Genomic DNA, 57,671 nt, shown 5'->3' with positions numbered 1-57,671 from the left:
TACAAAGACGCGGCCACCTCGGTGAACGTGAACTCGGGCCAGCAGTCGTCGGTGCGTTCGACCCTCCAGACCCCGGGGACAAACACGGGTTCGGTGGAGATCACCTCTGACCCGGCAGGGGCAGAGATCTACCTGAACAATGCCTACAAGGGGGTCACCCCGGTGACACTCAACGACCTTGCGCCGGGCAGTTACACTGTCGCCCTCAAACTCAACGGCTATGTCGACTGGACGACGACCGCGACGGTGAATACCGGCACGACGACACCGATTTCGGCGCAGCTCGCGGCAGTCCCGCCGACGACACAGAAGTCTCCGGGCATGGTCGTCCCAGCCCTCGGGGCCCTTGCGGTCCTCGGGTACCTCGCGGCCCGGAGAGAACACTGAAATCTTCTTTTTTCTGTGTCCAGATGAGAGCGAAAGGGGAGACAGGAACCCCCATACTCCATATCAGGTTCTCCTCCGGCCCTGCAAAAACAAACTGATATATCCTTCCCCATCTGCACTCTCAGTATGCGGCAGACGATCGTCGAAAGAGCACAGGGGTTCCTCATCAACCCTGTCGAGACATTTCGAGATGCACGAGCCGACTATCTCGGCGCCGCACTCGTGTACTTCGGCACCCTCCTCGCCGTCAACCTCGTCCTCCTCTGCCTTCTCGTCATCGGCGGGCTTGTTCTGGTGTCCGGGGGAGAACCCGGACTGATCGTATTTGCTGTGCTCGTCTCCGTCATCGCTGACGCAATCGGCACGATCGTCCTCTTCGTCCTCGCCGCCCTGACCCTCCACCTCTTCGTCGTCCTCCTCATCGGCGGGAAAGGCATCAAGGAGACTATCAAGACTCTCGCATACGCCGCTACCCCTGGTCTCCTCCTCGGGTGGGTCCCCCTCATCGGCATCCTCGCATGGCTCTGGACCCTGGGCCTTGCGGCCGTCGGGGTCAGAGAACTCCACGAGACCTCGACCGGGCGGGCGGCGGGCGCAGTCATCCCGGTACCGGGGATCGCACTCGTCCTCTTCTTTATTGCCCTCGTCGTGGTGTTCAGCAATATCCCGGAGGGCCCTTCATATCTGAGCACCCGCTACACCTACGACCTCTCCATCCAGACCAGGACGCCCATCGAGAACGTGACATTCCTCCTCCCGGTCCCGACATACCACAACCGTCCGGCCATCGGTCCCGAACCGATCACCGATGATTTCTACTCCAGTCGTCTCCCGGAGAACGTCACGTCCACCCTCGTCCTTGTCGACGGCCGGCATTACCTGCGGCTGACCACCCCGCACATGGACGCCGGGGACGAGATCTCTCTTGATTATCAGAACTACACATCACTCGGCCAGAATTTCAGCCCGGAGGTCGTGCCGCAGCTGGTCAACACCCTCTACCCCTTCAACAACGAGTCCCTTTTCTCCTCCGGGCAGAACCTCACCCATGCAGACTGCTCTCCGGGGGAGGTGAAGACGCACGGCACCAATCCAGGTTATTCCTGCACCTATGCCATTCCCATCTCTGCATACTACGATAACGGGACACAGGTCGAGATATCCTCCGGGATCGAGGGAGCGAACGATTGGAGAGAGTTTTTCGATGCCTGGATCTCCAATCACTATTCAGACCGCTATCACCTCACCATCACCGGCGAACCGCAGGGCTGGACCTCTGCCAACGGGAGGGTGGTGGCAGGGTCGGGGGTCTACCGCGAGTGGCAGGTGGGACCTCTCCCGGCCTCAGACGCCTGAAAAGGGAGTGAGGCGGGTCAGGGGCGCGGTCTCCCCCATCCCACCGGAACCCAACGCCCTGATCGCATCCTTCAAGACCCTCCGGGCCGATAGATCACGGGATGAAGACCGTGGTCATTTCGCCGGGGATCGCCACCTACGGCGCCATGCTCATCGGCGGGGTTGCGCGGGAGGCCGGGCACGAGGTCGCCCTCTCCACCGCGCTCGCGGCCGGGGACGCAGAGGCCGTCCTCCTCTCCCTGTACTCGACCCAGCACCTGATGGACCCCGAGATGAAGGCGTTCGTCGCCGGCGTCAGGGCCTCGGGAAGGCCCGTCTATATCGGCGGCCCTGTCTCGGCGTACCCGGAATACGTCCTCGGCGAACTCGCCCCCGACGCGGTGGTCGTCGGCGAGGGCGAGATAACGGTGCCCCGCCTCCTCGACGTGGGGATACACCCCGACCTCCCGGGCATCGCTTATTTCGACGGGGAAAAGACCGTGGTCACCTCCCCGGCACCGAAGGCGCCGGTGGAGAGGAGGCCCCTCCCCCTGATCCCGGACGCCATCGGGCAGCAGTCCATCAGGGGCGCGAATGCCTATATCGAGACACACCGCGGCTGCACAGGGGCCTGCACCTTCTGCCAGGTGCCCCGTTTCTTCGGCCGCGATATCCGGAGTCGCAGCCTCGACGAGATCAGGGAAGAGGTGCGGACCTTCCGGGAGAAAGGGGCGAAGAGACTCTCTGTCTCCGGCGGCACCGGGTCCCTGTACGGCTATGACGGCGCGATCGACGACGACGCCGTCATCGCCCTCCTGGAGATGCTCGCCGGGGAACTCGGGCCAAGGAATGTCTCGGCACCCGACATCAGGGTGGACGCGATCACCGACGAGATCCTGGAGGCGATCCAGAAGTACACCATCGGCTGGCTCTTCTTCGGCTTCGAGTCGGGGAGCGACCGTATCCTCAGGCATATGGGCAAGGGGGTGACCGTCGCGCAGATGCACGACGCCGTGGAGCAGTCCCGCCAGCACGGCCTGAAGGTCGCCGGGTGCTTCATTGTCGGTTACCCAACCGAGACCGCGGAGGACTACGAGGCCACGAAGGAGTTCATCGCCGCGGAGATGCTCGACGACGTCTTCATCTCGGTCGCCGAACCGATCCCCCGCACGCCCCTCGCAGACCTCGTGCTGCGGACGCCGCATGAGAAGAACCCGGTCTTCACGCCCCACGAAGGGGAGTACCGCTCCCTCCACCTCACCGAGGCGGAGGCGCGGTGGTTCGACCTCTCCCAGCACGCCGATATGTACAAACCCCTCCTCCACGTGGTCACCGACGAGGTCTTCAGCCTCTACCTGGCGGAGGCGCGGAAGCAGGGGGAGGACGTGCGGCGGGTGACCGCGCTGATCGAGAGGTACGACGGGGGAGGACGAGAATAATCAGGAGTGGAGAGATCACATCGGGTCAGGCATGCCAGGGGTGCCTGCCAGACCGAGAAATCTCTGCTCTTTCTCGGCCGCGTGGAAATCCGCTGTACGAATCATTTTTTGAGTGATCAGGTGTCACGGTCGTTCGTAACATGGTGCCCCGGAGAATTACGAAGACCCTTTCCTCTGTCTTCAGGATCTCATCGTGATATGTCGTATCAGATGAGCAGGGCTGTTGCCCGGACTCCAGGTGTCAGCCTTTTGCATAAGATAGGTCTCATCCGATACCTGTTCAAGACCCCCTGCAGTCGTCCTGCCTATGATCATCGAGAAAATCCGCGCATCCTGCTCTTTTTTCAGGGAGCTCCACCCATCGAGAAGTGCTTCATTCGAGATTTTCGAGCCTCCGTCGGTGATAAAGAGAAGATCAGCGCTCCGGAACTGTGGCTCTTTCAGGGACTGCATTCCCGCCTTCAGGGCGGTGTTAAAATCCGTGCCTCCACCGAATGTTTGATTGAGGAATTCAAGAAACTCCCGGGCCATCCTCTTCGTACCTGTAAGGTCTATCGTATCCAGCTGATTCCGTGATGAAAAGAGAATTACTTTCACGTCCCTCTCTTCTTTCAGCATCCTCCGGGCAATGGCCAGGATCGTGGCTTTTGCTATCGTCTCGGGTGAACCGCGCATCGACTTTGATGTGTCGACCAGCGCCACAACAGGCCCCCTTTTTCTGGTCGACAGGGAGCCCCCGACCCAGTTCTTCCCCCGCAACTGATAGGTCAGAAGCTTTTTTTCCGCGAGGTCTGCAGCAAATTTGAGTTTCAGGGTCGGGTTTTGAAGTTTTACCGCTTCAGTAGGAAGAAGATGGTCAAGATCTGAGGAATAAGTGATGGAATGCATCTCCGTCTTTCCGTGAGAGGAAACAGATATCTTCCTCGACCCGTACTCCATCTCAATGCGCCCGAGTTGCTCAACGATTTCTTTGAGCGTCTCGCTATTTTCTGCAATCTTTGCATAGTGCTCAAGATTTTCGAGATAATTCCTGTGAAGATCCTTCAATGAGTAATCCCACTGCCTGCCAGGGAAGAGCTGGACGAGTATCTCAAGAACGTCGAGGTTCTTCCACAAAGTGGATAAAACCAGGTCCATTGCAGGGTTTAACTGGTGTCGGAGAATTGTCTGGATGATCTCATTGGACTCTGGTTTTTCCATAAACTTCAGAACTCCTCCGACCAGTTCTTCTTGCGGGTTGTCTGAATCGGAAGCGTCTTTTGATCCGGATTTCAGTGCCAGAATAATCCCGGAGATGGTATTATCGAGATCGTCCAGAATGTCTGTCTGCATTTCTTCTGATGGCGAAAATATGGGCAGGTCGTTATCAGAGAACTGCGTCTGACCTGCCTCTCTGACCGGACGAATACTTGTAGAAGCACTTTCATCGCCTGCGTCCAGAGTCGGCCCGGATAACTTTTCTTCGGCAGTTTCCTCAGTTCCATCATCATCTGAAGGAGACCGCTCTTCCCCCACCGAAGTGGTTTCAAGAAGACGGAAATATTCCTGAGCAAACTGCTCTGCATAGTACGACAGGACATTGATGTCTGTATCTTCATCAGGTGACGGTGCCCTTGCAGATTCTACCCGAATAAAATCCTGCAGATCCTGTCCGGCCTGGAAGGCATCATTCAGGAAATTGTGTAACACCTGAGGGTCGGAAGTACTCTGCAACACTTTGAGATCGCCGGAGAGATCTTCAAACTGCGGTGTGAGATTCGGACCTGTTTCTGCATCCTGCGGGAGATCGCGATCTCCTTCCTGTTCCGGGTTCTCCCAGACCCGCCGCGTCTGCTCAATGATCCTGGAAAGTTCGTTCAGCGCCTCCTGCAATGATGAGTCGGTTGAGTCTTTGAGGTGCAGAGACTGTTGTGAGAAAGAGTCGATGATGTCAAATATCTTTTTGAGGAGAACTTTCAGTGCCTGAATGCCTGCAACAGGGCTTTTCTCGGCAAGGTTCCGAAGATCCGACCAGGCGCGGTTCCATTTAAGGTTCAGGTATAGAGGGTAAAACACGCCAAACTTCTCTATGAAGCGACGGGCATCCCGGATCTCGTAATGATCCCCCAGGATAAGTTCTGATACACATATTTCCGCGATATCTTCACGAACCCGACGCGGGATGGTACGGGGAACCGAAATGATAGGATTCAGATCGCCCTTCACGATCTGTGATAGCCGGTTCAACTCGTAGGGGGACCCCATTCCAGATATCGAATGCTCATCCATTCTATTCACGCTTTCTTGAGGGTTTTATGTCGCACTTTCAATAATGCTGCAGATGGATCTGCGTGGAAAAATGTTCAGGATTTATGTCGATATTCAATACTCTTCTCGATATTTGCCATCTTTTCTTCTATTGTGTAAAGATCCCTGATCTTCTCTTCGTACCTGAGGAGAATTTCATCGACGTCTCTGCGAGAGATCCAGATATTTTGATTGAGATGGTTCTTCAGATCTTCCGTTTCAGAGTCCAATGACTGCTTTAATCTATTCTTTTTCTCCAAAATTTCGTTATATTCACGAATCAGCATTTTATATTTAGAGTGGTCAATAGTGTTTGGTTTCATTCCGAGCGACCTGAGTGTGTCAGTCGCATTATACGTTTGCCAATTTGAATTTGTATAATACTTATGAGACGGATTCTTTTCGCTATGACTGATCAGGTCCCAGACTGTGCCGAATGTATCATTGCAATTTTTACACGTCACGACCTGAGGAAGTTTCTGACCCGGATCATATGAATACTGGACGGACCGACTTATTTTGTCGAAGTCGCTCACCTCGCCACCCAGTTGGTACGTGTCTATTCCACCGGAAACGGCCACGTCCAGAATACGTTTCCTGATCTGCTCTCGTTGATCGGGAACTATCCAGAGCATATGCTGGAGCAGAGGGAGCATTGTGCGGTTGACGCTCGCATCACCATTTGCTGCGGCCGCGACTTTCAGTACATGAAGGATCTTCTTCCACCGACGGTCTGAAATGTGAATATCCATGGACCACAACTCCTTCCGGAGCGCTAAAATGCTGTCCAGGACGTCCGGGTCAACAGGTAATTCTTGCGCTTTCTTCCGGATGGCATTGATATCCTGGACCGACAGTGTTGTGGAGGGCGTAAAGCCGTCGCTGCTTCCGGTGAGGTATTCGAAAAAGTTCTTTTCATCCTGAATGTAGTCGATAGAGTACCGGAACAGGAAACGATCATACAGGGCTTCGAGATTTTCATCCTCTTCCGGGAGTTCATTTGATGCACCAAAGACCGAGAGCAGCGGGACATCCAGAATATTTTTCCCGTTGTGGAACTTTCGCTCGTTCAGGATGGTCAGAAGGCTGTTGAGGATGGAACTGTTTGCCTTGAAGATTTCGTCGAGAAGGGCGATATGCGCAGTCGGCAGGTATCCGTCAATATTACGCCGGAATTCATCCTGTTCGAGGGCTTTCAGCGAAAGAGGGCCGAATATTTCATCGGGCGTTGTAAAGCGAGTGAGCAGATAATAATAGAATGTGCCCCCCTCGATCGACTTGCAGATGGTGTAGGCCAGGTATGTTTTGGCTGTTCCCGGTGGCCCGAGGAAGAGAACATGTTCTCCGGATACTATTCCAAGGAGCGCTCCCCGGATTTCATCGTCCCGCTCCTTAAAAATAGACTGGAAAGAGGACTGAATTGCCGAAAGATTTTCTCTTATGGCCATCGCGTATTTCATATTAAAATTAAAAATAATAAACATTCCGATTTCATATAATATGGCATTAATCACTTTAACAAAAAAGGGACACTTATTGTGATTTGAAGCCCTTTTGAGAAATGAAAACCGTTTTTTAAGATGCTCACTCCGTACCTTTGCCTGACCTCATTGTTTTTTGGGTTGAATTGATTCACTCTGTAGTTCAATACAACTCGTATCGGAAATACATTGAACATATCCCAAAACTCTCGTTCATTCCCCCCATCTCTGCATGCAGGGATCGGGAGAGAATATCATGTTCTGGTCGATATCTTCCTGAATTCCCTGAAGAATCGTGCGAAACCCCTGTCTTCCCCTACCTCTCTGCCGGGGGACTGATGCCCCCGGACCCCCGAAACAGGATAGGGTCGGGGAAGAGAGATCCTGATGAAGGAGATTGCCCTCCACCCCCTCTCGCAATGATGGGGGGATCGGGGGGTGAAACCCCCCGGACAAAACGCAAGAACAGGATTTTTCAGAACCGAATGTGAGTCCTTTCGTCGGCGTGCATGAAGGTTCGGATCAGTTTTGGGATGACCTCATTGTAAAATATAGACTCGTTCCTCATCCAATGACAGGTTGTGGCAATTTCACGAAGCGGAACGTGTTGATCTCTTTCTTTTCGTTTTTCATAGATATCATCCGGACGAATTCTGGCGCGGGGATTCGCCGTCGTATTCCTTCACCGCGGCGATCATCTTCACCGGAAAGTTGATGAAAAAACAGGGAGGGAAGCGGGTACCATGCGCGGCAGGGACCAGATCGCGACGATCCTCCCGGACATGGGCAGGATCTTCCTCCTGATCGGTCTCGTCTGCCTCACGCCCCTCCTCGTCGGGGTCATATACCGCGAATGGAGCCTCCTCCCCGCGATGGCGACCGCACCCCTCGCATTTTTCATCATCGGTGGCCTGCTCTCGCCCCTGCAGGCACCGCAAGGGGAGGCGCACCTCTCGGTGGCCATCGCCGCCGTCGCCTGCATATGGTTCGTCTGCGCCCTCATCGGCGCCTTTCCCTTCATGGTCGGCCACCACATGCCCTTCACCGACAGCGTCTTCGAGGCCATGTCGGGATGGACCGACACCGGCCTCACCCTCATCACCGACGTGGACAAGACGCCAAAGACCCTCCTCTTCTGGCGGTCCTTCATGCAGTGGCTCGGCGGCATCGGGATCGTCGCCTTCACCGTCGCCCTCTCCCGGCGGTCGGGCACCCTCCAGAGAGGGCTGTACAGGTACGAAGGGAGGTCTGAGTCCCTGATGCCGGGCGTCGTGGCGACGGCGGCGAACATGTGGCAGATCTACATCCTGATCACGGCACTCTCGACCGCTCTCATCCTCCTCTCCGGGGTCTCCCTCTGGGACGCCGTCAACATCGCCATGACCTCCCTCGCCACAGGCGGCTTCTCCGTCCACACCGCGGGTATCAGTTACTACAACAATGTCCTCCTCGAAATGCTCGTCGTCCCGGTGATGCTCGCCGGCGCTCTCCCCTTCAAGCTCTACTACCTGATGATCCACAGCCACCGGCGGGTCCACATCCTGAAAGACCCGCAGGCGCGGGTGCTCTTCCTCCTCGTCGCCACCGGCACCCTGGTCACGGCCTTCGACCTGGTGACGAAGAACCTCCTCGACATCCCGACGGCCCTCCGCCAGTCCCTCTTCATGGTGACGAGCGCCATCACCTGCACCGGTTTCCAGAACGCAAACCCCTTCGAATGGACAGGGGCGACTGTCCTTTTCATTACCCTGCTGATGCTCATCGGCGGTTCCTCCGGGAGCACCTCGGGCGGGATGAAGATCGGGCGGATCATCACCGGTTTCGACGGCCTTGTCTGGTGGTTCAGGCGTATCTTTCACTCGAGCAGGGCGATCGTGCCCTTCCGGTATGAGGGCCGGATCATACCTCACAGGGTCGCCGAGTTCGCGGTGGCAAAGACGATGCTCACCATCTTCCTCTTCATCTTCACCGGTTTTCTTGCAAGCCTCATCCTCCTCCACCTCCAGGCCGCCGGACCTTTCGAGGTGGCAGACGTCATCTTCGAGGCCGTCTCGGCGATGTGCAATGTGGGGCTTTCCACCGGCTTTGCAAACCCCGAGATCAGTCCGGTCTCGAAATGGCTCTTCATCTTCCTGATGTGGTTCGGACGGCTGGAGATGGTGCCGGTGATCGTCCTCGCCGTCGGGGCGGTAAGGGGGTTCGACTGAGGAAAGGGTCAGGGCGAGGGGCGTTCGGGCGCTGCGGCCGCAAGGTACCTTTCCAGCGCCGCAAAGAGGGGTTCCAGGCGCTCGTCTTCGACGTGCACGACAGACGACCCGAAATCGGCAGCCCGGAGACAGCGGCAGAGGTCATGCTCCCACTCGCTATCGGGCGCAGACCTGATCTGGGCCAGCAGTTCGAAAAGAGGCTGGTCAAGGACGACGTACTTTATTTTGTCCCCTGATGTAACGGCAACAGCACCGATAGTATTCTGCCCGGCCATAAAACTCCCGGCTGAAAGTAGACGGACAGGGTATATAAGGGTTGGTATCGTGCGCGGCAAAAAAAGGGATTTAACTGCAGCCGCTCCAGCCGCAGTTCTTGCAGATCCCCTGATTGCAGCCCTCGCCGAAGTCGAGTTCAGCCCCGCACTCCGGGCAGAGGTTCTTCTTCGTGCCGGTGACGTCGGCGATCTTCCAGGTGTCGAGGGTGGTGATCGTCTGCTTCGAGGCCGCGAGGTCGATACACTTACCGACGACGTCAGCGCAGGAGAGACCCTCGGCCACGGGGTTCTTGAGGGCGACAATGCAGTTTACCTTCGCAAACTGCCGCACGAACTTCTGGTACGGCACGCCATTCTGGAGGCCGGTGGAGATCGCCCGGCCAAGGGCATTGGAGTTCGCCTCGCAGCCGCCGCTCCCGACCGTCCTGATAAAGACCTCCCAGGGTTTCCCGTCCATGAGGTTGACGGTGATGTACAGCCGGCAGCAGCCTGACTGGCAGAGATAGGTCTTGCCGGAGAGTTCCTTCGGGCGGGCCGCCTTCTGTTCAGGCACAGGCCCGGGTTCGGCGGCCGGCTTCTTCTCCTTGAGCGCCAGAACAACGTCCTCGCGGCTGCCTGTCCGGTAGATGGTCATGCCCTTGAGGTGGCTCTTCCAGGCCATGAGGACGGCCTCCGCGATCTCCTCGCGGGTCGCGGCATTGGGCATATTGATCGTCTTCGAGATGGAGGCGTGGACATGCTGCTGGAAGACCGCCTGCATCCGCACATGGTCGCGCCAGTCGATGTCGATGGCAGTCCTGAAGAGGTGCCTGAAGGACGCCGGGAGCCAGGCGACGTCCCGGATCGTACCGGCCTCGTGGACGTGGTCGATCACCTCTCTGACCCTGCTCTCCGTCTCCTCGGGGGCGAGGCCCATACCACCGACGACCCGCCGCAGTTCGGCCTCGAAGAGCGGGTGGAGCATCACGAAGGTCTTGCCCACGGTGTTCTTCCGGGTGTAGGCATAGGAGAAGACGGGCTCGATCCCTGAGGAACACCCGGCCAGGAGGGAGATGGTGCCAGTGGGGGCGATCGTGGTGAGCGCGGCGTTCCGCATCGCATACTCGTCCCAGATGCTCCCCTCGAAGGCCGGGAAGGTGCCCTTCTCCGCGGCGAGGGCGTGCGACTCCTCGACCGCGGTCCTGGTCATGAGGTCCATCACCCGGTCGCAGACGGCCCGGCCCTCGTCGGAGTCGTACGGCAGGCCAAGCATCAGCAGGGCGTCGTGGACGCCCATCAGGCCGAGGCCGACCTTCCTCGTCTTTCTCGTCGCCTCCTCGATCTGCGGGATCGGGAAGACATTCCTGTCGATGACCGCGTCCAGAAACCGGACGGCCATGCGGGTGATCCCCTTCAGTGCTTCTTCGTCAATGGCGCCGTCCCTGACAAACTTCGCCAGGTTGATGGACCCGAGCACGCAGGACTCGAAGGGGAGGAGCGGCTGTTCACCGCAGTTGTGAGCCACAAACCCGTTCGCGTCGAAAGTGTTCGCACCAGGTACCTGGACGTCATAGACCTCTTCAGTGCCGTCCGGGACGACCGACGCCACGGTCGCAACAAAGCGCTCCCTCTTCAGGCTCCGGGAATACGACGAGAGGAGGTCGTCGAGTTTCCCGGCCTTCTCTTCGCCCCTGAACCCGACGCGGTCACGGAAAGTCAGGAGGTTCTCCCCGCTGACGACAAGGTCGTACTGCTGCCGCACCCTGTACGGCCTCGCACCGCCGCGACCGTCAGGGAGGAGACTGAGGCCTGCGGGGCGGCGCCGGTAGATCGTACTCCTGATGCCGAGGCGGAGGAGCATCCGCTGGGCTGCGAGAAGGACCGGGCGACTGCTCTGGGAGAGCCTGACGCTGACGCCCTTCGCGGGTGTGCCCTGCACCGAGCCGTCGGCATCGAAGAGGCCGGCGAGAAAACCGCGATACCCGGCCGAGGAGGCCTGCTCGATCGCAGGGGTGATGACCTTCGCGCGGGGCGCCATCCCCATCGCCGTGGCAAGGTCGCGGACCGCCGCACGTTTGAGCCTGAACTCGTCCCGTCCCTCCACCGGGAACCAACCGGAGAAGTCGGAGCGGTGATCGAGGGTTCCGGCACAGGTCTCGGCATGGGCCATGACCGACCGGGCGCCGGCGCCTGTCCAGACAGAAAGGACGGCGGCATCTGCTTTCAGCGTGCCGTCGCCGACAAGCAGACCGAGGAGATAGCCCTGCTCTTCGGTGAGGGCGCCCTCCCATCCGGCAAGAGTGTGGTGGTCGTGGAGGAGGACGCGGTCTCCCTGGGCAAGGTCGCCAGCCCTGACCCACTCGCTCGCCATGCTATACCTGGTGAGGGAGGAGACCCGGCGAACAGGGTGGTCGGCCGTGAGCCGCAGGCGGTAGCCCTCCCGGGTACGGAGACAGAGCACCTCCTTTGTCCCGGTCGGGAAGAAACCGTCTGACCCTGAGGGGACGGCGACACCACAGATGACGGCGTCGAAACGGCGGCCGACCAGGTCACGCACCTGCCTGGGCCCTTCCGCGGTCATGACCCAGGTGTCCGCGGTGACGCAGGGGTTTGTGGTGTCGATGGGCCCGAGCTGCGGTGTCGGGTTCTCCCTGTTGATCTCGTCGTAGAAGAGGACGCCGGGCTCGCCGTTCCGCCAGATACCGTCGACAATGCCGTTCCAGATGGCGCCGACCGTGATCTCCTCGCCGGTGTACGGGTGGGTGAGCCAGACCTTCTGGAGCTGTCCGGACTCGACGAACTCCATGAACCGGTCATTGACCATCACCGAGATGTTGAAGTTCGAGAGTTCGCCCTCGACGTTCTTCGCGTGGATGAAGCGCAGGATGTCGGGGTGCCAGACATTGAGGATGCCCATGTTGGCCCCGCGCCTGCGGCCGCCCTGCTTGATCACGTCGGTGGCGGCGTTGAAGACCTTCATGAAGGAGATGGGGCCGGAGGCGACGCCGTCCGTGGACTGGACGGGCGCGCCCTCCGGGCGGATATGGGAGAAGTTGTAGCCTGTGCCGCCGCCGCTCTTGTGGATGAGGGCCCCCCATTCCAGGGCATGGAAGATCTCGGGGATCGAGTCGCCGACATGGAGGGTGAAGCAGGCCGAGAGCTGGCCGAGTTCGGTGCCGGCGTTCATCAGGGTGGGGGAGTTCGGGAGGAAGGAGAGGGAGCGCATGGCGTCATAATACTCTTCCTTCTCGGCATCGTCACGGGCGAGTGCGGTCGCCACCCGCCGGCAGATGTCGTCGAAGTTTTTTTCGCCCTTGCGGAGGTAACGGGCCGCAAGGATACTGTCAACTACTGAATCGGTCATTGTGGTGCACCATAAAAATACGGGTCCGGAGCTGTTCCCTAGATCAGATCGGTCTTCGAGAAAATTATAGTCACCCACGCGGGTCGGGGGGATCAGGGGAGTCGTCCCTGAGGTGCCTCTCGATCAGGGCCCACGCAATGCTCATTTTGCCGGGGAGGTCGGGCAGGGCGTCGGGGGAGAACCACCGCACCTCCTCGGTCTCCACGCCGTCGGGCCGCACCTCGCCGCCTGCATACTCGGCGAAGAAACCGGCCATCAGGGAGTGGGGGAAGGGCCAGGGCTGGCTCCCGGCATAGCGGAGGCCTTCGATGGAGACGCCCGTCTCCTCGGCGACCTCCCGCGCCGCGGCGTGCTCGAGGGTCTCGCCTGGTTCGACGAAGCCGGCGACGAGGGAGTAGCGTCCGGGAGGGAAGCGGGGCGAACGCACGAAGAGAATATCCCGGCCCCTCCTGATCAGGACGATCACGGCAGGGGTCACCGGGGGGTAGACGACGCCGCCACACCGCGTGCAGACCTTCGCCACCTCGTCCTCCTTCCAGACGGTCGGCCCCCCGCACCTGCCGCAGAAACGGTTCTCCTCGTCGAAGCGGACGAGGTGCACGGCCCTCCCCGCGATGGCGAGGGTCTCCCCGTCCACGCGACCGAAGAGGTCGCGCAGGGGGATCGGCCTGAAAGGGGTGGGGACGGCCTCTGTCCCGAGAGCAGAGAAGGACACGCCGTCGAGGGCACCGAGAGGGACCGCACCCAGAGGGTCGATGCCGTCGGGCAGGGACGAAAGGATGGGCGACCCGTCCTCACGGCAGAGCACATCCCCTCCCCGGACGAGAAGCCAGCAGTGCGGGCAGTCGGGCAGGCTATCAGGATGGAATGCGAGGCGTTCTACGGCAAAGTGCGTTCGTGTCATGGGAGTCGATAGTATGTGTTCCCGGCACATTTATCTGGAACCGCGGAGAGGAGGCGGCATGGAAAGGTGTGACCGCCACCCGGAAAACACCATCACCGGCCGGTGCCGGATCTGCGGGCAGGGCTTCTGTCCCGAGTGTGTGGGATGCCGGATCCAGATCTGCCCGGGGTGCCTGTACAAAGGACTTGTCGTCGCCCTCGTCGCGATGGTTCTCATCTCGTACACCGTCTGGTTCGGGATCCTGTAATCTCTCAGGCCCGGATCTTCTTCAGGAGCCAGGCCATGTTCTTTCCCAGGGTCTGCATCGTCTGCAGGCCCTCCTCGTCCTTCTCGACGTCGCCCGGCGCAAGCCCGATGCCGATATTCCAGTACGACGAACCGACCGTGACCATCTGCGAGATCCCGAAGAGGTGGTTGATGGTGTCGTAGGCACGGACGGCGCCGGCGCGGCGGACGGCGACGACGGCCGCACCGGCCTTCCGGGTGAACATGCCGCCATTGGCGAGGGCCACATAGCCGGCGCGGTCGATGAGGGCCTTCGTCTCGGTGCTGACGTCCGCGAAATAGGTCGGCGACCCGATGATGAACCCGTCGGCGATTGCCATCTTCGCGATGCAGTCATTGACGACGTCGTCGTCGATGACGCATCGTCCGTCCCGGTTCTCGAAACATTTCGCGCAGGCCGTGCAGCCGTGAACTTTTTTCCCGCCGATATGGATGAGTTCGGTCTCGATGCCTTCCTTCTCAAGTTCTGTGAGGACGGCCACCAGAAGGCGGGCGGTGTTCCCGTCCTTCCTGGGACTCCCGTTGAATGCGACGACTTTCATCTCATGTCTCCGATCGCACGAGTGGCGTCAGGGGTTCATATCCCTTACCGTCCGAAGAGGTCGGCGACCTCGTGGAGGTGATCGATCACCCCGATCCCCTGCGGGCAGATCTCCTCGCAGGCCCCGCACTCGGCGCAGAGAGAGGCGTAACCCGTGTCGCCGAGGACGTGGCGGTAGAAGAACGCGGCATGCTCGTGATCGCCGAAGAGGGCGATGTCGTTCAGGCGGGCAAGACACTCGGGGATGTTCACGCCGCCGGGGCAGGGCATGCAGTACCGGCAGGCGGTGCAGGGGACGCGGATCTTCTCCCTGAATGCGTCCCGAACTCTCCGGACGGTCTCGTGCTCGTCGGGGGAGAGAGATCCGGGCAGGCCCTCTTCCGCGGCCGCGAGGTTTTCTGCAAGCTGCACCGGCGCGTTCATGCCGGAGAGGACGGTCGTCACCTCAGGGTGGTCGAGGACCCAGCGGAGGCCCCATGCGGCAGGGCTCCGGGTGACCGGGGCGGCGGCGAAGATCTCCCCGACCCCGGCGGGCGGCGCGGCAAGCATGCCGCCCCTGAGGGGTTCCATCACGACGACGGCAAGGCCCTTCTCCGCGGCGTACCTGAGGCCCGCGGTCCCGGCCTGGTAGCCGGTGTCGAGATAGTTGTACTGGACCTGGCAGAGGTCCCAGGCGTACGCGTCGACGATCTCCCGGAACGCATCGGCAGTGTCGTGGAAGGAGAACCCGGCGTACCGGATCCTCCCGTCGGCCTTCGCCTCATCGAGGAAGAGGTCGACCTCCAGGTCCCAGAGTCTGTTCCACCTGCTCTTCGTCAGGGCGTGGATCAGGTAGGCGTCAAGGTGATCGGTGCCGAGGCGCCGGAGAGACCCGTCCAGAAGGCGATCCATGTCATCGCGGGACTCCACCCTCTTTGCGGGCAATTTCGTTGCAAGTAAGGCCCTCTCGCGGTACCCGTCGGCAAGGGCCCTGCCGACGACACCCTCCGACTCTCCTCCGTGATAGGGCACCGCCGTATCGATGTACGACGCCCCGCCGTCGATCGCCGCCCTGATCAGGGCGACGGCCGCCCCCTCGTCGATGCGGCCCTCAGGCGTCTCTGGCAGGCGCATGCAGCCCATGCCGAGGACGGGGAGAGGTTCCCCTGATGATGGTATCTGTCTATAGAGCATTCCATTGATCTCCGTCGGCCAGATTCATTTCATTGCCGGTTTCTGGCGCGAGCGATTGATCCGGGAATGGCCCGGAAATCCTTCATCAGATCTGAACATCATCTCAGATGGGAATTGGAGCGTCTCGATCTCCTGAACAGATCAATACATCTTTTTTTCCGGGACCACACCCCTGACACCGCCGCGGGGGTCGGGGACGTCGCCGGCATAGCGGGGGATGAGGTGGATGTGGAGGTGGGGCACCGTCTGCCCCGCGGCAGGGCCGACATTGATGCCGATATTCCACCCGTCAGGGTGGTACCTCTCCTCCAGGGCATCCCGGCAACGACAGAGGAGGTCGAGGAGAGCGACCCGTTCCGCCTCCGTCGCCTCGAAGAAGGAAGAGACGTGCCTGAAGGGGACGATGAGGGTGTGGCCCGGGCTCACCGGGAAGGCGTCGGCCCTCGCGTAGGCGAGAGTATTCTGCACGACGATGTCGGCGGGAGAGGGGTCGCAGAAGGGGCAGGTGGCACCAGTCAGAGGGTCATCGTTCATACAGGGATTTTCCGCCGGGAGAGGATGAAGGCAGCGGTCCGGGCCGGCATGCTGGCAGAAGAGATTCGCAAAAAATATCCGGACGAAAAAGAAGGGGAGAGTATGACCACTGTCGACTGGCAGCAGTATGAGGACTGCACCCCCGACGTGAACGCGGTCCTCGATGACTATTATCGCCGGGACTTCTCTGACCACGTGTCCGGAGAACTCCGGGACAGGATCAGGGAGGACATCGAGGTCTATTTCTCTGACAGGACGGACGAAGCCCTGTACGACCCGGACGAAGACGAAGAGGAGGACGACGACGGGGCATACTTCGACCCTGACGCACTCGACCCGGAGGAGATGACAGAGGACGTCGTCGGCATCATCACCGACGCCCTCGACGGGACAGGGGAGATGCCCCGGGCGGTGAAGGACCGGATCAGCCGCGACATCAGGAAGAAAATCAGCGCCTGTCTCGCACCTCTCGAAGACGTGTCAAGGCACGACACCTGCACCTGATAGCACCATAACCACTCTTTTTCGCATTTTCTCCCCTCCTCCTCCCCGCAGGAGGACATATGCCACGGTCTGGCCACTCGGTCGAGACCGGACAACCGGCATGCCGGTGCGTGTATGAAGAAGGGTCTCCTCCCGCCCCTTCAGGGCCAGAGACAAAACATGGGCATAATGGCCGGGTTGTGACGGATCTTCAAGACAAAAAAACCAGATACATGGGATACAAGAAGGGGCACATGATTGCAATGTATAAATATCACACCATACAGATATATGTAAAATCTCCATCTCCGTATCCCACACTCTACCGGCGAACCCAATGATATCCCTTCTCTGTGTCGATGACAAACCCGGGGCAATCGACCATATCCGTCGAGACCTCGAAGAAAAAGGCGATGTTTCAGTCACGACATTGCGTTCCGGGGAGGAAGCCCTCAATCTCCTGAAAAAACAGCCTTTTGATATCATTCTTTCGGGTCGTGAAATGCCGGACATGAAAGGGGTCGACCTCCTGCAGGCGGCACGGGAGAGTGGATGTCATACTCCCTTCATCTTCTTTGACGATTTCGATGACAGGAACAGGGCATCAGACTCTCAGGATAGCGAGGGCAGGCCGACAGCCCTGCTCTCATGCCTCAGCAGTATTGCCGCAGAGCAGCAGATCCCGGATCAATCCGCGAATCGAAGTGAACCATTATTCCAGGCCATTGCAGACAAAACTGACAACGGGACCATCGGATATTTTACCCGGCCCCAGACGATCAACGGCGAGATCACGGGCAGGGTATGGAGTTTCAGCAACACCACCGAAGAGAAAGAGGTAGAAAAGAACCTGAAGGAACGGGAACATTTCTTCACCACCCTCCTGGAGGCTATCCGTGACGGCGTCCTGATCCTCAGCGAAAACGGCACTGTCAGGTACGCAAACAGGGCTGCGTGCGAACTGGTAGGCCTCCCGTCGACCGACGACTGTGTCGGGAGGAACATCCTGGAGTTCGTTCACCAGGACTTGGCACATGCCATCTTCAGGGATCTGCTGAGCGTACGCGGAGGGTCAGATAGTATTCCCGCAGAGTACACCTTTGTCACCCCCTCGGGAGAGGTGCGGCAGGTCGAAGGCCTCAGCAGCACCATCACCTGGAAAGAAAAGAAAGCGATCACGGTCACCCTCCGCGACATCACTGAAAGGAAGCAGGCCGAGGCCGCGGCACACGAGAGTGCAGACCTCAACAGGGCACTGATCGACGGTCTTCCGGAGTATATCATCGTGCTGACACGGGATGGGGAGATCATCTTCGCCAACCCTGCCGCGGAGGCCGCCCTGTGATGCACGGGGGGCGCCCTGACAGGGAAGACGCTACGGACCTTCATAGCGGAGTCTTCGCTGCCGGACTTCGATACCGCTGTACGGGACGCATTCACCGGACAAAAACGCAGGTCATTCGAGATCGGCATCAGAAGCGCAACAGACGATGTGCTGCAGGCGACGCTGCGGGTCGCTCCCATCACTTTCAGAAACAGGGAAGCCGCGCTCGTCCTGCTGACAGACCTCACAGAACGACTGATCCTTGAGAAAGAACTTGAATACCATGCCGAGGAGCTCAAACGCTACTCGGAGTCGCTTGCCAGGATCAACGGGAAGCTCACGATCATGAACAGCATCACCCGCCACGACATCCTCAACCAGCTCACCGTCCTCCTCGGATACCTGGAGATCGCCGAGGAGGAGTGCAGGGAAACGGAGGTCATGGAGAGCCTCAGCCGGATGAAATTTTCGGCGCAGAATATCAGGGAGCAGCTGGAGTTCGCCCGCGACTACCAGGACCTCGGCGTGCGGGAACCCCAGTGGCTCGATGTCAGGTGGCAGGTCGCCAGGCTCAGGCAGGATGACATCACGATCACAACGAAGATCCGGAGGCTTGAGGTGTACGCCGACCCCCTCTTCGGGAGAGTCTTCTACAATCTCCTCGACAATGCCGTCAGGCACGGGATCCGGGTCACGGAGGTCAGGGTCACCACCAGGATAGAGGAGGACGGAGCCATGAGCATCGTCTGGGAGGACAATGGCATCGGGGTCAGAGAAGGCGAGAAGGAGAAGATCTTCAGGCGGGGGTACGGGAACAACACCGGCCTCGGCCTCTTCCTCTGCAGGGAGATCCTGGCGATCACCGGCATCGAGATCAGAGAGACAGGAGAATGCGAAAAATGTGCACGCTTTGAGATCCGGGTTCCAAAGGAAGGATACCGGATAGTGCAGAAGCCGGCGACTGTCCCGGACCGGGCCTGAGGGTCAGGTCACCCCCGCCTGTTCATGACCATCAGCCGCGGCTCGGTCATCTCCTCGATCGCATACCTCGGCCCCTCCCTGCCCGACCCTGACGCCTTCACCCCGCCATAGGGCATGGCGTCGGTCCTGAAGGTCGGGACGTCGTTGACGACAAGGGTGCCGGCCTCGCACTCATCGAAGGCATGAAAGGCGCGTTCGAGGCGGTTGGTGAAGATGCCGGTCTGGAGACCGAAGGGGGAGTCGTTCGCCAGCGCAAGGGCGGCCGCAAAATCATCGAAAGGCGTGATGGTGATCACGGGAGCGAACATCTCCGTGGCATTCACCCGCATCGTCGGGAGCGTGTCGGTGAGGATGGTGGGGGCAAAGAGTGTGCCGGCCCGCGTCCCCCCGGCGAGGACGGTCGCACCACCAGAGACGGCCTCCCGCACTTTCTTCTCGGCCGCGGCAGCAGCCTCCTCCGAGATCATCGGGCCCACGTCGACGGTCTGGTCGCGGGGGTCGCCGGTCCTGAGAGCGCCGGTCCGTTCCAGGATCATCTCCAGGCATTGTGCATACACCGACCGGTGGAGGAGGACCCGCTGGACAGAGATGCAGACCTGACCTGCACCGGAAAAACCTCCCTGCACGATCCTCTCCGCTGCATAGGGGAGGTCAGCGTCCGCGTCCACGATCACCGCGGCGTTCCCGCCGAGTTCGAGGCCGACACGCTTTCTCCCGGAGATCTCGCGGAGGTGCCAGCCGACGGCCGGGCTGCCGGTGAAGGAGAGGTATGCGATCCGGCCGTCCTGCACCATCCACTCCGCGATATCGGTGGTGCACGGGACGACCGAGACGGCCTCTTCGGGGTACCCTGCTTCGACGAGGAGTTCGCCCAGAATAAGGCCGGAGAGCGAGGTCTTTGAGGACGGTCTGAGGATGACGGCATTACCGGCGGCGACCGCCGGACCGATCTTGTGGCAGGCGAGATTGAAGGGGAAGTTGAAGGGGGTGATCGCAAGAACCGTGCCGAGAGGGACACGGCGGAGATAACCAGTTCTGCCGGTTGCGGCAGGGGTGAGGTCAAGGGGGATCACCTCGCCGTAGATCCGCCCCGCCTCCTCAGCGGAGAGGATGATCGTCTCGACAGCGCGTTCCACCTCGGCCCTGGCCAGGGCGGCGATCTTCCCGGCCTCACGGGTGATCGTCTCCGCGATCTCATCTTTCCGGATATCGATCAGACCGGCAAGGCGCCGGAGCACACGGATCCGTTCATGCGCCGGGAGTCTGCGGGTCCGCTCGAAGCCGTGCCGCGCGAAGCGGACGGCGTCCTCTGCGTCTGTCGCCCCGGCGAGGCAGACGGTGCCGACGAGGGAGTCGTCGTAGGGAGAACGGACGTCAAGGATTTTTTCGCTCGTCCGCCACTCCCCGCCGACAAGGAAGGGTCGAGGGTCTGTCATGGAGGGGGATGGTGCAGTCCGGGATATGGATGTTTCGGCACGTCGTTCTGGTTATCGAGATGAAAAACGCGGACCACTCAGTTACGGGATACTGCGGAGCGCAAAAGATTTTTTTATTTTTTTAATGCCATTATGACGATGTATAACAAATTAAAGGCGACACAATGTATTTTCTTGTGAAATGAAATGCATACGATCCCCTGCCATCCAGGATATTTGTTCTATTCTCTCGGCCTGTGCGATCGGGGCGTGGGGGTCGAAAATCTGTTTATTCAGGCATCGTAATATATGCAAGTTTCTGTTTTTTTATTCAGCCAATATTGAACAATTATTGCATATATTTTATTTTTAACGTAAAACAGTCGATTTTTTATCACATATTCCCATTTATATTGATCAGCCTGAGATGAGACCCATGACCAACCAGCACCTGCCGACCATAGTTATTCTTCTTCTCTGCCTGTGTCTTGCCCCCCCCGTCGTGCAGGGGGCAGGGGCCGTCGATATCGAGACCGCCCCATTGAATCCTGATTTTGTTCAGTATATGGATGAGCAGGAGGCGGCACCTCCCGGGGAGTCCGTATTCCTTGCGGCCGCACCCGCTCCCGGGACGCCGGAGGACGAACATCCCCTCTATCCGAACACCCTGATCCCTGCACCCGACACCCCTGTCTGGTCTGGTGGTTCCATCATTGCGACGGCAGAACCACCCTCTGAACCGTACTTCAACCTCGCCGACGAAGGCCGCGTCACCGCAGTGAAGGACCAGGGAGAGTGCGGGTCTTGCTGGGCCTTTGCCTCTCTCGGGTCCCTGGAGTCTGCTCTCCTCACCGATGGCTTCGGTGAGTGGGACCTCTCGGAAAATAACCTGAAGAACACGCACGGCTTCGATAGTGAGCCCTGCGACGGAGGCAACCCCTTCATGTCGACGGCCTACCTCTCCCGGTGGTCGGGACCGGTGGACGAGACGGACGACCCGTACCTCCTTCCCGTTCCGTCCTCAACATCGCCTCCCGGTCTTGTGTCAGTGATGCATGTCCAGAACGTCACCTTCCTCCCGCCGCGGTCGGGTCCCCTCGACAACGACCTGATCAAGACGGCGATCAAGGAGGAAGGCGGCCTCTATGCCGGTTTCCTGGTAAACTATACCTTCTTCGGGCCGAAGGCCACGACATACTACTTCCCCGAGAATAGCACCGCAAAGATCGACGGCGGCCACGCCGTCCTCCTCGTCGGGTGGAACGACACCTACTCTGCGGAGAACTTCGTCGAGACTCCGCCCGGCGACGGCGCCTTCATCGCCAGGAACTCGTGGGGCACCTCGTCGGGGGACAACGGCTACTTCTATATCTCGTATTACGACCGGAGTATCGGCCGCTTCAAGAACCCCGAGACAGAGCATATCGGCACCGGTCTGGCCACGGCGACCGTGCTCTTCACCGGTGAACCGGTCGAGACCCACGACCATCTCTACCAGTACGACCCCCTCGGATGGACCACCAGCGTCGGCACCGGCGCCTCGACCACGATGCATGGCAGGAACGTCTTCACCGCAGAGCGCTACGAGGATCTGGAGGCGGTGAGTTTCTTCACCCGCGAGCCCGGCACGGCGTATGAGGCCAGCGTCCACCTCATCGGGGGAAACACCTCCTGTCAGGTCTATGCCGCAGACGGGACGATGGTGCTCCCCGGTTACCACACCCTTCCCCTCGCAACACCTGTGCCCCTCGGCCCGGGCGATAGATTCTCGGTGACCCTCAAACTCACAGCGCCGACCGACACCCACCCTCTCGTCGTCGAGAAACCGATTGTAGGCTACGCGAGCATGGCCACGGCCCATACCGGCGAGAGCTTCGTGAGTGACGACGGGGTGCAGTGGGACGACCTCACCACCATCATCCCTGACACCAATATCTGCATCAAGGCCTTCACGGCCGATCCCGCCAGCGTGCCCGAGGACTATGCCACCATCCAGGCGGCCGTCGACGCCGCCCTCCCCGGCGATGTAATCCTTGTCAGGAGCGGCGTGTACGAAGAGAATATCGTAATCGACAGGCCGCTCACCCTCGTCGGGAGCGGCGACCCTGTCATTGACGGCAACGGCGGGGACGTACTCACCCTGACCGGGGCGAACGTCACCGTCAGGGGTATCACTCTCACCGGCGGACGCGACGGCGTCGTGGTCACCGGTGAGAACGCCACGCTCATGGACCTGACGGTGACCGGGTGCAGCGGCGACGGCATTGCTCTTGAAGGCGCTTCGAATGCCTCCGTCATCGGTGCCGACGTCCGGAGTGCCGGTCACACCGGGATTCTGGTCAATGAGACCACCGGGACCGCCCTGCTCCAGTGCAGTGTCTCCGGGAGCGGTGCCGACGGGATCGCCGTCACCTCCTCCGGGTCCTTTACGCTGACGAACTGTCTCGCCACCGGAAATGGCGGGACAGGCCTTGCCCTCGAGGATGTGCGGGACGGCGAGGTGTCAGAGACCGTGATGGCCGGGAACAGGTGGAATTTCCGCCTCGTCCCCGTACCGGGCTATGAGGGCACGGTCACGGTGGACGAGACGACCACTGTCGACGGCAAGCGGGTCTGTGTCTGGACAGGACAGGAGGACGCGGCCGTGCCCGCAGACGCCGGCATGGTGTACCTCTTCGGGTGCCGGAACATCACCGCGGAGGACCTCACCCTCTCCGGTGCCTATGTCGGCCTCATCGTCGCCAACTCCACCGCCATCACCGTCAGGAATGTCACGGCCACCGGCAATTACGCAGGGGCGTTCTTCGGGAGTTCGGACGACATCCTCATCGATGCCTCCGCCTTCTCGGGCAACGAGTACGCGGGGATATCCTCCCTCAACACTACCGCAACTACCGTCACCGGTTCGCTCATCGCCGACAACCAGTTTGGTGCACTCCTTGCCGCCGCGACGCCGGGCGATACGGCCCTCTGGCACAACACCTTTGCAAACAACACCGGCGGCCACCTCGTCCTTGAGGGTCTGGTCGCCCTGAACTCCACCACACCGTTCCCGTACCGGTATAACGGTACCTACTTCACACACGCCCTCGGCAACTTCTGGGACGACTATGCAGGCACCGACGCCGATGGCGACGGGATCGGGGAGACGCCGTACGCCGTCGCGGGCATCAACGATACCTGCCCGCTGGTCCTCTCCGCCGACCACTATCTGGTGGGCGTTCTCCCGCCCACGCCCACGCCCACACCCACACCGACACCCACACCAGCACCGGCACCCGCTGGCGGCGGAGGAGGAGGAGGCGGTGGTGGAGGCGGTGGCGCTTTCATGCCCTCCTCTCCGATGGACCAGGACGCCTCCTCCCACGAGGCCTCGTACCCGGTGAAGGGCCAGACCGCGGTCTCCAGGATCGACCTGACCTCGGTCGCCGACCTCACCAGTGCCATAGTGGTCGCCGAGAAGACGGACCTGCCCTCCGCGATCCCCCCGCCTGCGGCCAGGGTCTACGAATACGAGAAGATCCTCCTCTTCCATGTCACCGCTGCCGGTCTCACGGGCGGTGAAATCTCCTTCACCGTGCCCCTCGCATGGATGGAGGACCATGGTGCTGGCACGCACGATGTCGTCCTCCTCAGGTATCATGACGGCGCCTGGACCTCCCTGAAGACGAGGTTCGTGAAGGAGGAGAGCGGCGAGGCGTTGTACGTGGCGGAGACGCCGGGTTTCTCGTACTTCGCGATCGCCGTTGCCGAGAAAACGGAGAGTGAGGGGGCATCGGCCCGGACTGCCGCCGTCGAAGAGACACCTACCGGGGCACCGTCCGCCGGCGTCCCCGCAACCCCGCAGCAAAGCCCTGTCGCCCTCTTCATCCCTGCCCTCGCGGCCGCATTTGCCGCCCTCCTCCTTGCACGGAGGAGATGAAGCCTCTCTTTTTTCGGCCCTGTAGAAACCCTTGCGGGAAAGTACTTCCTGACGTGATAGGGGAAAAAATTCTGTTCAGAAGTGCCTGGTCCGGGGGGCTGCCGCCCCCCATACCCCCTGCCATTACGATAGGGGCGGGATGGCCTCCTCCTTCAGGACTCCGACCCTTTCTTCCCGGGACCAATCCTCGCGCGGGGGTCCGGGGGCAAAAGTCCCCCGGCGAACGGGAAGGCAGAGGATCAGCACGCACTATCAACCGACGGAGGAGGATTTCTACAAAGCCCTTTTTTCTAAAAATATACGCAGGGCAGGGAGATGCCGGGATATCCCCGGCATGCCCGCCCCCCAAAAAAAATGGGGAGACCACCTCTCACGGCCCCCTCAGGAAAACCCACGCCACCGCACACCCGGCAGCCGCAAGGAGGGTGACGAGCGGAAAGACGCCCAGATAACTCCCTGTCGCCGCCATCACATAGCCTGCAAGCTGCGGGCCCGCAATGGCGCCGGCGCCATAGGCCAAAAAGACCACGCCATAGCAGCGGGGATAGTCGGAGGTCCCGAAATAGAGGGCGGTGGTGGCCGGGGCGATCGCAAGCCACCCCCCGAGGCAGCCCCAGAGGAGGGCAAAGGCCGGAATGTAAGTCCATCCGGCGGGAGCCAGCCACATCGCCGCGGAAGCCGCCCCGATCAGGACGAAGGAGAGCATCGCCGTCCTCCGGGGAGAGATCCTGTCGGTGAGGGCGCCGAAGACCGGCCGGCCGCCGCCGTTGAAGAGGGCGAAGAAACCGACAAGGGCGGTCGCCAGGGCCGGTTCGATCCCCACTCCCGTGCCGACGGGCTTTGCGATGGATATCGCCATCAGACCGGCAAGGCAGCCGATGAAGTAGCAGACAAAGAGGCCGAAGAAAGCCGGTGTCCTGACCATCTCCTCCCGCCTGTACTCGGAGGCCGCACCCCCTCCCCCGTCGGGCGGGTGCCAGCCTTTCGGGCTCCACCCGGACGGCGGGAAAGAGAGGGGCAGGGCGCAGAGAGTAAGAAGAATGATGAAGGCGACGCCGAAGACGCGGAAGGTCTCCATCACACCGACCGCCCCGATGAGAGCCCCGGCAACGTTCGCTGTCACAAAAGCGGAGAAACCGAAGCCGAGGACCGTGAGCCCGACCGCAAGCCCCCGCATGTCGGGAAACCACCGCGCCGCCACCGCTACCGGGACGCCGTAGGCGATCCCGACCCCAAGGCCGCCGACGACGCCGTACATCAGGGCAAGCATCTGCACCGAACCGGCATAGGATGCGAGCAGCCACCCGAGGCCTGTCAGGAGGCCGCCCGCGACCGTGGCAACCCGCGGCCCCCGCACCTCGATGAACCGCCCGGCGAAGGGCATGGCGATAGCAAAGCACGCCAGAAAGACGGAGAAGGGGAGAAGGATCCCGGTCGCCGTCACCGCCGTCCCGGTCGCGGCAAAGTGCCCGGTCAGAGGGGCGACGAAGACGCTCCATGAGTAGATGGAGCCGAGGCAGAGGTTGATGAGCATGCCGGTAAGGACAAGGGCCCAGCGCCCCTGCTCTGCCCGCATGCCCAGGATAGTCAGGTCCTCTCCGGCCACCCCTTCAGTCCTCCAGTGTCGAGATGTCTCCCGGGTCGATCCCCATCTCCTTCGCCTTCAGGACGCGCCGCATGATCTTGCCGCTCCGCGTCTTCGGGAGGGCGTCGACGAACTCGATCGCGGCCGGCATCGCTATCGGGCCGAGGCTCATCCGCACATGGTAGCTGAGGTCGCCCTTCAGCTTCTCGGTCGGCCTGTAACTCTGCCTCAGGATGACGAACGCCTTGACCGCCTGCCCTTTGACGGCGTCCGGGATGCCGATCACCGCCGCCTCGGCGACCGCCTCGTGGGAGACGAGGGCTGACTCCACCTCGGCGGTGCCGATGTTGTGCCCGGCGACGATGATGATGTCGTCGGCCCGGCCGAGGACCATGATATAGCCGTCCTCGTCCTTCACCGCAAGGTCGCCCGCGGTGTACAGGGAGTCAACGGTCGTCCAGTACTTCCGGTAGCGCTCGTCGTTGTTGTGGACCGTCCGCATCATCGAGGGCCAGGGCTCCCGGATCACCAGGAGGCCGCCGATGCCCGGGGGGACAGGGTTGCCCTCCCTGTCGACGACGTCGGCCATCACGCCCGGGACAGGCCGGCCGGCAAAACCTGGCTTCATCGGTTCGCCGACGAGCGTCGTGATCATGTGCATCCCTGTCTCGGTCTGCCACCAGGTGTCCACGATCGGGCAGCGGTCCTTCCCGACATTATGATAGAACCACTCGAAGGCCTCGGGGTTCAGGGGTTCGCCGACAGAGCCGAGGACGCGGAGGGTGTCGAGGTTGGACCGGTTCGGCCACTCCTCGCCAAACCGCATGAACATCCGGATCACCGTCGGGGCGGTGTAGAAGACGGTCACGCCAAAGTCCTCGACGATCCGCCACCAGATGCCGGGGTCGGGGAAATCGGGCGTCGTCTCAGTGAGGAGCACGGTGGCGCCGGCGGCAAGAGGACCGTAGACGATGTACGAGTGGCCGGTGATCCAGCCGGGATCGGCGGTGCACCAGTAGACGTCGTTCTCCTTCAAGTCGAAGACGTACTTCGTCGTATAGTAGGCGCCGACCATGTAGCCGGCAGAGGTGTGGACGATCCCCTTCGGTGTGCCTGTCGTCCCGCTCGTGTGCAGGATAAAGAGCGGGTCCTCGGCGTCCATCACTTCGGGCTCGCAGTACGGTGCGGCTGCCGCCATGATCTCCTCGAAGTCCACCTCCATCTCTGAGAAGAGTTCGATCTCGGGTTTCGTCCGCCGCAGGACGACGATCTTCTCGACAGAGGGCGCGTTCACGACCGCCTCGTCGACGATGGTCTTTAAGGGCACCCTCTTGCCCCGCCTGAAGCCGACGTCGGCGGTGATGACGATCTTCGCCTGTGCGTCGCGGATACGGGTGTTGAGGGCCGAGGCCCCGAAACCGCCGTAGACGATGCTGTGCACCGCCCCGATACGGGCGCAGGCGAGCATGGCGACGACCTGCTCGGGGACAAGGGGCATGTAGATGCAGACTGTGTCCCCCTTCCCGACGCCAAGGCCCTTGAGGGCGTTCGCAAAGCGCATCACCTCGCGGTGGAGCTGGCGGTAGGTGAGAATACGCTCGTTCTCGTCGTCCTCGCCCCGCCAGATCAGGGCGACCTTGTTCCGCCGTTCGCTGGCGGCGTGGCGGTCGAGGCAGTTGTGGGTGATGTTCAACTTCGCCCCGGTGAACCAGCGGGCATAGGGGTTGTCCCACTCGCGCACCGTCTCCCACGGAGCGAACCACTCCAGTTCACCGGCGATCCCTGCCCAGAAGCCATCGGGGTCGTCAAGATAGCGTTTGTACGCCGTCTCCCAGTCCCCGGTCCAGGAGCGTTCCCGGTACGCGGGGTCGGGCATGTAGACCTTGCCGGCAAGTTTCACGTCAAATGTCTCTGCCATAAGCACCACCTCCCGGACCTCTCCGGGCCACTCTGCTGTGCATATATAGAGTTCTCCATGATAGATAATGATAAATCTTCGCTCTGCACAACACCTATGCAGTGCATATGCCGGGCAGCACAGCAGAGAGGGTCGGGGACGCGATCACAATCAGGGAACTCCTCAGGAAACATCCGAAAGGGCTCTCCATTACCGAGATCGCGGGGGCTCTCGGCCTCCACAGGAACACGGCCGCAAAGCACCTGGACATGCTCGTCCAGAAGGGGGAGGCTGACATCAGGAAGGTCGGGACCGCGAAGACCTACTTCCTCGCGCGGAGGATGCCAGTCGCCGCCCTCCTCCACTTCTCCCTCCACCCGGCGGTCGTCGTTGACGGGCGGGACGAGGTGGTGATGGTGAGCCAGAGCGCCCTCGACCTCCTCGAATGCCCGCTGGAGGTACTGTACGGCGAAAAAGTCCAGGAACTTCCCTATTCTCTCTTCACGGCCCCCGAGTTCCTTGAACGATGCCGTCAGGCTGTGCAGGGGACGCAGGCGCTTTTTCCCGCCGCTACCGTGATCCGCGGGAGACGGCGCCACCTCCGCGTCCACCTCGTCCCGGTGGTCTTCGACACCGGGAAGGACGGGTGCGCCATCGTGCTCATCGACGAGACCGCGTGCAGAGAGGCGACAGGGGCGCTGGAGGCCTCGCGGCAGCAGTATGAGGCGCTCACCGCGGACCTCCCCGGCTTTGTCCTCCATACCAGACCCGACCTCACCCTCGAGTTCGTCAACGAGTCATTCTGCAGGTACGCGGGTCGGACACGAGAGCAGTTGATAGGTTTCCGCTTCCTCCCCCTCCTCCCGCCCGGCGACAGGGAGCGTATGAAGGCAGCGCTCATCTATCTCACCCCGGAGAGCCCGACCACGGCCCTGGAGGTCAGATCGGTGAGGACAGACGGCACCCTCGGCTGGGAGAGGTGGCAGGTCAGGGGCATCTTCGGGAATGGGGGGAGGGCCCGGGGTTACCACCTGGCAGGCACCGACATCACCGAACTGCAGCAGTGCAGGGAACAGCTGGAGCAGTACCACGAGAACATGGAGTGCCTCATCGCCGGGCGGACCACCGGGATCCAGGAGGCGAACAGGACGCTCCTGAAGGTGCTCGCGGAGAAGGAGGAGATCGAGCGCGAACTCCTCTTCACCACCTTCGCCTTCGACCATGCCTCCGACTCCATCATCCTCTTCGACAGGGACGGCAGGATCTACAAGGCGAATGAGACGGCATGCAGCCTCCTCGGTTACAGTCAGGACGAGATCATCGCCGTCACCATCTTCGGCCTCAACCCCTCGGTCACCGCGCCGCAGTGGGAGGAGATGTGGGCGCGGGCCGAACCCGGGAAGAAGGAGAGAGTCGTCTCGGTCCACAGGAAGAAGGACGGCACCGTCTTCAAGGTCGAGGTCTCCCGGACCTTCGTGCGCTTTGCCGGGAGGATGTACTTCTGCTCCATCGCCCGCGAGGTAAGGGGCGCGGACAGGTGAAAAAATAGGTGTATCGGACCCTGTCTTCCGTAAAGAGGACAGGGAAATTATCAGGGTTCAGATTCAGCAAAGCCGCTGGCGGCTCCGGGTCTGGTCGCATGTGGCGTCACAGACGCCGGCACCAGAGGAGTTTGCAGACCGCGTCTGGTTTGCGGTCCTGTACTGCTGGCAGGTGCCCTCTTCGGCACAGGGACAGGCGCCCGCGGATGTGCTCTCCTGGACGGTGTTCTGCCAGCAGGCCTGCTGACCCATCTTTCCGTCCTGACCCGATGCTGCGGCGGCCGGAACCACCGAGACCAGGGCAAGACAGAGCAGGAGGGCCGCTCCGATTGCAAGTTTTCCTTTCATGGTCTATCCTCTGTGCTGCCGGTCTCCCGACAGCTGCATACCATAGGTCGACGACCCGAGGGATAAATAAAGAAAATGGAGGCGGTTCTGAGCTTGAACCGATTGGTTCAGCATTCGACGTCACGGAACGCGGCGAGGAAGTCCCCGGCCGACGATATCCTCTGTTCCGGGTCTTTTTCAAGGCACCGGAGGAGGAGGGCGTCGAAACGCGCAAGGGCCGGGTCGACCTTCGAGGGGGGGACAGGCGCCCCCTCCAGGACGGCGGCCGAGTATTCGCCCGGCCCGTCGCCATCGTAAGGGAGCCTTCCGGTCAGGAGTTCGTAGAGGACGACGCCGAGCTGGTAGAGGTCTGTCCGTGCACCGGCAGGGCCGTACCGCCCCGGGGCGAGTTGTTCGGGGGCGGCATACCTGAGGGAGAAGCCCGGTGCCGCGGTCTCGTCGCCGTCGCCGATCAGCCTGCCGAGCCCCCAGTCGGCGATCTTCGGCGTGCCGTCCGCGGCAAGGAGGATGTTGCCGGGCTTGAGGTCGCGGTGGACGATGCCGCGGGCATGGGCACAGGCAAGGCCCTCCGCAATGCCGGAAGCAATGCGACACGCCTCCCCCGGTCGGAGAGGTTTTGTGAGGTCGGCAAGGGACCGGTCGAGAAATTCCATCTCCACGTACGGCACGGGAAGGATGTTCACCGCCAGGACCCCGACAATATTCGGGTGGACCAGTTCCTTCCAGAGGCTGATCTCCTTGAGGAAGCACCGTCCCGTCGCCTCGTCGGCCCTGAGGGGCACCTTGACGGCGACCCTCTCCCCGTCGGTGCGCCTGACGGCCGCATAGACCTGCGCCGTCCCACCGGTGCCGAGGAGGGAGACGTCCCCGTACTTTTCCATGAGAGCAGGGGGGAAACCCGGGACGGCGACTGCATCCGGGGCAACCAGGACCGTGCGGTCGCTGTCAGCACCGGGTTTTCTTTTCCTGATACGGTAGAGGAGGTACGCCCCGACCGCCGCCGCACCGGCACCTGCCGTCGCGGCCAGGAGGGGGTCAAAGCCTTCACGGGTCTCGGGCGGGCCTCTCCCCTCTCCAGTCGCCGCACGCACGACTGCCGACGTATCCGTGGCCTGTACAGACACCGGACTCTCTTCGGCAGGGGTGGCAGGGAGAGAGGTCGGCAGGGGCGACGGCGTCGTCTCAGGCAGAGGCGTCAGGGAAGGGGTCGGCGTCGCCGTTTCGGGGACGACATCAGGGGTGGGATCGGGCAGTGGCGTCCTCTCCTCCTTCACCTGGCCGGGGGCCGTCGCCGGGCCGCGGTCGTCGGGGGCGCTGTTGTTTCCGCCAGGACCATGCTGCCCCTTCCCCGACGTGTCATGGGCCGCCAGCGCCGGGGCGGCACAGAGAACGAGAAGAAGAACGCAGACTATGATCCACCGCCGCATGCAATGAGGTGGGTGGCCGGGAATATTAAGACGGGCGATCCTGACCATCGTCAGGGAGGGGGACGGTGAAGAGGAGGCGTACCCCCTGCGGCCCCCGGGCAAGGTCGATGAGGTCGCCGTCGGCAAGGGGGCGGCGCTCGTGCCGCCGGAGAGGGACGGCATTCACGGCCGTCCCTCCCGTGCTCCCGCAGTCCTCCACATGCCAGACGCCGCCGGAGAGACTCAGCAGGCAGTGGGGGCGGGTGACCCGGGTGACGGCGGCATATGCCGCGGAAAGGGGGACCGCACACCCCTGCAGGGGGGCGGCCTCCGGATCCTCGCGGCCGACGGCACAGCGGGCACCGGCGAGGGGAAAGGCCCGGCCGTCGTCGGGGCCGCCGACGACAAGGACGGCAGGCGTGCCGCCGGAGAAGGCCGCCGAGACACGGTCTTTCATCTCCCTCAGGCGGAGGGAGACACCCTGGGCGTCGGCCGCGATCCCGAGATTCCCGAAGATCCCGAGGTTCTGGATGACTGTCTCCAGGCCCCCGGCGACCAGGGAGTACTTCCAGACAGGGTGGACGCCGGTCACGGTCTCCCCCGAGAACCCTGCCTCCTTCTTCACGAGACCGGCAAGGAGGAGTTTGTCCAGGTGCTTTTTTGTGTTCTCGTAACTTGTCCCTATCGCCCGTGAGATCTCCCGCACATCCCGCGGTGTGTGCTCGATGATCTTCAGGATCCGCAGGCGCGTCGGGTTCCCGAGGACGTCCAGGTACTCAGAGAGTTCCTCCAGGAAGTCCTGGTCGGCGCCTGAGACGAGGGTGCGGTCGCCGTCGGTCATCAGGGAGTATGAGGACACCATGGTAGATAACCCGCGCGGGTCGGGGAAAAAAGAGAGATTCGAGAGACTCAGACAGAGGTCAGGTCTGGGGCGGCGCCAGGCCGAGCATGGCGGCACGGATCGTTTCGATACCGACCCTCTCGGCAAACCTCGGCGTCCTCTCGCCGGGTTTCCCGTTGTCGCGGTAGTACTCGAGGAGACGCCTCACCATGCCGACGGCCTCATCGACCTGGAGGTCCTTTGCCACCACATCGCCGATCCTGGGGCGCCCACCTGAGTTCCCGCCGAAGGTCACCGTCCACCCCTTTGCCGTCCCGATCAGCCCGATGTCCCGCACATAACTCTCCCCGCAACAGCGCGGGCAGCCTGAAACCCCCATCTTCAGTTTCGCAGGAAGATTCAGGTCCTGGTTCACCCCCTCAAGTTTCAGCCCGAGGCCGAGGGAGTCCTGCACGCCGTACTTGCAGGTCTCGGTCCCCGGGCAGGTCTGGACATAGTGGAGACAGGGCGCCGTCGCCTCCCCGACGGTCATCCCGAGTTCCTTCCAGATATTGTCGACGTCCTCTTCCTTGATCCCGACGAGCGCCATCCGCTGCCCCGAGGTCATCTTGATGACCGGGATAGCATACCGCCGCGCGACCTTGACAATGTTCTCCAGGTCCTCCGGGGCGACGATCCCGGCCGGTGTCCTCGGGACGATCGCATAGGTCTTCCTGTCGCGCTGGAGAATCGCGCCTCTTGATCCGTCTTCCATCAGATACCAACTCCCCTTCGCCATGGCATGCCATGACAGAAGCCTCGGGCCAGTATATTCGCGCGAGAATATAATGGTGGTGCAGGGAGGAGAGAGGCGCCGGCCATCACCTCTCCAGATGCTCGATCAGGGAGAGGAGGAAGTATCTCATGATGGGAGTCTCTGACCCGATCACCGCAAACCTCTCGGCGCCCGACGAACCAATGGCGAGAAGTTCGCCGTTGTCGATCAGGATCGAGCACTCCTGCTCTGCGTGGACGCCCGGAGGGGTCTGCCGGGCCAGGAGGTCGGCCACAATCCCCTTGCCCTCGACGAGGGGGAGGTCGATCCCGGAGAACGCCTTCCTGTCCCTGACAAGGACATAGAGGTCGATCTTCTTCCGAAGGGCCTTCAGGACTTTCAGGTTCTTCCGGAGAAAGGAGGGGTCCTGGCAGATGAGGACCATGCGCTCCTTCACCCTCCTGAAGACCGACTGGAGCTGGTTCTCGATCGCCCAGTCGCTCCTGAGCATGTAGAAAGGAGGCGGCGGGAGAGGAACCGTCGTGGAGAGGCTTTTGAGGGCCGACCTCGTCTTTTCCAGGGAGGCAAGATATTCGTCCCTGATATGGTCGATCACCTCATCGGCATCGGCGGCATGATACCGGGCAGGCGACCCGTCCTCCACCCCGACAAAGCCGCGCTGCGCCAGGTCGTGAAGTACTTCATAGATCCGGCCCCGCGGCACCTTGCTCGCCTCGTGGATCTCCCGCGCCGTCGCCCTCTTGAGACCGACAAGAGTGGCGTAGACCCTCGACTCGTATTCATTGAGTCCCAGGGTGCGGAGTTGCAGGACGATCTCGTCTGTCATCGTCCATCTGTTCGTGCCCCGCACCCATTAAGCATATCGCCTTTGAAACTCCCCCGGGTTGCATCATATTGATGGGACAAAAATTTGAGAAATGATGTGCAGAAAACGACACCCGACCTGTTGAAACCCTGGCCCGACGTTTTCATGCCGCAGGCCCTTCGCCTGTAGATACGGGAGCAACACACCATGATGACCACCGAACTTATAGCAGTCCTCGTCTTTCTCGTGACGTACGCCCTCATCATAGACGAAAGGATCCACCGTGCAGTCGCCGCAATGGCCGGCGCTGCGATCGTGGTCTTTCTCGGCATCGTTCCCTGGGACAGTCTTCTTCACCACATCGACTTCGGCACGATCTTCCTCCTGATGGGAATGATGATCATCGTCAACACCGCACGAAACAGTGGCCTCTTCGAGTATATCGCAATCAGGACTGCAAAGTGCGCCGGAGGGAACCCGCTTGCGGTGCTGGTCCTCTTCTCCCTGGTGACCGCAGTGACCTCGGCCATCCTCGACAACGTGACCACCGTCCTCCTTCTCACGCCGATGCTCCTCTACATCACGAAGGTGATGAAGGTCCCGCCGGTTCCCTTCCTTCTCGCCGAGATCATGGCATCCAATGTCGGCGGGATGGCCACGCTCATCGGCGACCCGCCAAACGTCATGATCGCCTCCGCGGCCGGTCTCACATTCAATGAGTTCCTCATCACCATGGGACCGATTGCCCTCGTCGATCTCATCATTGTCATCGCAATGTTCATCCTCATCTACAGGGGCGACCTCCATGTCAAGAAGGACGACCGGGACGAGATCCTCAGGACAGTGAACGGACTCGATGAACAGGCGGCGATCCGGGACCGTTCCCTCTTCAAAAAATCGGTGATCACGATCCTCCTCGTCGTCACCCTCTTCTTCGTCCACGACCAGATCGGAGCGATCCTGCATCCCATCCTCCCGTTCGTCGACCCGGCGCTGGAACTGACGCCCGCCGCGGTCGCCCTCATCGGGGCCTCCCTTCTCCTCATCTGGAGCAGGGAGGAACCCGAGGCGATCCTGGAGAAGATCGAGTGGCCTGCCCTCTTCTTCTTCGGCGGGCTCTTTGTCCTCGTCGGCGCCCTCGTCGAGACCGGCGTGATCGCAGGGATCGCCTCCGGGATGATCGGGAGTGTCCACACAACAGGGAGCGCCATGCTCCTCATCGCGTGGTTTTCGGCCCTTGCATCCGCGATCGTGGACAACATCCCCCTCACGGCCGCACTCATCCCGCTTATCCAGGATATCGGACTGAGTACCGCGGGAGATATCGACATTTACCCCATCTGGTGGGCACTCTCCCTGGGGGCGTGCCTCGGCGGGAACGGGACGGCCATCGCCGCATCAGCGAACGTCGTCGTCCTCGGGATCGCGGAGAGAGAGGGCATCTCGATCCGTTTCATCGACTTCCTGAAGGTCGGCCTTGTCACCCTGCTGGTGACGGTGGCTGTCGGTGTCGGCATGCTGTGGATGATGTTCATGATGTGAACATCGCCGAAAGCACCTAAAATGCAACCCTTTTTGGTTTCACCACAATTATATGGCGACACGTACCACATCGAAGCGTGGAGAGGCGACACCGGGGATCGTACACCCGAATGCTGGAATAATGTACTCCCGACATCCTAAACTTCAATCCAGCAGAGAACCGAACCGGGATAACATTCTGCAGCATTCACCTATCGACACGGGGTACGTTCCCGGCCACCTCTTCGCATCATATGGCCGCCGCACAGTCCGGGCAGCAGGAAGCACCCGGCACCAGGCATCAGGCCGTCCGGATCCTGCTTCCCGTGCATAGCGAGATCTATCGGGATCCGGAATCTTTTTTACCCAATCCGTCGTGATGTGAAGATCCACAGATCACAAAGGACGGAGTGTATGACACTCCTGTCAGGTGCACCAGACTGATATAGCAACGGCCCGCGTGATTATCAGGAGACGCCGATGATCCTTTTGCGGGACACACAGGAAACAAACCAGGAATGCGGAGAGACACTCTCCACGGAATCTTCCGGGGGGCGGGCATGCCGTTATGAGACCTCCCGTATCTGGGAGACGGCAGGGTTCATGCCGCCCGTCGTCTGCCGGACCGTCGTCGAGGTCCTCCACCTGAGAGGTATGGAGGAAGGGACAGAAAGGGACATTTTTCCCCTTCTCGCCCGCGACCTCCTTCTGCAGGCAGGGGAGATCAGGGACGGGTGCGTGATCACCGATCCCGTACAGTTACGAGAGACCGCCCGAGAGTGGGACGTCCCGGTTGCGGGGATGAGCGACCAGGAGATCGCGTCTCTGTTGACCCTCACGATCATCGCCGACTATTGCATCCAGCCCTGAGAATACACAGATAGACCCAGACCCTCACAAAAACAGACAGGAGACACTGATGAGATCACCCTACGACCTCCTTGCAGAGGCCATCACCACACGTCCGTTCGCTGTCATGGCAGTCGTCGCGGCTGTGTTCATGCTCGCCTTCCTCGGCCTCTCGATGGTGACTATGGCGACAGGCGACGACACGTACATCGACAAGACCACGCCCCGAGGGGCGATGCTCGCCCACTACAAGGACACCTATGGCTCAGACGCCATCATGCTCATCTTCGAGAGCGACGACGTCACCGATCCCAACGTCCTCGCCTATATCGGGAGCATCGAGGACGGTATCAGGAACGAGCAGTACGTCGAATCAGTCGCCGGCGTGCCCGACCTGATGAAAGAGGCGAACAATGGGACCATGCCCAACTCACGGGCCGAAGTGAACGCCGTCATCGAGAAGGCTCCGGAAGGGACACTCGACCGCTATCTCCCCTCGATGATGATGACCATCGTCGGCATCACCATTCAACCGGGCGTCGCATCGAGCGTGCAGGAACAGGTGCTGGACAATGTCAGGGCGTCGATCGCCGTCTCCGAACCGCCTGCAGGCGTCTCGGTGACAGTATCCGGAAGCCCGGCCTTCTCGCAGGAGATGGGGCAGGAGATGGGCCAGTCGATGGGCGTCCTCATCATGGCCGCGATGCTCCTGATGGTCCTTGCCGTCGGCCTCCTCTTCTCCCATGTCAGGTACCGCCTCCTGCCTGTCGCAATCGTGGCCGGCGGCCTCGTCCTCACCTTCGGCTTCATGGGACTTGTCGGCATCCCGATCTCCATGACCGTGATCGGGGCCTTCCCGGTGCTCATCGGCATCGGGATTGACTATGCGATCCAGTTCCACTCGCGCCTTGACGAGGAGGTACACCATGCGACCATCGCCGACGCGGTGAAGACCACCGTGACCAGTGCAGGCCCGTCCGTCCTCATCGCCATGGTGGCGACTTCACTCGGCTTTATCGCCATGTTCGTCGCGCCGGTCCCGATGGTCGCCGATTTTGGCATCGTCTGCACGATCGGCGTCGCATCCTGTTATCTTGCCGCCCTCGTCATCGTCCCCCTCTTCGGGACGATCCTGAAATACAGGGCGAAGACACCTGCCGGAAAACTCGACGACGTGGAGGCGTGCGAACTCGACTGGAAGGGGTGCAAGGAGGAACCCGCCCATGGAGAGGGCTCACGCGGCTCCCTGATCGAGGGGTATAACCGCCTTCTCGGCAGGATCGCCCTCGGGATCGCGAAGAACCCGGTGCCGATCCTCCTCATCTTTTGCCTGGTCGCGGCCATCGGCCTCCAGATGGACAATGAGGTCCCGATCAATGCCGACGAGGAGACCTTTGTCCCGCAGGACATGCCGGCCCTCCAGGATATGAAGAAGGTGACGCGGACGATGGGAGCGACAGACACGGTCCCTGTCGTCGTGACCGGCGACAATGTTCTGGACATGGAGACTCTTCAATGGATACAGAGCTTCGGGGAGTACGAACTGCGGACGAACGAGAAGATCACCGGCGTCACGAGCATCGCCACCCTCCTTGCCCGGTACAACGGCGGTGTCCTGCCGGAGACAGAAAGCGAGGTCCAGAACGTGCTCGCCGCCATCCCGGCCGATACAAAGGACAGGTATCTCAACGGCAGGATGGAGACAGTGATGGAGTTCTCCACCACGGACATGGAACTCGACGTTGCACGGACGATGATCATGAACGTGGAGAAGGACGTCGGGTGGAATGAGGCCCCACCGGGAATCCATGTGCGGGTGACCGGCGGCACCGAGATGTTCGCCTCCCTGATGGACGACATCGCGACGTCGAAGACGCTGATGGTCCTTGCCGGGTTCGGGCTTATTCTCCTCTTCCTTCTCCTTGTGTACAGGCGGGTGAACGCCGTCACCCCGCTCATCCCGATCGTCATGATCGTCGGGTGGAACGGGGCGATCATGTACCTCCTCGGCCTCGACTACACGCCGATGACCGCAACCCTGGGGTCGATGACCATCGGCGTCGCCTCGGAGTACACGATCCTGATCATGGAGAGGTGCGAGGAGGAACTCGCACGGGGCCTCGATATCTACGAGGCGATCCAGACGAGCGTGCAGAAGATCGGCACCGCGGTCACGGTCTCGGGCATGACCACGGTCTTCGGTTTCTCGGCCCTCACCCTCTCGACCTTCAACATCATCGCGAACTTCGGGATCGTGACGGTGATCACCGTTGGGTTCTCCCTGATAGGGGCGATCCTGGTGATGCCGGCCGTGCTCTCCCTGATGTACCGCTTCAATCATCGCCGACCGGCAGAGGGCGCCCCGGCCGCAAAGGTGGTATGAAGAGGCCCGTCTCTTTTTTTACGGCACGCCCCGCGAGAGATCTGAACAATGGAAGGCCCGGGAAAATTTCTGTTTAAGGGCCTGATGGGAGCGGGAACGACCGAAGTGAGCCAGAAAAAAAGGATTAAATTTTCCGGATTCTTTAGTATTCCTGTTCTGGAGTGCCTGGCCGGGGGGGTTCACCCCCCAATCCCCCCACGTTAGGATAGAGGGGAGAGGGTAATCCCCTTTTCTAAATCCCTTCTTCGCTCTTTTCCGACCCAATCCAGAGCAGGGAACGAGCGCCAGCGAGTTCGAGAAAATCTGTGATTTTCGAGGTCCGGGGGCTGCGAACGGAGTGAGCACAAGAAAATCTCTGATTTTCGGCGTAGTCCCCGGGTGAGAGTATGATGGTTTCTAAAAAGCCGCGCTATGAAATATCCCTGCGAAATTTTTCCACGGCCATGAAATCAAACGCCGATATCAGGAAAACAAGACACAAAAAAACCCCGAGAAACAGTTCAAAAATAAGAGGGCCGGGGCCGAGATTCGAACCCGGGTCGGGGGATCCACAGTCCCCTAGGATGACCAACTACCCCACCCCGGCAGATACCTCTACTATGTTGTATGGAACTACAGATTAACCTATCGTAAAAACCGGCGGCAGGGCGCCCGGATACGGCCCCGACATACCACTCAGGGGGCATGCGCGGGGGCGGAAGAGCATTAATAGGGTGAGATATCCTAATATAGTCAAAACCTGTCATCGACAGCAGACAGGTTTTTTCCCGAAGCAACAACGCACCAATACCGGATCCGGGAACAGGGCCAGATATCGGGGCACCACCCGGGTCAGGCGCGTCATACCGGGAAGACGGGGGAGCGGGAAATGGCCAAGAAAAAGAAACAATCACAGGAAACAGAGGGATCCGGGATCAGGACGCCAATCGTCTGCGTTCTTGGACACGTCGACCACGGCAAGACCTCGCTCCTCGATTATATCAGGGGATCGTCGGTCACCGCCGGCGAGGCCGGCGCAATCACCCAGCATATCGGAGCGACACTTGTCCCCTTCGACGCCATTGCAAAGACAGGCGGGGCCTTCCAGAAGTTGCAGGTCAACATCCCCGGCCTGCTCTTCATCGACACCCCGGGCCACCAGGCCTTCACGACACTCAGGGCCCGCGGCGGCGCCCTCGCCGACATGGCGATCCTGGTGGTGGATATCAACGAGGGGTTCCAGCCGCAGACCATCGAGGCACTCGAGATCCTGAGAACCTACAAGACACCCTTCGTCGTTGCGGCGACGAAGATCGACAGGATCCACGGCTGGCGGGTGAACAAGAACGCTCCGTTCAAAAAGACCTTCGAAACGCAGGGCGACCGCGTGAAGCAGATCTTCGAGACAAAGACCTACGAACTGATCGGCAAACTCTCCGAGAAGGGCTTCAACTGCGAGCGGTACGACAGGGTGAGCGACTTCGCCCGCAACATCGCCATCGTCCCGGTCTCCGGGATCACAGGCGAGGGCGTGCCCGACCTTCTCATGATGCTCATCGGGCTTGCCCAGCGTTACATGACAGAGGAACTCGCCGTCTCGGTCAACGGCCCCGGCCTGGGCACGGTCCTCGAAGTGAAGGAGGAGCGTGGCCTCGGCATGACCCTCGATGTCATCCTCTATGACGGTACCCTCGGGATCGGGGACGAGATCGCGGTTGCAACAGGAGACGGCGTGATCAACCCCAAGGTGCGGTCCCTTCTCAAGCCGCGGCCGATGTCTGAGATCCTCGTCGAGGACAGGTTCGAGAGGGTGAAGTCGGTCACCGCCGCCGCCGGCATCAAGGTCTCCGCACCCCACCTCGAAGGGGTCATCGCGGGCTCGCCCCTGCGGGTGATCCCGGCGGCCGAAGACCGTGAAGGTATCAACGAGGAGGTCAGGCGGGAGGTCGAGGAGATCCATGTCGCCCTTTCCGAAGAGGGCATCACCATCAAGGCCGACACCATCGGCGCCCTCGAAGCTCTGGCAAAGGAACTCGAAGATCATCATATCCCTATCATGAAGGCCGAGGTCGGCCCGGTCTCTCGCCACGACCTCATTGAGGTTGGGACGGTCAAAGAGTCCCTCAACGCCGTCCTCCTCGCCTTCAACACCGCCATTCTCCCCGACGCCCTCGATATCCTCAAAGACCCGGCAAACAAGGTGACGGCCTTTACGGGCAACGTCATCTACCGGCTCATCGAAGACTACACCGAGTGGGTCGAGGAGCAGAAGAGGAAGATCGAAGCGGCCCGCTTCGAGCACATCATCCTGCCGGCAAAAGTCGTCATCCTCGAAGGGTGCGTCTTCAGACAGAGCAACCCCGCCGTCGTCGGCGTCAGGGTGCTCGGGGGAAAACTGCGGAGCGGCGTGTACCTGATGCGCAGGGACGGCAAGAGGGTCGGCCAGCTGAAAAATATTCAGGTCAGAGGGGAGAACGTCCCTGACGCCGACGCCGGCGCGGAGGTTGCGGTCTCGATCGAAGGGGCGACAGTTGGCAGGCAGATCAGCGAGAAAGACGAGTTATACGCCGAGATCCCCGAACACCACGTCAAGGTGCTCGAAAAGGAGATGCTCGGGAGCCTCAAACCAGGTATGCGTGAGGTACTCGATGAGTACACCCTGATGCGGAGAAAGGAAAATCCCTTCTGGGGGAAGTAGTTTTAATATAGATATCATCCAATTTTATAGTCACGTCTGATATCATCAGGATGAGAAGGAGTCAGAGATAATGGTTGATTTCAAGGTTGTCGTATCTGACAGGAAGGCAAGCCGCGCCTACAATATCCAGGCAAGCGGGGCGGCTGCATCGGCATTGATCGGGAAGAAGATCGGGAACGAGGTCGACGGCGCACCCCTCGGCCTCGCCGGATACACCATCCAGATCACCGGCGGCTCGGACAGAACCGGGATCGCCGCCAGGAAGGACCTGCCGGGCGCAGGCCGCAGGCGGATCCTCCTCTCCGAGGGCGTCGGCTTCCACCCCGAGCACGAGGGACAGAGGAAGAGAAAATCGGTCCGCGGGAACGAGATCACCGCTGACTTCGTCCAGATCAACGCCGTCGTTGCCCAGTATGGTGCGCAGCCCATCGATGCGCTCCTCGGAAAGAGCGGCGAAGAGGCTGCAGAGAACTAAAAAAAATCTATTTTTCCCGGACAACACTTTCACGGAGAGCGGGCAGGAGATCCTGCCATGCAACACCGTACCTGCGAGCAAGCAGGACGGCCGCTGCTTCGGGCCTGAGGTTGCCGTCGAACTCCCCCTCGATCACGCGGTTCATCCCGGCAGTCACCTCGCTCGCGTCCCTGCCGGTCGCCGACGCGATCCTGGCGATGAGGTCGCGCAACGGATCGGGCGCCTCGAAGACCTCGGGGCCGGGCCTGAAACCGAGGGGGATCGTGACTGAGGAGAGGTCGAAGAGCGGGACGACCTTCCCGCCTTTCAAACAGAGTAGTCCGGCGGATTCTCCCAGGCGAAGGACGGTGTTCGCCTGTTCGACGTTCAGCCACTTCCTGTCCAGAGCAAGGAAAAAGACAAACTGATTCTTTTCGAGTTCCCCCAGGTGCATCTGCTTGAAGGGGGCCGCGACGGTGATCCGGAGGCTCAATCGCAGGCACCCTTGAGGATCTCGCGGATATCCATCGCATCCATCGAACCGGCCACTCCCTCCTTGACAACGAAGACCTCAGACTGCGGGCCGCGGTCGACGATTCTCATCAAGAATATATTTTCCGAGACCGGACGCCTGCCCTCCGGCCGCAGGAGGGTCTCATGGATCGAGAACCTGAAGTCCGCGGACTCTGTCACCTCGCTGGCGAGGGCGGGGATGAGGTCGAGGGGGAGGAACCGCGTCCGGTCGTCGGCAATCTCAAGGAGGATATCGCGCTTGTAGAGGTCATCACCCTGCCGGCAGGTGGTGTGGGTGCGGTGGAGGGCCGCGACATACACGAGGGCCTGCCCGAATGGCGAACTCAGGGTGAAATTGAGATCAAAGCGCGTCGGGAAGCGGTAGTAAACTCTGCGCATCATAGACGTATGGGCGATCGGATCTAATAATCTATGCTGATCGCTCCTGAAAGGTCAGATCCCGGATCCCCGCCTCACGATCGGAGGGTACAGGCGAAGAAGAGAGGATCAGGGGGGCCGTCACCGCTACGTAGTCAGACCGTTCAAATGTGGCGTCCTCTGGCCCTCGGGAGATGGTGAGGTTCACCGTGTACGTCCCGGGTACCCTGTAGACATGGACCGGATGACGGTCTGTCGAGAGGTTCCCGTCGCCGAACTCCCACGACCACGAGGTCGGGAAACCGGCCGAGGTGTCGGCAAACCGCACCGCGAACGGGACCACCCCGGTGGTGGCATTCGCGGAGAAGTTTGCGCGGAGAAGAGGGCGCGTCACTGTGATAAGGCCAGGGTGGCGCAGGGTGTCGTTGCCATGGGGGTTTCTGACGGTCAGGTTCACCGTGTACGTGCCCGGCAGGGTATAGATATACTGGGGATCGGGGTCTGTCGAAAGGTTCCCGTCGCCGAAGGCCCATGACCACGAGGTCGGGAATCCCTCAGAGGTGTCGGTGAAGTTCACCGTCAGGGGCGCGGGGCCGGAGAGGGGGGCGGCGGAGAAGTTCGCGGCAGGCGGGCCCTGCGCAACGGCCCTGATGAAATCGGCCCTCGATACCATGTCGCGGGAGTACGGGTCCGCGACGCTGAGGTTCACCATGTACGTGCCCGGCACCTCATAGACATGGACGGGGTCGGGGTCTGTCGAGACATTCCCGTCGCCGAAGGCCCAGGACCATGAGGTCACATTTCCGAGGCTTTCGTCCGCGAAGTACACCGCAAAGGGAACCATGCCAGCGGTGGCATTCGCGGAGAAGTTTGCACGGAGGAGAGGGGCCTCCACAGTGACGAGGTCGGAGCGGCGCAGGGTGTCGTTGCCATGGGGGTTTCTGACGGTCAGGTTCACCGCGTACGTGCCCGGCATGGCATAGACATGCCGGGGGTCGGGGTCTGTCGAGACATTCCCGTCGCCGAAGGCCCACGACCACGAGGTCGGGAAACCCTCAGAGGCGTCGGTGAAATTCACCGAGAGCGGCGCGGGGCCGGAGAGAGGGGCTGCGGAGAAGTTCGCCGCAGGAGGGCCCTGCGCCACCGCGGTGACAAGACCGGTTTTTCCGGTGGAGTTTGTCGACGTCCCTGACATGACCGTGAGGTTCACCGTATAGACGCCCGGCACCTCGTAGACATGAACAGGGTTCGGGTCTGACGAGACGTTACCGTCGCCGAAGGCCCAGGACCATGTATCGGGCGACCCTCCGGAGAGATCGGCGAACCTGACCGTCAGGGGCACCATACCCGCGGCCGGAGAGGCCGAGAAGTTTGCGAGGAGCGGCGGACTGAGCACAGACCTGAGGACGACGGCGTCGGCCTTGCCATATCCGTAACCGGGGTCATAGCCGGGCAGGTACGGGTCCATGGAGGAGGAGACGATGGTATTCACAAACCCGGACGCATTCAGGGCAGGATCCTGGCCCATGAGCAGGGCGGCGATACCGGCCACATGAGGGGCCGACGCGCTCGTGCCATAGAAGGGGTTCGGGAAACCGCCCGCCCCCGTCACCTGCACGCCGTCGGTCGCCGCAAGCTCCGGCTTCGCCCTTTTTTCGGGTGCGGGGAAGAGGATGGTCACCGGCCCCTGCGAGGAGTACTGCCTGAGCGTGTCCAGGAAATCGATCGCACCGACCGTGACCACGCCGGGATAGGCGGGGTGGCCGAAGATCGAATCTGAAGGGGTGTTGTAGTCAGGGGAGACCGCCCCATAGAAAGTGTAGACCTCAAGGAGACGGGGCGAGCCGCGGACACGAGTGATGCCCGCGTAATAGGTCGCAATGAAGGGGTCGGGGTTGGTGAAGGAGACCACCTCCAGAGGGGTGCCGTTCCCCTTCTGGACGATGGTGCTCATGCCCACCAGAGACCCGGTGCGGTCCCAGACATAGAGGTTGTAGTCGTTCGCCGACGCGACCCAGGGGTCGGCCCACTGGAGCACCACAAAGGCCGGAGACGCCGCAGAGACCCTGAAGGGGAGGAGGACGCTCCCGCCGCCGAAGTCATGAGTGTGGTACCTGTTCCCCGCGTCGCGGTACTCCTCCTGGTAGTGCGAGAGGCCGAAGTTGCCGGCCGAGGAGACCAGGAGGACATCCCCTTCAGCCGCGAGGCGCCTGATGCCGCCGAGAGGGGCGTCGGCGCTCTCGTCAAAGTAGGGTTCGTCAAGATAGACAATGTCGTCGCAGATGATCGTGCACCCCGCGTCGGCAAGATCCTGAAATGCCTCGTCGAAGGAGATCACATCTCCCCCGCAGTCATGGAAATACAGGGAGGCGCCGGGGGCGATGTCGTGGACGATCTCAAGCATCGCCGTTCCCTCGTCGCCGCCCAGGGTGTTTGAGAGGACTTCGACGTCGGGAGGGAGGTCGCCGGTCAGGACGGCATCGTCAAGGTGGTCCACGCCGTCGGAGATGACGCCGATCTTCACCCCGGTTCCGTTGTAGCCGGTGGTGTCCCTGAGGTCCTCCGCCCTGAGGATGGCATCGCCCTCCGTGTCCACCGAACCGGCAGCAAAGAACGGCGGCAGGACAGTCCGCACAGACCGTACCTCAGGAAGGGACGCAAGACCTTTCAGGTCCTCGACCCGCACCAGGGCCACTGCCAGGTGGCGGGCCTCGTCCCGCGCCGTCACCTCCACAGCAAAGGGGTCGACACAATCGGTCGCGGCAGGAGGGTACAGGGAGACATAGACTGTGACAGGTGGAGGGGCGGCATAACCAGAAGAGAAGGCAGCATTGTCGGGGATATTCTCCCCAGATACATTCATCTCCACCAGGTCGACGAGGTCTGAGGAGAGTTTGGCCATGTCGTCGCCGGGTGGCGGCCTTTCGGGTATTTTTTCCCAGACGTCAGGCCCTACGCCGGCCGCACCCTGCACTGTGGCGATGAGCAGGAGAAGGACCAGCATCCGCGTACGCAGCAGCATCGTCACGTGTCGCGGAATAGACCCGGGCAGATATAAGAGGATCGCGCCTGCACAAGGTTGATAGGGAGAGGACGCCAGACCCCGCATCGCGGAGGAGGAGACGATGACGATCAGGTACAGGGCGCTCTTCCACCTCACCGAGACCGGGAAGACAGGTGCGGCCCTGCAAACAGCCCGGAACCTTCTTGCCGATATGGGCGATGGAGTGGAGGTTGAGGTGGTCGCACACGGCGACGGCGTGAAGGCCTTTCTCCTGACAGGCCAGTACGTGGACGATGTCGGGAGCATGAGCAAACAGGGGGTGCGTTTTGTGGTCTGCGCCAACAGCATCAGGGCGATGACCTTCGCGAGGGACGACTTCCCGCGGTCTGTCGAGGTTGTGCCCTCGGGCATCAGCGAGATCGTGAGGAGGCAGGCCGAAAGGTACGCGTATATCAGACTGTGACAGCGGGCCGCCCGGTCCGGGACAGCCGCAACACCCGAAGATCTCCTGCACGGGGATCTCCGGACAAAAAAATGGGTTTATTGGATCAACACGGCGTTGACGACGCCGTCCTGGCCGGGGCGGCTCACAATCCGTGCGCGCCCGAGTTCGGTCGTGATGATCGCACCCTTCGTGAGGAGGTTCCGGCGGACATAGTTGATGTTTGCCGGGTTTGCTTCCACGTTCAGGATGCCAGATTTCTTGGTCTCGCCGGTCGCAGGGTTGGAGACAGAGGCAACGTTCAGGCGGAGTGCCCGAACCTTCATGTTGCCGCCGCGTACCCTGACAATCCGGCTCCGATTCTCCCCGATATGAGTTTCTGCGGGGGCCCGGCCGTGCTCATATCGCCTCTTGCCGCATGCCGGGTGGTTCCTGCCGCCGGTGAGGCGCCGTACGGATCTACCTTGCCACTGTATAGTATCACCTCAGGATTACAATCTGTGAGACAGGAATCCCATAGAGAGTTCTATATATATTCTGGCTCTCGGTATTTAACTCTGATCACTCCAGGATCGCGTCGAGCACGGCGGAGACACCCTCACCGGCCTTCATATTTGTCCTGAAGATCTTCATCTCCGGGTTGTAGCGCCGCATGTCGGCCTCCATCCGCTCAATGTTGCAGCCGACGAGAGGGGCAAGGTCGACCTTGTTGATCACACCGATCGAGCAGCCGCGGAACATCATCGGGTGCTTGTTCACGACATCGTCACCCTCGGTCGAGGAGACGACGACAACCCGCTTCTCGGCCCCGAGGGCGAAATCGGTCGGGCAGACCATGTTGCCCACGTTCTCGATAAACAGGAGATCGATATCGTCGAGGGGGAGGTGATCGATGGCGTGCTCGACGAGGTGCGCATCGAGGTGGCACTCGGTACCGGTGTTGGCATTGACAGCCGGGATGCCGAGGCCCACGATCCTTTTGAAGTCATCGTCACCATAGACGTCCCCGGCAACGGCGCCGGCCGCAAGGCCGCGCTCGGCAAGGAGGGGCACCATCCGCTCGATCAAGGAGGTCTTTCCCGACCCGATGGCGCCGAGGAGGTCAAATGCCCTGACTCCGTGTTCTTTCAGGTGTGCAGCGTTCGCAGCAGCAAGATTATCGTTTGCGGCATATACATCCTTCTCGATAAGGACGTCGATGTGGTGCATACAGTGAGTATTGAACGTGACCCCTATATAGGTTCACCATCTACCATTCTATAATGGAAAGTGTCTGTATCCTTTATCCGTGCTATTTTTCTGCCGGTCTGAAGCGGTCCGAGGGGAGGCGCGTCCCTGTCGGTCGCGCCGTCAAAAATCCGACAGTCGACGATATCAGGGCGGCCCTGAAGAGATGCGGCTATACGTACCGGGCCGAGGAAAAACACCACCCGGCCCACTGGTTCAAGCGCGAAGGGCGGGTGGTCGTCGAGTGCACGGAGTCGAAGGGAACCCTCATTAAGAAGGTGGCAGGGACGATCGAGGTGAGGCAGTGAGCGGCGGCCTCTACGATCTGCACACCCACACCACGATGACGGACGGCGACCTTCTCCCCATCGAACTTGTCCGCCGTCTTGCTGTCCTTGGGTACGAGGTCGTCGCCATCGCCGACCATGTCGACTGCTCGAATATCGATCAGGTGATCACGACGACGTCGTGCCTCAAGAAAAGTGCAAGACACTTCGGCGTCCGTCTCCTCTGCGGCGTCGAGATCACTCATGTGCCGCCCGAGGAGATCCCCGAACTCGCGGCGTACGCCAAAGAGAAGGGCGCCGAGGTCGTCGTCGTCCACGGGGAGTCGCCGGTCGAACCGGTCGCTCCGGGCACAAACCATGCAGCCTGTTCTTCGAGGGATGTTGATATCCTCGGCCACCCGGGCTTCATCACACTGGAGGACGCACATCTTGCCGCGAAAAACGGTGTCGCCCTTGAGATCACCTCAAGGAACGGGCACAACAGGACAAATGGATATGTGGCAGTGACTGCACGGGAGGCGGGTTGCATGGTGGTGGTGGACTCAGACGCCCATGCGCCTTCAGACCTTCTCACCAGGGAGGCGAAGATGGCGGTTGCACGCGGTGCAGGGCTAACAGAGGACGAGTGCGCGAGATCGCTGTCTATAAATATTGTTTCGGATTTACTCGGGATTTAATCCATATTTATATTTTGTCGATATGTTTAAATAGCCATACCACCCAATTTATATACAATACTCCCTTTTGCAGGAGTTTTGATGAGGAATTCTCTTGAAACTTGTGGGGCTGATAGTTAAGATTTGCGGTTCTCGCACGATGATCGTCAGGTGCGACGCCGCCCAGCTGCCCCGCCTCTATGGGGATGTCTTCGACAGACGTACGAGACCGGCCGGGAAAGTTGTTGACATCTTCGGGAATGTGGCCTCGCCGTATGCTGCGGTCGTCTGCAAGGGGGCCTGTAGCGGACACGTGGGAGAGAAACTGTATACCAAGGGTGATGGAAAATGGCAGAAATCGAGAAATTAAAGGCGCTTCAGAGCGAGCGTGAGGCCCTGAAGAAACGTGTACGGACGACAGTGCGGGAGACGGAGAAGAAACGCGAGGAAACGACCGAGAATGTCTGTCCCGAGTGCGGCAGCCGGCAGCTTGTCCACGACTATGAGCGTGCCGAACTTGTCTGCAAGAACTGCGGCCTCGTCCTCGACGAGGAGTTCATCGACCGCGGCCCGGAGTGGCGTGCCTTCGACCATGACCAGCGGGTGAAGCGGTCCCGTGTCGGTGCGCCGATGACCTTTACCATTCACGACAAGGGTCTTTCGACGATGATCGACTGGCGGAACCGCGACAGTTATGGCCGTGCCATCTCCTCGAAGAACAGGGCGCAGCTGTACCGTCTTCGTAAGTGGCAGCGGAGGATCCGGGTCTCGAACGCCACAGAGAGGAACCTCGCCTTCGCGCTCTCCGAACTGGACCGTATGGCCTCGGCCCTCGGCCTGCCGCGGAACGTGCGGGAGACCGCTGCGGTCATCTACCGCGACGCTGTGGACAAGAACCTGATCAGGGGCAGGTCCATTGAGGGCGTGGCCGCGGCCGCGCTGTATGCGGCGTGCCGCCAGTGCTCGGTGCCGCGTACGCTCGACGAGATCGCCGAGGTGTCCCGTGTCTCCAGAAAAGAGATCGGGCGCACCTACCGGTTCATCTCCCGCGAACTCGGCCTCAAGCTCCTGCCGACCTCGCCGATCGACTACGTGCCCCGCTTCTGCTCCGGCCTCACCCTCAAAGGCGAGGTGCAGAGCCGCGCCGTGGAGATCCTGCGGCAGGCTGGCGAGCGTGAACTGACGAGCGGCAGGGGGCCGACCGGTGTTGCGGCCGCCGCCATCTACATCTCCTCGATCCTCTCGGGGGAGAGGCGGACCCAGCGCGAGGTCGCCGAGGTAGCGGGTGTCACCGAGATGACGATCCGGAACCGGTACAAGGAACTCGCCGAGAAACTCGATATCGAGATCATTCTCTGATCTCCTTTTTTTCGGGGCGCGTGCGTGTCCCGCTCTGCCGGATGGTCACGGGCACTGGCCCGGGGCGCCGGAATGGGAACAGATATAAGGGAACAGAGGCAAAAGTACTGGGCAGGATCAGGCACTGATCAGGCATAAGGGCTCGTAGATCAGGGGAAGATCGCATCGTTCGCAACGATGAGGCCGCGGGTTCAAATCCCGCCGGGTCCATCCATTTTGAAGCGTCATTGTCAGGAGGCAACGCCCCGTACCGTTTCTTTTCTGTCCCGTCGTCCTGACGATCACCGAAAAAAAGAGTGTTACCTCCGCCGCAGAAGGAGGAGGGCGCCGAGCGCAAGCAGGGGGGTGAAAAGGAGCAGACTCTGCCGCGGGGTGGTGGCGGGGGGCATTGCACCCTGTGCTTCCGTCAGTGTCGCCAGACCGGCGGCGCTCTGGTTCAGCGTGGGGACGGGGGTTGCTTCAACCGGCGTCGTATTTACCTCTGAACCGGCCGCGGGAGGTGTCTTCGTCTGTCCGGGCAGCACCGCCTTCCCCTCTGCGACCGCAAAGTACGAGAAACCCGGCGAGACGGCGCGATAGACGACACGACCGCCCTCCTCACGGAGCACCTCTGTCGGGAGCGCCGTCCAGGTTCCGTCATGGTAGCGCCAGAGGACGACACTGCCGGGCGCGAGGCCCTGCTCCTTCAGCCAGGACATCGGCACGGAGAAGGTGAAGACCGCTTCTGAGATCGCATTGTCGGTGGTGTAGGTGAGGTTTGCAGCCAGGTACTGGTACACCGGGGCGTCCAGGCCGGCAGGCCCGAAGGACGCCGGGGCGATGGTCAGCATGATGCCGTCGATCCGCTGCCCTGCCGTGACATTGACCATCGTCACCGCCGAACCCGTGAAGTGCAGCGAGGCAGTGGCACCGGCATTCAGGTTGCCTGAGGCCCCGACCGTGCCGTCCGACGAGGAGTCGCCGGAATCGGGCGATGTGGTCGCATATGCCTCAAATCTGTCCATCAATGGATAGAGATCGGTTTCAGTCTCCGCGATCGAGAAAGGCGTATCGCCGATGCCGTCGCCGTTTGCATCTGTTCCCTCATACGTGCTCCAGTAGTTGCCGGCGAAATTCCTGTACCCGGTCCCGTGGTACCAGTAGTTCAATTCAGACGGGGAGTGCCAGGAGACGACAGGAGCGGCCATCCTGGTGTCGGTCAGAGCGAGGCTGTCACCTGGGAGAGACGCAAGTACGCTCTGCACCGCCGGCACCTGATCGACCGGCAGGTCGTCGAGGGATTCTTCGAGAGAAAAGGCCCGATCATTGGCCTGCACCGTCATAAGCCCCCCTGGTGCGGGCGTGCAGATAAAGGAATTCATATAGACAGAGAAGGACCCAGAGCCCTCTTCATCTTCGACCACCGGATAGTATGTCCCTGAGAAGGTGTTTCTGGTCATGGAGGTGTTGCCTCCGTCCAGGACGGCCATCGCACCCGCACCTTCAACGCTGTTCCCGGCGATCGTGGCGTTACTGGCGACGATATACATTCCAACACCTCCGTCCCCGTAGGTTACCGTGTTGTCCGCTACATTTGCAGCGGCACAGCCCCCGATTCTGATCCCACCGTCGTTACCGTTCAGGACATTCGCCGAGAGGTTCAGGTTCCCGAGGTTCTCACCTATAAAACCGAACACGGGAGAACCGGCCACCGTATTGTTCGTCACGCTGAGATTCGTCCCGTAGTCCGGAATTCCGTTAGCAAGGATCCCGTATTCAGATGCGTTGACGATATTGTCACGGACCTCGCTGTCTGGAGAGAGGAACATAAAAATACCGATTGCCGGCGATCCTGCGATCCTGTTGCCCGAGATCGTCTGGTCCTGACCAAGGTATGAGTAGACGCCGAAAAGCTCGACACCGTCGAAGGCGTTGCCCTCCACCTGCGTATGCGGACATCCCGACAGCATGATCCCATAGTTGACATTGCGTCCGAACCGGTTCTCAGAGATAGTCAGGTCTTCGGACCGGATAGCGCACACTCCGGCCGACACGTTCTCGAAGGTGGTGTTCGCGACCGTGAGGCCCTGCGTGTCGAGAGCCAGGATGCCGTACGCCAGGTGGTCCAGGGAGAGATCCCTGACCGCGACATCGCTCGCGTTGACGCAGATCACCGCCCCGGCGTCAGCGCCGACGGTGACGCCTGAAACCCCTTCGAGGTAGACGACCGGGCGGCCGTCGACCGTGTTGCCGGTGTCGATGTCATTGCCGGGCGAGGGGTTATCGTATGCATATACGAGGTTGCGGAGGTTGTCGGTCATCGAGGTGTTTCTGAGGGTGAGACCGGTCACATCCCCGATCTCAAGCCCGACCTCGCTCCCGGTGACCGCAACGTCATGCACCGTAAGATCGTCGCCTTCGAGAAGAACGCCGGTACCGTCGTACGCGTCCTCGCCGTCCCTGACCACATTGAAACCCTCGAATACAGCGTTATTTGCCGAAATGGTTACGCCGCAATCGGCGTCGCCCGGATCGATCGTCGGGAGGCCGGTGCCGGTGTCGGTCCCGAGCAGCGAGATCGTTCTGTTCACGACGACGTGCTCATCATAGGTGCCGCTCTCCACCCAGACCGTCTCGCCCGCCCTGGCCGCATCGACGGCCCCCTGGATGGTGGTATAGTCGCGGGGCACCACGATGGCGTCGGTGGAAAACGCCTTGATGCAGACGTTGGTGTTGGAGAATCCAGCTATCTGCGTCAGGTCAGACCATGCGTCGCCGTCGACGCTCACATAACTCTCGCCAGGGTTGGCCGTGGCATTGCTCGAATAATCCGCGATCGGCTTCTCCACGACAAGGGGATAGGTGTCGGTGGGGGCGTCGACCTTCAGGACCACCGAGAAGGTCTGGCCCGGTGTGAGGGCGACTGATTCGGGGAGGGGGACGGTGTGGTAGCCGGGAAGGTCGGCGGTGCCCGAGACCCATGTGGCGGGACCGGAGGCGTTGCCCGGCGGGGAGTCGATGTCGCAGAAGATCGCAACGACGTACTCGGTGTCAGGTTCACGGGTGGAGAAACTCACCGACCGCAGGTCTTCATAACTGTCGGCGGTGAAGACATTGGCACCATAAAGCGTCGTGAAACTGCCGGCGCCGATACTCTCGGTCCACCCCAGGGGGTCGTACTGGTAGGCATGGTCTGGAGAATCGGCGGCCTCGCCGGTGAAGAGGACCGTACTATAATCGGCACGTTTGATGATGGAGGAGTACTCACCACTGAAACCGCCGAGTTCGGGCTCGTAATAGGAGATATAGAAGTAGCCGCCGTCGCCGACACCCTCGCCCCACGAGTTCTTCACGATGAAGGCGCCGGGGCCGGGCGGGGCGACCTTGAAGTTCGCCGCCGGGAACGTGTCGTCCCAGCCGACGAGGGCGACCGCGTGCCCGCCGTCGATCTTATATGTCCCATTGTCGGGGCGGTAATAGGTCAGGTAGTTGTCTTTGAAGCAGGTCCAGTTCACCGTAAAGCCGACCCAGAGGGCCCCTCGGTCGCGGATTGCCTCCTTTATCAGGTCGTTGTCGAGGGGTCCGTCACGCGGAGGGAGGAAGGTGACGTTCTGGACATGCATCACCGGCGGCAGGTCGGTCGGCGAGATGTTCTGTGGCAGGGGAAGATCATAGGGGTCGTCGGACTCGTTCAACGGCCCGGACCACCGGGAGAGGTAGGCGGTGGACATGAAGGCCTGACCGCCGTCGTAGGGGCCGCGGTCGAAGCCGTCAGGATAGAGGTTCGAGCAGAGGTCCTTCATGTTGTTCTCTGAGAAGTCCCATGCAACGCCGGTGTCGGTGAGCAGGGTCGACTCAAGGGAGGCGTAGGTGGCGAAGGCCCAGCAACTCCCGGCCTTTCCCTGGTCACGCACAGGCGTGAGGCGCCCCTCGTCCCTGAGGTCGAAGGTGGAGGGTAGATCGTTCGACCCGACAGAACCGGCGATCTGGTCCGACCAGACGAGCGTGGCAGGCGCCGGGCGGAGACCGGTCATGGGATAGGGGGCATCCGGGGGGAGCGAGGCGAGAGTGCAGGCCCGAACGGTAGCGTACTCCGTCGTCTCCTGGTCGTCGACATATTCAAGGAAGGCGGGGTTGAGAGGGGCCGCCTCGAATGTCTCTCCGGACACGCCCGGCACGGCAAGCAGGGCGATCACTGCACAGAGAGTCAGCAGGGGAATAAGTCTGAGGGTTGTCGTGAGAATCACCAGAGATGAGATGTATCTGAGAGATATGGCATCAAACTACCATATTAACTCATCGTGATCATTGCAGCGATAATACATGCGATTTGCGGATATATCGACGTTTTAGATACGCTCATGCTCTGAGCGATACTCTCTCGCGTACTTCACTCAGAGGGTGTGAAGCCACCACCTTTCCCCGCAGTACGGAGGGCGAACCTCGCCGACCCGGGCACTCAGAAAATGGGCATTCAACGATTAGAATCCGAGGTCATCCCAAAACTGATCATACCCTCTGTCCTGTCGAGGGAATGATCGGTATGTGGTTCTGAAAAATCCTGTTCTGGCGTCTTGTCCGGGGGGTTTCACCCCCTGATCCCCCCATCATTGCGAGAGGGGGTGGAGGGCAATCTCCTTCATCAGGATCTCTGTTCTCTCTTCCCCGGCCCTATCCTGTTTCGGGGGTCCGGGGGCATCAATCCCCCGGCAGAGAGGTAGGGGAAGGCGGTGGTTTCGCACGATTTTTCATGGTATTCGGGAAGACATCGACCCGATCATGAAATTTTCTCCCGAGTTCAGCATGCGGGGAAAGGGGAATGAACGAGAGTTTTGGGATATGCTCTCCAAAAAAAAGTTCAGCGTCTCCTTCTGAAAAGGAAGGCAACGCATACTGCCGCACCCAGGGGTACGACAGGGAAGACAGGGCTCTGCTGCGGGGTGAGGGGCGGCGCCGGTGCAGGCGTCGCGGTGTGCATGGCCGTCACATTCTCCGCCGGCAGGGGAGTCATGTGCACGGCGGTCGCGTTCGCCGCGGCTGATGCAGTGACCTCTGCAGGCACAGGCGCGGTCACCGCCGCGGTAGGGTCGGGACCGGGCGCAATGGCGAAGTACGAGAAGCCCGGCGAGACAGCACGGAAAAAGACACTGTCGGCAGTCTCCCTGACGATCTCAGTCTGGAGAGGCGCCCAGGTGCCGTTGTGGTAGCGCCAGAGGGCGACACTGCCGGGCGCGAGGCCCTGCTCCCTCAGCCAGGACGCCGGCACGGAGAAGGTGAAGACCGCTTCGGAGATGGCGTCGTCGGTCGTGTACGTCAGGTCGGCCTGGATGTACTGGTAGACGGGACCGTCGATGCCCTCGGGGCCGTCGGTCACAGGTTCGAGGGTGATCATGACGCCGTCGATCCTCCCTGCGGCCGTGAGGGAGACGCTGGAGACCGCCGTCCTGTCGAAGGAGAGGGTGGTGGAATCACCGGGGTTCAGGTCTCCCGAGGCGCCGGTCGAACTGTCCGAATCGCTCCCATCGGATGGCGGGGGAGGTACGGAGAGGACGTACCGGTCTGCCGGTGCGACCAGCGGGCAGGTGTCGTTGAGGCCTGTGGTGGAGTACGGCGTCTCGCCGACGCCGTCGCCGTCGGTGTCGGTGCCGGCATAGTCGTCCCAGAAGTTGCCGAGGGCATGGGTGAAGTAGGTACCGTTATAGCGGTACGAAACCGGCGCGGGAGAGTTCAGGGCGACCGCGTGCCCGGCGGGGAGGTTGCCGCCGCTGTTGTTCCTGAAGGTGTTCTGCCAGAGGGCCGTATCGCCCGGCGTCGCGGCGAAAATGAACGCACCCACCCCATTGTCGGCGATGAGCGAACCGGTGACGGTGGCTGCCGTGCAGTCGAAACAGGAGAGCCCTGCGTAATCGTTGCCCACGAAGGCAGAGGCATCGATGAGGAGATCGTCAGAGACCCTGCAGATCGCCCCTCCATAATTGCCGGTGGCCGTGACATTCCTGACGGTGACGCCTGTCGAGTTGGCGACGACGAGGCCGACATATGTGCCGGAGAGGGTGAGATCCTCCGCGGTGATGTTCCGGCACCCGAAGAGGTAGACCATACCTGCGTCGTCGGGCACGACCGCGTCCTCCCGTCCGGTCCAGACATAGACAGGTCTGCCGTCGACGGTGGTCGTCCCGTCCACCGCGACGGTATCCTCATAGCCCGGCAGAGGGACGAGGCGGAAATTCCACCTGTTCCCTGTCATCGCGGTCCGGGACACCCGACCATCCCTCACGCCGTCGAGGGCAAGGCCTGTCCCGCCATTTCCGGCGGCGACGCAGTCCGTCAGCGTAAAGGATCCCGAGGAACGTACGGCGATCCCGTCGTCATCACATCCGGAGACGTCGCACCGGAACAGGGCCGCACCGCTGGTTTCATGGATCAGAATGCCGGTGCTGTTGGCCCTGCTGATATTTGCCCGGAAAATGACAGACCTGGACACACCCTCAAGAACAACGCCATCGCCGCTGCAGTCGGTGACGGTCGGGTTCATGAAGAGAGTGTCATTGCCGGCGATCCTGACGCCGTCGCCACCATTGGTAAGAGTGAGGCCCCGGACGGTGATGTTCGACCCGGTCAGGGTGAGGGCTGTCCCGCCGTTCCCGTCGATGACGGCGTCGCTGGACCCGGCAAGGGTGAGGGGGTGGTCGACGACGACATTCTCGACATAGACCCCGTCTCCGACACGGACCATCTGACCCGGCAGGGCAGCATCGATGGCCTCCTGGATGGTGGCATAGTCCTCAGGCACCCTGAGGGGGTCGCGCGTGAAGACCTTGATGCAGATGTTGGTGTTCGGGTAATCTGCGGTCAGGTCTTTCCAGTGCACCCCGTCGGCGCTTACATAACTCTGGCCGGGTCCGGCGGTGGCGTTGCTCGAATAACCCCGGAACGGCATCTCAACGGCGAGAGGGTGGGTGTCGGTCGGGGCGGTGAGTTTGAGGGTCACCAGGATACTGTCGCCCGGCGCAAGAGGTAACGACATTTTGAAGGGGACGGTGTGGTACCCGGGGAGCGCCATCGTCCCGTCTGCAACGGATGCATAGCGGAGGAGACCTCCCTGCCCGAGATAGACCATGACCTCATAGTCGGTGCCTGGTTCGCGGGTGTAGAAACTCACGGCATTCAGGTCTTCGTAGCGCTCCGCAATGAAGACATTCGCACCGTACGCCGTCGTCGAGTCGCCGAAACTAGCGGTCCACCCGAGGGGGTCATACTGGTACACATGGTCGTGGGTCTCGACCGATTCGCCGGTGAAGAGTACGGCCGCCAGGTCATCACCGATATACGTTTTGCTCCGATTCAGGAAGCGCCCGAAATACCGGTCATAGTACGAGATATAGAAGTAGCCGTTGTCCCCCGACGATGTACTCCATGAGTTTTTGGCGATGAAGGCGCCGTCGCCGGGCGGGGTCTCGACGAAGTTCGCCGCCGGGTAGGTGTCGTCCCAGCCGACGATGAGGACGGCGTGGCCGCCGTCGATCTTTGCGGTGCTGTTCTCGGGCAGGTAGTAGGTGATCGCACTCGGCCCGAAACAGGAGAGGTTCACCTGGAAAGACGTATAGAGGCCGCCTTCATCCTTGATTGTCGCCTTGATCAGGTCGTTGTCGAGGGGGCCCGACCGCGGCGGGAGGAAGGTGACGTTCTGGACATGCATCACCGGCGCAAGACCGGAAGGCGATGTCGAGGACGGGACAGGGAGGATGTAGGGATCATCGCTCTCGTCCACCGGTCCCGACCACCGGGTGAGATACGCTGTCGCCATGAAGGGGTTGCCACCGTCGCAGGGCCCCCAGTCGAAGCCATGGGTGTTCTTCAGGTTGTTCTCAGAGAGGTCCCACGTACCCAGACCGTCGGTGAGGAGCGTGGACTCCAGGGACCCGAGGGAGGCGAAGGCCCAGCAGGACCCGCACTCCCCCTGGTCCTTCACAGGGGTGAGGCGGCCTTCGTCGGCGAGGTTGAAATAGGACTCGGAGGGCGGGGTGGAGAGAGTTGAGAACGAATCTTCAGACCAGACAAGGGTGACGGGCGAGGGAATAAGTCCGTCCAGAGGGGGGAAGGATTCATTCTCCGGAGTCTCAGGAACGGCCGCACAGAGGAGCGCAATGCCGTTTTCAGCCAGGGCCGCATCCTTCTCCTCCTGATACCGGACAAATGCCGGGTTCAGGGGTGCTGCCTCCACGCGAACGTCGGCGCCGGCGGTCAGGGAGTCGCCTGCACCGGGGAAAGGTCCCTGTTCGTCCGGAGAGAGGAGGAGAACCGTATCAGGGAGTGCGGCCGCACAGGGTATGCCGGAAAGGGCAAGCCCCACACAGACGAGCAGTATCGTAAGATATCGTTGTCGGGGGGTCATGGATCTCATCTTCAGTACGATTTTCAGAATATAG

At 61.2% G+C, this 57,671-nt stretch carries 42 protein-coding genes and 2 tRNA genes (1 of these 44 cut by a window edge); 20 read left to right on the top strand and 24 right to left on the bottom strand.

The annotated features are described in order from the left end of the window. From MEFOE_RS03920 to MEFOE_RS03910, 3 genes are all read left to right on the top strand, one after another. Positions 1 to 387, top strand: the 3' end of a protein-coding gene (locus tag MEFOE_RS03920) for a PEGA domain-containing protein (RefSeq protein WP_083523323.1). The gene continues 921 nt to the left of window position 1, outside the view; only the last 387 of its 1,308 coding nucleotides appear in the window; its start codon lies beyond the left edge, outside the window; it ends in the stop codon at positions 385 to 387. Between the two features lie 126 nt (positions 388 to 513). Further along, a complete protein-coding gene (locus tag MEFOE_RS03915) occupies positions 514 to 1,743 on the top strand; it encodes a YIP1 family protein (RefSeq protein WP_067048615.1) in 1,230 nt (409 codons plus the stop codon). A 101-nt stretch (positions 1,744 to 1,844) separates the two neighbouring features. Further along, positions 1,845 to 3,161: a methyl-coenzyme M reductase glutamine C-methyltransferase gene (locus MEFOE_RS03910; protein ID WP_067048612.1), complete on the top strand. Its 1,317-nt coding sequence runs from the start codon at positions 1,845 to 1,847 to the stop codon at positions 3,159 to 3,161. A 180-nt stretch (positions 3,162 to 3,341) separates the two neighbouring features. Here MEFOE_RS03910 and MEFOE_RS03905 read toward each other — a convergent pair whose 3' ends face one another. Both MEFOE_RS03905 and MEFOE_RS03900 read right to left on the bottom strand, forming a co-directional pair. Beyond that, a complete protein-coding gene (locus MEFOE_RS03905; RefSeq protein ID WP_083523322.1) occupies positions 3,342 to 5,429 on the bottom strand; it encodes a vWA domain-containing protein in 2,088 nt (695 codons plus the stop codon). A gap of 74 nt (positions 5,430 to 5,503) precedes the next feature. Continuing rightward, a complete protein-coding gene (locus MEFOE_RS03900; protein WP_160329483.1) occupies positions 5,504 to 6,907 on the bottom strand; it encodes an AAA family ATPase in 1,404 nt (467 codons plus the stop codon). 764 nt (positions 6,908 to 7,671) lie between these two features. Here MEFOE_RS03900 and MEFOE_RS03895 point away from each other — a divergent pair. After that, the gene (locus MEFOE_RS03895) at positions 7,672 to 9,135 is read left to right on the top strand and encodes a TrkH family potassium uptake protein (RefSeq protein ID WP_067048604.1); all 1,464 of its coding nucleotides are present in this window, start codon (positions 7,672 to 7,674) and stop codon (positions 9,133 to 9,135) included. 8 nt (positions 9,136 to 9,143) lie between these two features. Here the strand turns inward: MEFOE_RS03895 and MEFOE_RS03890 are convergent, their stop codons facing one another. The 3 genes from MEFOE_RS03890 to nudC all read right to left on the bottom strand — a co-directional run bounded on the left by MEFOE_RS03890 (position 9,144) and on the right by nudC (position 13,657). After that, complete coding sequence (locus MEFOE_RS03890) at positions 9,144 to 9,410, bottom strand: hypothetical protein (protein WP_067048601.1); 267 nt, start codon at positions 9,408 to 9,410, stop codon at positions 9,144 to 9,146. 70 nt (positions 9,411 to 9,480) lie between these two features. Beyond that, positions 9,481 to 12,753: an LAGLIDADG family homing endonuclease gene (locus tag MEFOE_RS03885; protein WP_067048598.1), complete on the bottom strand. Its 3,273-nt coding sequence runs from the start codon at positions 12,751 to 12,753 to the stop codon at positions 9,481 to 9,483. A gap of 70 nt (positions 12,754 to 12,823) precedes the next feature. Continuing rightward, positions 12,824 to 13,657: an NAD(+) diphosphatase gene (nudC, locus tag MEFOE_RS03880; protein WP_067048595.1), complete on the bottom strand. Its 834-nt coding sequence runs from the start codon at positions 13,655 to 13,657 to the stop codon at positions 12,824 to 12,826. Between the two features lie 58 nt (positions 13,658 to 13,715). Between nudC and MEFOE_RS03875 the strand changes: the two genes are divergently transcribed. Continuing rightward, the gene (locus tag MEFOE_RS03875) at positions 13,716 to 13,904 is read left to right on the top strand and encodes a hypothetical protein (RefSeq protein WP_067048592.1); all 189 of its coding nucleotides are present in this window, start codon (positions 13,716 to 13,718) and stop codon (positions 13,902 to 13,904) included. Positions 13,905 to 13,908: 4 nt separating this feature from the next. On the opposite strand, the gene MEFOE_RS03870 is transcribed toward MEFOE_RS03875, so the two are convergent. From MEFOE_RS03870 to MEFOE_RS03860, 3 genes are all read right to left on the bottom strand, one after another. Continuing rightward, on the bottom strand, positions 13,909 to 14,484 hold the full coding sequence (locus MEFOE_RS03870) for a flavodoxin family protein (protein ID WP_067048589.1): 576 nt from the start codon (positions 14,482 to 14,484) through the stop codon (positions 13,909 to 13,911). Positions 14,485 to 14,528: 44 nt separating this feature from the next. Further along, entirely contained in the window at positions 14,529 to 15,656 is a 1,128-nt protein-coding gene (locus MEFOE_RS03865; protein ID WP_067048586.1) for an aldo/keto reductase, read from the bottom strand. Positions 15,657 to 15,797: 141 nt separating this feature from the next. Next, the gene (locus tag MEFOE_RS03860; protein WP_067048584.1) at positions 15,798 to 16,190 is read right to left on the bottom strand and encodes an HIT family protein; all 393 of its coding nucleotides are present in this window, start codon (positions 16,188 to 16,190) and stop codon (positions 15,798 to 15,800) included. 24 nt (positions 16,191 to 16,214) lie between these two features. On the opposite strand from MEFOE_RS03860, the gene MEFOE_RS03855 reads away from it, so the two are divergent. The 3 genes from MEFOE_RS03855 (at position 16,215) to MEFOE_RS03845 (ending at position 18,978) form a co-directional block, all read left to right on the top strand. Further along, positions 16,215 to 16,694 (top strand): hypothetical protein, encoded by a 480-nt coding sequence (locus tag MEFOE_RS03855; RefSeq protein ID WP_067048580.1) that lies wholly within the window; start codon positions 16,215 to 16,217, stop codon positions 16,692 to 16,694. A gap of 316 nt (positions 16,695 to 17,010) precedes the next feature. Beyond that, positions 17,011 to 18,018, top strand: coding sequence for a PAS domain S-box protein (locus MEFOE_RS03850; RefSeq protein ID WP_067048577.1), 1,008 nt, complete (start codon positions 17,011 to 17,013; stop codon positions 18,016 to 18,018). Positions 18,019 to 18,165: 147 nt separating this feature from the next. Then, positions 18,166 to 18,978, top strand: a complete 813-nt coding sequence (locus tag MEFOE_RS03845; RefSeq protein WP_067048574.1) for a sensor histidine kinase — start codon at positions 18,166 to 18,168, stop codon at positions 18,976 to 18,978. 8 nt (positions 18,979 to 18,986) lie between these two features. Here MEFOE_RS03845 and MEFOE_RS03840 read toward each other — a convergent pair whose 3' ends face one another. Then, complete coding sequence (locus MEFOE_RS03840; RefSeq protein WP_067048571.1) at positions 18,987 to 20,414, bottom strand: aldehyde dehydrogenase family protein; 1,428 nt, start codon at positions 20,412 to 20,414, stop codon at positions 18,987 to 18,989. A 544-nt stretch (positions 20,415 to 20,958) separates the two neighbouring features. Here MEFOE_RS03840 and MEFOE_RS03835 point away from each other — a divergent pair. Continuing rightward, on the top strand, positions 20,959 to 24,315 hold the full coding sequence (locus tag MEFOE_RS03835; RefSeq protein ID WP_160329482.1) for a lectin like domain-containing protein: 3,357 nt from the start codon (positions 20,959 to 20,961) through the stop codon (positions 24,313 to 24,315). Positions 24,316 to 24,685: 370 nt separating this feature from the next. Here the strand turns inward: MEFOE_RS03835 and MEFOE_RS03830 are convergent, their stop codons facing one another. Together MEFOE_RS03830 and acs are read right to left on the bottom strand one after the other, a co-directional pair. Next, complete coding sequence (locus MEFOE_RS03830) at positions 24,686 to 25,921, bottom strand: L-lactate MFS transporter (RefSeq protein ID WP_328585435.1); 1,236 nt, start codon at positions 25,919 to 25,921, stop codon at positions 24,686 to 24,688. 4 nt (positions 25,922 to 25,925) lie between these two features. Then, positions 25,926 to 27,818, bottom strand: a complete 1,893-nt coding sequence (acs, locus tag MEFOE_RS03825; RefSeq protein WP_067052926.1) for an acetate--CoA ligase — start codon at positions 27,816 to 27,818, stop codon at positions 25,926 to 25,928. A gap of 107 nt (positions 27,819 to 27,925) precedes the next feature. Between acs and MEFOE_RS03820 the strand changes: the two genes are divergently transcribed. Next, complete coding sequence (locus tag MEFOE_RS03820; protein WP_067048565.1) at positions 27,926 to 29,338, top strand: PAS domain S-box protein; 1,413 nt, start codon at positions 27,926 to 27,928, stop codon at positions 29,336 to 29,338. Positions 29,339 to 29,401: 63 nt separating this feature from the next. Here the strand turns inward: MEFOE_RS03820 and MEFOE_RS03815 are convergent, their stop codons facing one another. The 5 genes from MEFOE_RS03815 to MEFOE_RS03795 form a co-directional block, all read right to left on the bottom strand. Further along, positions 29,402 to 29,686, bottom strand: coding sequence for a hypothetical protein (locus MEFOE_RS03815; protein WP_067048562.1), 285 nt, complete (start codon positions 29,684 to 29,686; stop codon positions 29,402 to 29,404). Positions 29,687 to 29,793: 107 nt separating this feature from the next. Next, positions 29,794 to 31,113 (bottom strand): serine/threonine-protein kinase, encoded by a 1,320-nt coding sequence (locus tag MEFOE_RS03810; protein WP_067048559.1) that lies wholly within the window; start codon positions 31,111 to 31,113, stop codon positions 29,794 to 29,796. A gap of 25 nt (positions 31,114 to 31,138) precedes the next feature. Then, entirely contained in the window at positions 31,139 to 31,954 is an 816-nt protein-coding gene (locus tag MEFOE_RS03805) for an FHA domain-containing protein (protein ID WP_235809551.1), read from the bottom strand. A gap of 58 nt (positions 31,955 to 32,012) precedes the next feature. After that, on the bottom strand, positions 32,013 to 32,687 hold the full coding sequence (locus MEFOE_RS03800; RefSeq protein WP_067052923.1) for a nitrite/sulfite reductase domain-containing protein: 675 nt from the start codon (positions 32,685 to 32,687) through the stop codon (positions 32,013 to 32,015). A 106-nt stretch (positions 32,688 to 32,793) separates the two neighbouring features. Next, on the bottom strand, positions 32,794 to 33,534 hold the full coding sequence (locus MEFOE_RS03795) for a TrmB family transcriptional regulator (protein WP_067048553.1): 741 nt from the start codon (positions 33,532 to 33,534) through the stop codon (positions 32,794 to 32,796). 186 nt (positions 33,535 to 33,720) lie between these two features. On the opposite strand from MEFOE_RS03795, the gene MEFOE_RS03790 reads away from it, so the two are divergent. The 3 genes from MEFOE_RS03790 (at position 33,721) to MEFOE_RS03780 (ending at position 38,266) form a co-directional block, all read left to right on the top strand. Continuing rightward, a complete protein-coding gene (locus tag MEFOE_RS03790) occupies positions 33,721 to 35,055 on the top strand; it encodes an ArsB/NhaD family transporter (protein ID WP_067048550.1) in 1,335 nt (444 codons plus the stop codon). Positions 35,056 to 35,514: 459 nt separating this feature from the next. Further along, the gene (locus tag MEFOE_RS03785; RefSeq protein WP_067048547.1) at positions 35,515 to 35,904 is read left to right on the top strand and encodes a hypothetical protein; all 390 of its coding nucleotides are present in this window, start codon (positions 35,515 to 35,517) and stop codon (positions 35,902 to 35,904) included. A gap of 49 nt (positions 35,905 to 35,953) precedes the next feature. Continuing rightward, the gene (locus tag MEFOE_RS03780) at positions 35,954 to 38,266 is read left to right on the top strand and encodes an efflux RND transporter permease subunit (RefSeq protein WP_067048544.1); all 2,313 of its coding nucleotides are present in this window, start codon (positions 35,954 to 35,956) and stop codon (positions 38,264 to 38,266) included. A 513-nt stretch (positions 38,267 to 38,779) separates the two neighbouring features. On the opposite strand, the gene MEFOE_RS03775 is transcribed toward MEFOE_RS03780, so the two are convergent. Beyond that, a tRNA-His gene (locus tag MEFOE_RS03775) sits at positions 38,780 to 38,852 on the bottom strand. 282 nt (positions 38,853 to 39,134) lie between these two features. Here MEFOE_RS03775 and infB point away from each other — a divergent pair. After that, the gene (gene infB, locus MEFOE_RS03770; RefSeq protein WP_067048540.1) at positions 39,135 to 40,943 is read left to right on the top strand and encodes a translation initiation factor IF-2; all 1,809 of its coding nucleotides are present in this window, start codon (positions 39,135 to 39,137) and stop codon (positions 40,941 to 40,943) included. A gap of 70 nt (positions 40,944 to 41,013) precedes the next feature. After that, positions 41,014 to 41,418 carry a 30S ribosomal protein S6e gene (locus tag MEFOE_RS03765; protein ID WP_067048537.1) on the top strand — a complete coding sequence of 135 codons (405 nt, stop codon included), beginning with the start codon at positions 41,014 to 41,016 and terminating at the stop codon, positions 41,416 to 41,418. A 7-nt stretch (positions 41,419 to 41,425) separates the two neighbouring features. On the opposite strand, the gene MEFOE_RS03760 is transcribed toward MEFOE_RS03765, so the two are convergent. From MEFOE_RS03760 to MEFOE_RS03750, 3 genes are read right to left on the bottom strand one after another with little or no spacing between them, the layout of a single operon-like run. Beyond that, entirely contained in the window at positions 41,426 to 41,890 is a 465-nt protein-coding gene (locus MEFOE_RS03760) for a DUF2240 family protein (RefSeq protein ID WP_067048534.1), read from the bottom strand. Continuing rightward, on the bottom strand, positions 41,887 to 42,312 hold the full coding sequence (locus tag MEFOE_RS03755) for a hypothetical protein (RefSeq protein ID WP_067048531.1): 426 nt from the start codon (positions 42,310 to 42,312) through the stop codon (positions 41,887 to 41,889). Before MEFOE_RS03755 ends, MEFOE_RS03760 begins: the two co-directional genes overlap by 4 nt. Positions 42,313 to 42,340: 28 nt before the next feature. Continuing rightward, on the bottom strand, positions 42,341 to 45,310 hold the full coding sequence (locus tag MEFOE_RS03750) for a S8 family peptidase (RefSeq protein WP_067048528.1): 2,970 nt from the start codon (positions 45,308 to 45,310) through the stop codon (positions 42,341 to 42,343). A 103-nt stretch (positions 45,311 to 45,413) separates the two neighbouring features. Here MEFOE_RS03750 and MEFOE_RS03745 point away from each other — a divergent pair, with 103 nt between their 5' ends. Beyond that, positions 45,414 to 45,755 carry a DsrE family protein gene (locus MEFOE_RS03745; protein ID WP_067048525.1) on the top strand — a complete coding sequence of 114 codons (342 nt, stop codon included), beginning with the start codon at positions 45,414 to 45,416 and terminating at the stop codon, positions 45,753 to 45,755. A gap of 77 nt (positions 45,756 to 45,832) precedes the next feature. Here MEFOE_RS03745 and MEFOE_RS03740 read toward each other — a convergent pair whose 3' ends face one another. After that, positions 45,833 to 46,210, bottom strand: coding sequence for a 30S ribosomal protein S8e (locus tag MEFOE_RS03740; RefSeq protein ID WP_067048522.1), 378 nt, complete (start codon positions 46,208 to 46,210; stop codon positions 45,833 to 45,835). Positions 46,211 to 46,295: 85 nt separating this feature from the next. After that, positions 46,296 to 46,943, bottom strand: coding sequence for a hydrogenase nickel incorporation protein HypB (gene hypB, locus MEFOE_RS03735; protein WP_067048519.1), 648 nt, complete (start codon positions 46,941 to 46,943; stop codon positions 46,296 to 46,298). Positions 46,944 to 46,996: 53 nt separating this feature from the next. Here hypB and MEFOE_RS03730 point away from each other — a divergent pair, with 53 nt between their 5' ends. The 4 genes from MEFOE_RS03730 (at position 46,997) to MEFOE_RS03710 (ending at position 49,473) form a co-directional block, all read left to right on the top strand. Beyond that, positions 46,997 to 47,269: a signal recognition particle subunit SRP19/SEC65 family protein gene (locus MEFOE_RS03730; protein WP_067048517.1), complete on the top strand. Its 273-nt coding sequence runs from the start codon at positions 46,997 to 46,999 to the stop codon at positions 47,267 to 47,269. After that, positions 47,266 to 47,925, top strand: a complete 660-nt coding sequence (locus MEFOE_RS03725; protein ID WP_268872605.1) for a histidinol phosphate phosphatase domain-containing protein — start codon at positions 47,266 to 47,268, stop codon at positions 47,923 to 47,925. The genes MEFOE_RS03730 and MEFOE_RS03725 overlap by 4 nt, the downstream gene beginning before the upstream one ends. Before the next feature lie 327 nt (positions 47,926 to 48,252). Beyond that, on the top strand, positions 48,253 to 49,263 hold the full coding sequence (locus MEFOE_RS03715) for a transcription initiation factor IIB (RefSeq protein ID WP_067048511.1): 1,011 nt from the start codon (positions 48,253 to 48,255) through the stop codon (positions 49,261 to 49,263). Between the two features lie 138 nt (positions 49,264 to 49,401). Next, positions 49,402 to 49,473, top strand: a tRNA-Ala gene (locus MEFOE_RS03710). An 89-nt stretch (positions 49,474 to 49,562) separates the two neighbouring features. Here the strand turns inward: MEFOE_RS03710 and MEFOE_RS03705 are convergent. After that, complete coding sequence (locus MEFOE_RS03705; protein WP_067048508.1) at positions 49,563 to 53,489, bottom strand: lectin like domain-containing protein; 3,927 nt, start codon at positions 53,487 to 53,489, stop codon at positions 49,563 to 49,565. A 611-nt stretch (positions 53,490 to 54,100) separates the two neighbouring features. After that, positions 54,101 to 57,646 (bottom strand): lectin like domain-containing protein, encoded by a 3,546-nt coding sequence (locus MEFOE_RS03700; RefSeq protein WP_083523317.1) that lies wholly within the window; start codon positions 57,644 to 57,646, stop codon positions 54,101 to 54,103. Between the last annotated feature and the right edge of the window lie 25 nt (positions 57,647 to 57,671).

It is taken from the genome of Methanofollis ethanolicus, from assembly GCF_001571385.1.
In the GTDB taxonomy this organism is placed as follows: Archaea; Halobacteriota; Methanomicrobia; order Methanomicrobiales; family Methanofollaceae; genus Methanofollis; species Methanofollis ethanolicus.
This window is presented reverse-complemented; position numbering and strand designations above follow the sequence as displayed.

What these genes read in the sequence shown, in the direction of transcription:
- MEFOE_RS03745 (WP_067048525.1), top strand. Translation starts at nt 45,414, where the DNA reads ATGACGATCAGGTACAGGGCGCTCTTCCACCTCACCGAGACCGGGAAG.
- MEFOE_RS03780 (WP_067048544.1), top strand. Translation starts at nt 35,954, where the DNA reads ATGAGATCACCCTACGACCTCCTTGCAGAGGCCATCACCACACGTCCG.
- MEFOE_RS03875 (WP_067048592.1), top strand. Translation starts at nt 13,716, where the DNA reads ATGGAAAGGTGTGACCGCCACCCGGAAAACACCATCACCGGCCGGTGC.
- acs (WP_067052926.1), bottom strand. Translation starts at nt 27,818, where the DNA reads ATGGCAGAGACATTTGACGTGAAACTTGCCGGCAAGGTCTACATGCCC.
- hypB (WP_067048519.1), bottom strand. Translation starts at nt 46,943, where the DNA reads ATGCACCACATCGACGTCCTTATCGAGAAGGATGTATATGCCGCAAAC.
- MEFOE_RS03795 (WP_067048553.1), bottom strand. Translation starts at nt 33,534, where the DNA reads ATGACAGACGAGATCGTCCTGCAACTCCGCACCCTGGGACTCAATGAA.
- MEFOE_RS03885 (WP_067048598.1), bottom strand. Translation starts at nt 12,753, where the DNA reads ATGACCGATTCAGTAGTTGACAGTATCCTTGCGGCCCGTTACCTCCGC.
- MEFOE_RS03755 (WP_067048531.1), bottom strand. Translation starts at nt 42,312, where the DNA reads ATGATGCGCAGAGTTTACTACCGCTTCCCGACGCGCTTTGATCTCAAT.
- MEFOE_RS03900 (WP_160329483.1), bottom strand. Translation starts at nt 6,907, where the DNA reads ATGAAATACGCGATGGCCATAAGAGAAAATCTTTCGGCAATTCAGTCC.
- MEFOE_RS03915 (WP_067048615.1), top strand. Translation starts at nt 514, where the DNA reads ATGCGGCAGACGATCGTCGAAAGAGCACAGGGGTTCCTCATCAACCCT.
- MEFOE_RS03785 (WP_067048547.1), top strand. Translation starts at nt 35,515, where the DNA reads ATGATCCTTTTGCGGGACACACAGGAAACAAACCAGGAATGCGGAGAG.
- MEFOE_RS03865 (WP_067048586.1), bottom strand. Translation starts at nt 15,656, where the DNA reads ATGCTCTATAGACAGATACCATCATCAGGGGAACCTCTCCCCGTCCTC.
- MEFOE_RS03810 (WP_067048559.1), bottom strand. Translation starts at nt 31,113, where the DNA reads ATGCGGCGGTGGATCATAGTCTGCGTTCTTCTTCTCGTTCTCTGTGCC.
- MEFOE_RS03850 (WP_067048577.1), top strand. Translation starts at nt 17,011, where the DNA reads ATGATATCCCTTCTCTGTGTCGATGACAAACCCGGGGCAATCGACCAT.
- MEFOE_RS03700 (WP_083523317.1), bottom strand. Translation starts at nt 57,646, where the DNA reads ATGAGATCCATGACCCCCCGACAACGATATCTTACGATACTGCTCGTC.
- MEFOE_RS03715 (WP_067048511.1), top strand. Translation starts at nt 48,253, where the DNA reads ATGGCAGAAATCGAGAAATTAAAGGCGCTTCAGAGCGAGCGTGAGGCC.
- MEFOE_RS03750 (WP_067048528.1), bottom strand. Translation starts at nt 45,310, where the DNA reads ATGCTGCTGCGTACGCGGATGCTGGTCCTTCTCCTGCTCATCGCCACA.
- MEFOE_RS03895 (WP_067048604.1), top strand. Translation starts at nt 7,672, where the DNA reads ATGCGCGGCAGGGACCAGATCGCGACGATCCTCCCGGACATGGGCAGG.
- MEFOE_RS03855 (WP_067048580.1), top strand. Translation starts at nt 16,215, where the DNA reads ATGAAGGCAGCGGTCCGGGCCGGCATGCTGGCAGAAGAGATTCGCAAA.
- MEFOE_RS03840 (WP_067048571.1), bottom strand. Translation starts at nt 20,414, where the DNA reads ATGACAGACCCTCGACCCTTCCTTGTCGGCGGGGAGTGGCGGACGAGC.
- MEFOE_RS03910 (WP_067048612.1), top strand. Translation starts at nt 1,845, where the DNA reads ATGAAGACCGTGGTCATTTCGCCGGGGATCGCCACCTACGGCGCCATG.
- MEFOE_RS03835 (WP_160329482.1), top strand. Translation starts at nt 20,959, where the DNA reads ATGGATGAGCAGGAGGCGGCACCTCCCGGGGAGTCCGTATTCCTTGCG.
- MEFOE_RS03905 (WP_083523322.1), bottom strand. Translation starts at nt 5,429, where the DNA reads ATGGATGAGCATTCGATATCTGGAATGGGGTCCCCCTACGAGTTGAAC.
- MEFOE_RS03765 (WP_067048537.1), top strand. Translation starts at nt 41,014, where the DNA reads ATGGTTGATTTCAAGGTTGTCGTATCTGACAGGAAGGCAAGCCGCGCC.
- MEFOE_RS03860 (WP_067048584.1), bottom strand. Translation starts at nt 16,190, where the DNA reads ATGAACGATGACCCTCTGACTGGTGCCACCTGCCCCTTCTGCGACCCC.
- MEFOE_RS03800 (WP_067052923.1), bottom strand. Translation starts at nt 32,687, where the DNA reads ATGGAAGACGGATCAAGAGGCGCGATTCTCCAGCGCGACAGGAAGACC.
- nudC (WP_067048595.1), bottom strand. Translation starts at nt 13,657, where the DNA reads ATGACACGAACGCACTTTGCCGTAGAACGCCTCGCATTCCATCCTGAT.
- MEFOE_RS03820 (WP_067048565.1), top strand. Translation starts at nt 27,926, where the DNA reads ATGCCGGGCAGCACAGCAGAGAGGGTCGGGGACGCGATCACAATCAGG.
- MEFOE_RS03870 (WP_067048589.1), bottom strand. Translation starts at nt 14,484, where the DNA reads ATGAAAGTCGTCGCATTCAACGGGAGTCCCAGGAAGGACGGGAACACC.
- MEFOE_RS03890 (WP_067048601.1), bottom strand. Translation starts at nt 9,410, where the DNA reads ATGGCCGGGCAGAATACTATCGGTGCTGTTGCCGTTACATCAGGGGAC.
- MEFOE_RS03730 (WP_067048517.1), top strand. Translation starts at nt 46,997, where the DNA reads ATGGAAAGTGTCTGTATCCTTTATCCGTGCTATTTTTCTGCCGGTCTG.
- infB (WP_067048540.1), top strand. Translation starts at nt 39,135, where the DNA reads ATGGCCAAGAAAAAGAAACAATCACAGGAAACAGAGGGATCCGGGATC.
- MEFOE_RS03815 (WP_067048562.1), bottom strand. Translation starts at nt 29,686, where the DNA reads ATGAAAGGAAAACTTGCAATCGGAGCGGCCCTCCTGCTCTGTCTTGCC.
- MEFOE_RS03805 (WP_235809551.1), bottom strand. Translation starts at nt 31,954, where the DNA reads ATGGTGTCCTCATACTCCCTGATGACCGACGGCGACCGCACCCTCGTC.
- MEFOE_RS03790 (WP_067048550.1), top strand. Translation starts at nt 33,721, where the DNA reads ATGATGACCACCGAACTTATAGCAGTCCTCGTCTTTCTCGTGACGTAC.